This window comes from Paenibacillus sp. 7516, assembly GCF_002272715.1.
In the GTDB taxonomy this organism is placed as follows: Bacteria; Bacillota; Bacilli; order Paenibacillales; family Paenibacillaceae; genus Paenibacillus; species Paenibacillus illinoisensis_A.
Genome location: NZ_NPBI01000012.1, coordinates 288358 through 346028, shown reverse-complemented (window position 1 = coordinate 346028; position 57671 = coordinate 288358). Strand labels below are relative to the sequence as shown.

Annotated in this window: 57 protein-coding genes (2 of these 57 only partly in view); 20 read left to right on the top strand and 37 right to left on the bottom strand. The window is 46.9% G+C overall.

Features of this window, described 5'->3' with window-relative positions; translation table 11 throughout:
• From CHI14_RS12775 to CHI14_RS12750, 6 genes are all read right to left on the bottom strand, one after another.
• On the bottom strand, positions 1-300 hold the 5' portion of the coding sequence (locus tag CHI14_RS12775; RefSeq protein WP_095288816.1) for a sigma-70 family RNA polymerase sigma factor. 267 nt of this gene lie to the left of the window's left edge; 300 of the gene's 567 nt are visible here — the first part of the coding sequence; it begins with the start codon at positions 298-300; its stop codon lies off the left edge, out of view.
• 262 nt (positions 301-562) lie between these two features.
• Positions 563-766 (bottom strand): hypothetical protein, encoded by a 204-nt coding sequence (locus CHI14_RS12770; protein WP_095288815.1) that lies wholly within the window; start codon positions 764-766, stop codon positions 563-565.
• A gap of 71 nt (positions 767-837) precedes the next feature.
• A complete protein-coding gene (locus tag CHI14_RS12765) occupies positions 838-1374 on the bottom strand; it encodes a hypothetical protein (protein ID WP_141236671.1) in 537 nt (178 codons plus the stop codon).
• 94 nt (positions 1375-1468) lie between these two features.
• Positions 1469-2155 carry a zf-HC2 domain-containing protein gene (locus CHI14_RS12760; RefSeq protein ID WP_095288813.1) on the bottom strand — a complete coding sequence of 229 codons (687 nt, stop codon included), beginning with the start codon at positions 2153-2155 and terminating at the stop codon, positions 1469-1471.
• Positions 2152-2634, bottom strand: a complete 483-nt coding sequence (locus CHI14_RS12755; RefSeq protein ID WP_095288812.1) for an RNA polymerase sigma factor — start codon at positions 2632-2634, stop codon at positions 2152-2154. Before CHI14_RS12755 ends, CHI14_RS12760 begins: the two co-directional genes overlap by 4 nt.
• Positions 2635-2943: 309 nt before the next feature.
• Complete coding sequence (locus CHI14_RS12750; RefSeq protein WP_249281088.1) at positions 2944-3750, bottom strand: aminoglycoside phosphotransferase family protein; 807 nt, start codon at positions 3748-3750, stop codon at positions 2944-2946.
• A gap of 235 nt (positions 3751-3985) precedes the next feature.
• On the opposite strand from CHI14_RS12750, the gene CHI14_RS12745 reads away from it, so the two are divergent.
• Together CHI14_RS12745 and CHI14_RS12740 are read left to right on the top strand one after the other, a co-directional pair.
• Positions 3986-4417 carry a MarR family winged helix-turn-helix transcriptional regulator gene (locus tag CHI14_RS12745; protein ID WP_095288811.1) on the top strand — a complete coding sequence of 144 codons (432 nt, stop codon included), beginning with the start codon at positions 3986-3988 and terminating at the stop codon, positions 4415-4417.
• Positions 4418-4423: 6 nt separating this feature from the next.
• Positions 4424-4978, top strand: a complete 555-nt coding sequence (locus CHI14_RS12740; protein ID WP_095288810.1) for a GNAT family N-acetyltransferase — start codon at positions 4424-4426, stop codon at positions 4976-4978.
• Between the two features lie 101 nt (positions 4979-5079).
• On the opposite strand, the gene CHI14_RS12735 is transcribed toward CHI14_RS12740, so the two are convergent.
• On the bottom strand, positions 5080-5457 hold the full coding sequence (locus tag CHI14_RS12735; protein ID WP_095288809.1) for a winged helix-turn-helix transcriptional regulator: 378 nt from the start codon (positions 5455-5457) through the stop codon (positions 5080-5082).
• A 136-nt stretch (positions 5458-5593) separates the two neighbouring features.
• On the opposite strand from CHI14_RS12735, the gene CHI14_RS12730 reads away from it, so the two are divergent.
• Positions 5594-6628 carry a zinc-binding alcohol dehydrogenase family protein gene (locus tag CHI14_RS12730; protein ID WP_095288808.1) on the top strand — a complete coding sequence of 345 codons (1035 nt, stop codon included), beginning with the start codon at positions 5594-5596 and terminating at the stop codon, positions 6626-6628.
• 201 nt (positions 6629-6829) lie between these two features.
• Here CHI14_RS12730 and CHI14_RS12725 read toward each other — a convergent pair whose 3' ends face one another.
• From CHI14_RS12725 to CHI14_RS12715, 3 genes are all read right to left on the bottom strand, one after another.
• Positions 6830-8047, bottom strand: a complete 1218-nt coding sequence (locus CHI14_RS12725) for an outer membrane protein assembly factor BamB family protein (protein ID WP_095288807.1) — start codon at positions 8045-8047, stop codon at positions 6830-6832.
• A gap of 43 nt (positions 8048-8090) precedes the next feature.
• Positions 8091-8501 carry a carboxymuconolactone decarboxylase family protein gene (locus tag CHI14_RS12720; protein ID WP_095288806.1) on the bottom strand — a complete coding sequence of 137 codons (411 nt, stop codon included), beginning with the start codon at positions 8499-8501 and terminating at the stop codon, positions 8091-8093.
• Positions 8502-8601: 100 nt separating this feature from the next.
• Positions 8602-9402, bottom strand: a complete 801-nt coding sequence (locus CHI14_RS12715) for a tyrosine-protein phosphatase (protein ID WP_095288805.1) — start codon at positions 9400-9402, stop codon at positions 8602-8604.
• A 314-nt stretch (positions 9403-9716) separates the two neighbouring features.
• On the opposite strand from CHI14_RS12715, the gene CHI14_RS12710 reads away from it, so the two are divergent.
• Positions 9717-11183 (top strand): MDR family MFS transporter, encoded by a 1467-nt coding sequence (locus tag CHI14_RS12710; protein WP_249281087.1) that lies wholly within the window; start codon positions 9717-9719, stop codon positions 11181-11183.
• On the opposite strand, the gene CHI14_RS30000 is transcribed toward CHI14_RS12710, so the two are convergent.
• Positions 11173-11358: a hypothetical protein gene (locus tag CHI14_RS30000; RefSeq protein WP_170948116.1), complete on the bottom strand. Its 186-nt coding sequence runs from the start codon at positions 11356-11358 to the stop codon at positions 11173-11175. The two genes, CHI14_RS12710 and CHI14_RS30000, sit on opposite strands and share 11 nt — an antisense overlap.
• Positions 11359-11414: 56 nt before the next feature.
• Here CHI14_RS30000 and CHI14_RS12705 point away from each other — a divergent pair, with 56 nt between their 5' ends.
• On the top strand, positions 11415-12320 hold the full coding sequence (locus CHI14_RS12705) for a TetR/AcrR family transcriptional regulator (protein ID WP_095288803.1): 906 nt from the start codon (positions 11415-11417) through the stop codon (positions 12318-12320).
• A gap of 73 nt (positions 12321-12393) precedes the next feature.
• Here CHI14_RS12705 and CHI14_RS12700 read toward each other — a convergent pair whose 3' ends face one another.
• Both CHI14_RS12700 and CHI14_RS12695 read right to left on the bottom strand, forming a co-directional pair.
• A complete protein-coding gene (locus CHI14_RS12700; RefSeq protein WP_095288802.1) occupies positions 12394-13788 on the bottom strand; it encodes a sensor histidine kinase in 1395 nt (464 codons plus the stop codon).
• Positions 13785-14501, bottom strand: a complete 717-nt coding sequence (locus CHI14_RS12695; protein WP_095289104.1) for a response regulator transcription factor — start codon at positions 14499-14501, stop codon at positions 13785-13787. Before CHI14_RS12695 ends, CHI14_RS12700 begins: the two co-directional genes overlap by 4 nt.
• A gap of 192 nt (positions 14502-14693) precedes the next feature.
• Between CHI14_RS12695 and CHI14_RS12690 the strand changes: the two genes are divergently transcribed.
• Positions 14694-16175, top strand: coding sequence for an alpha/beta hydrolase family protein (locus tag CHI14_RS12690; RefSeq protein ID WP_095288801.1), 1482 nt, complete (start codon positions 14694-14696; stop codon positions 16173-16175).
• 266 nt (positions 16176-16441) lie between these two features.
• Here the strand turns inward: CHI14_RS12690 and CHI14_RS12685 are convergent, their stop codons facing one another.
• Entirely contained in the window at positions 16442-16948 is a 507-nt protein-coding gene (locus tag CHI14_RS12685) for a GNAT family N-acetyltransferase (protein ID WP_095288800.1), read from the bottom strand.
• A gap of 308 nt (positions 16949-17256) precedes the next feature.
• Here CHI14_RS12685 and CHI14_RS12680 point away from each other — a divergent pair, with 308 nt between their 5' ends.
• Positions 17257-18219 (top strand): LacI family DNA-binding transcriptional regulator, encoded by a 963-nt coding sequence (locus CHI14_RS12680; RefSeq protein WP_095288799.1) that lies wholly within the window; start codon positions 17257-17259, stop codon positions 18217-18219.
• 222 nt (positions 18220-18441) lie between these two features.
• Here the strand turns inward: CHI14_RS12680 and CHI14_RS12675 are convergent, their stop codons facing one another.
• The 7 genes from CHI14_RS12675 to CHI14_RS12645 all read right to left on the bottom strand — a co-directional run bounded on the left by CHI14_RS12675 (position 18442) and on the right by CHI14_RS12645 (position 24985).
• A complete protein-coding gene (locus tag CHI14_RS12675; protein ID WP_095288798.1) occupies positions 18442-18732 on the bottom strand; it encodes a YfzA family protein in 291 nt (96 codons plus the stop codon).
• A 154-nt stretch (positions 18733-18886) separates the two neighbouring features.
• Entirely contained in the window at positions 18887-19363 is a 477-nt protein-coding gene (gene nikR, locus CHI14_RS12670; protein ID WP_095288797.1) for a nickel-responsive transcriptional regulator NikR, read from the bottom strand.
• A gap of 52 nt (positions 19364-19415) precedes the next feature.
• A complete protein-coding gene (locus CHI14_RS12665) occupies positions 19416-20432 on the bottom strand; it encodes an alpha/beta hydrolase (RefSeq protein WP_095288796.1) in 1017 nt (338 codons plus the stop codon).
• Positions 20433-20505: 73 nt separating this feature from the next.
• Entirely contained in the window at positions 20506-21411 is a 906-nt protein-coding gene (locus CHI14_RS12660) for a hypothetical protein (RefSeq protein WP_095288795.1), read from the bottom strand.
• A gap of 290 nt (positions 21412-21701) precedes the next feature.
• A complete protein-coding gene (locus CHI14_RS12655; RefSeq protein ID WP_095288794.1) occupies positions 21702-23729 on the bottom strand; it encodes a hypothetical protein in 2028 nt (675 codons plus the stop codon).
• Positions 23704-24603 carry an ABC transporter ATP-binding protein gene (locus tag CHI14_RS12650; RefSeq protein WP_095288793.1) on the bottom strand — a complete coding sequence of 300 codons (900 nt, stop codon included), beginning with the start codon at positions 24601-24603 and terminating at the stop codon, positions 23704-23706. Before CHI14_RS12650 ends, CHI14_RS12655 begins: the two co-directional genes overlap by 26 nt.
• Complete coding sequence (locus tag CHI14_RS12645) at positions 24596-24985, bottom strand: GntR family transcriptional regulator (RefSeq protein ID WP_095288792.1); 390 nt, start codon at positions 24983-24985, stop codon at positions 24596-24598. The genes CHI14_RS12650 and CHI14_RS12645 overlap by 8 nt, the downstream gene beginning before the upstream one ends.
• Positions 24986-25329: 344 nt before the next feature.
• Between CHI14_RS12645 and CHI14_RS12640 the strand changes: the two genes are divergently transcribed.
• Both CHI14_RS12640 and CHI14_RS12635 read left to right on the top strand, forming a co-directional pair.
• Complete coding sequence (locus CHI14_RS12640; RefSeq protein WP_095288791.1) at positions 25330-26160, top strand: futalosine hydrolase; 831 nt, start codon at positions 25330-25332, stop codon at positions 26158-26160.
• Positions 26157-26990, top strand: a complete 834-nt coding sequence (locus tag CHI14_RS12635; RefSeq protein ID WP_095288790.1) for a 1,4-dihydroxy-6-naphtoate synthase — start codon at positions 26157-26159, stop codon at positions 26988-26990. The genes CHI14_RS12640 and CHI14_RS12635 overlap by 4 nt, the downstream gene beginning before the upstream one ends.
• A 588-nt stretch (positions 26991-27578) precedes the next feature.
• Here the strand turns inward: CHI14_RS12635 and CHI14_RS12630 are convergent.
• Together CHI14_RS12630 and CHI14_RS12625 are read right to left on the bottom strand one after the other, a co-directional pair.
• Positions 27579-28199: a pyroglutamyl-peptidase I gene (locus CHI14_RS12630; protein ID WP_095288789.1), complete on the bottom strand. Its 621-nt coding sequence runs from the start codon at positions 28197-28199 to the stop codon at positions 27579-27581.
• Between the two features lie 91 nt (positions 28200-28290).
• Positions 28291-29295, bottom strand: a complete 1005-nt coding sequence (locus CHI14_RS12625) for a Gfo/Idh/MocA family protein (protein ID WP_095288788.1) — start codon at positions 29293-29295, stop codon at positions 28291-28293.
• Positions 29296-29487: 192 nt separating this feature from the next.
• Between CHI14_RS12625 and CHI14_RS12620 the strand changes: the two genes are divergently transcribed.
• The 6 genes from CHI14_RS12620 (at position 29488) to CHI14_RS12595 (ending at position 35990) form a co-directional block, all read left to right on the top strand.
• Entirely contained in the window at positions 29488-30255 is a 768-nt protein-coding gene (locus CHI14_RS12620) for an ABC transporter ATP-binding protein (protein ID WP_095288787.1), read from the top strand.
• Positions 30237-30986, top strand: a complete 750-nt coding sequence (locus CHI14_RS12615; protein ID WP_095288786.1) for an ABC transporter permease — start codon at positions 30237-30239, stop codon at positions 30984-30986. The genes CHI14_RS12620 and CHI14_RS12615 overlap by 19 nt, the downstream gene beginning before the upstream one ends.
• A 49-nt stretch (positions 30987-31035) precedes the next feature.
• Positions 31036-32769 (top strand): helix-turn-helix domain-containing protein, encoded by a 1734-nt coding sequence (locus CHI14_RS12610; RefSeq protein ID WP_095288785.1) that lies wholly within the window; start codon positions 31036-31038, stop codon positions 32767-32769.
• Between the two features lie 204 nt (positions 32770-32973).
• Complete coding sequence (locus CHI14_RS12605; protein ID WP_095289102.1) at positions 32974-33945, top strand: FecCD family ABC transporter permease; 972 nt, start codon at positions 32974-32976, stop codon at positions 33943-33945.
• A 1-nt stretch (position 33946) separates the two neighbouring features.
• The gene (locus CHI14_RS12600) at positions 33947-34963 is read left to right on the top strand and encodes a FecCD family ABC transporter permease (RefSeq protein WP_095288784.1); all 1017 of its coding nucleotides are present in this window, start codon (positions 33947-33949) and stop codon (positions 34961-34963) included.
• Between the two features lie 73 nt (positions 34964-35036).
• Entirely contained in the window at positions 35037-35990 is a 954-nt protein-coding gene (locus CHI14_RS12595) for an iron-hydroxamate ABC transporter substrate-binding protein (RefSeq protein WP_095288783.1), read from the top strand.
• 142 nt (positions 35991-36132) lie between these two features.
• Here CHI14_RS12595 and CHI14_RS12590 read toward each other — a convergent pair whose 3' ends face one another.
• Genes CHI14_RS12590 through CHI14_RS12575 form a run of 4 tightly spaced genes read right to left on the bottom strand, consistent with a single transcriptional unit; the run spans position 36133 to position 38931 of the window.
• Complete coding sequence (locus tag CHI14_RS12590) at positions 36133-36555, bottom strand: macro domain-containing protein (protein ID WP_095288782.1); 423 nt, start codon at positions 36553-36555, stop codon at positions 36133-36135.
• A gap of 43 nt (positions 36556-36598) precedes the next feature.
• Positions 36599-37474: a TIGR02452 family protein gene (locus CHI14_RS12585; RefSeq protein WP_095289101.1), complete on the bottom strand. Its 876-nt coding sequence runs from the start codon at positions 37472-37474 to the stop codon at positions 36599-36601.
• Positions 37475-37493: 19 nt separating this feature from the next.
• Entirely contained in the window at positions 37494-37970 is a 477-nt protein-coding gene (locus CHI14_RS12580; protein WP_095288781.1) for an NADAR family protein, read from the bottom strand.
• Positions 37971-38001: 31 nt separating this feature from the next.
• On the bottom strand, positions 38002-38931 hold the full coding sequence (locus CHI14_RS12575; protein WP_095288780.1) for an NUDIX hydrolase: 930 nt from the start codon (positions 38929-38931) through the stop codon (positions 38002-38004).
• Positions 38932-39123: 192 nt separating this feature from the next.
• Between CHI14_RS12575 and CHI14_RS12570 the strand changes: the two genes are divergently transcribed.
• The 4 genes from CHI14_RS12570 (at position 39124) to CHI14_RS12555 (ending at position 44586) form a co-directional block, all read left to right on the top strand.
• Positions 39124-40275 (top strand): DUF418 domain-containing protein, encoded by a 1152-nt coding sequence (locus CHI14_RS12570; protein ID WP_170948115.1) that lies wholly within the window; start codon positions 39124-39126, stop codon positions 40273-40275.
• Positions 40276-40497: 222 nt separating this feature from the next.
• Positions 40498-40932, top strand: coding sequence for a MarR family winged helix-turn-helix transcriptional regulator (locus CHI14_RS12565; RefSeq protein ID WP_095288778.1), 435 nt, complete (start codon positions 40498-40500; stop codon positions 40930-40932).
• Positions 40933-40991: 59 nt separating this feature from the next.
• Positions 40992-42773 carry an ABC transporter ATP-binding protein gene (locus tag CHI14_RS12560; protein WP_095288777.1) on the top strand — a complete coding sequence of 594 codons (1782 nt, stop codon included), beginning with the start codon at positions 40992-40994 and terminating at the stop codon, positions 42771-42773.
• Complete coding sequence (locus tag CHI14_RS12555; RefSeq protein WP_249281086.1) at positions 42757-44586, top strand: ABC transporter ATP-binding protein; 1830 nt, start codon at positions 42757-42759, stop codon at positions 44584-44586. Before CHI14_RS12560 ends, CHI14_RS12555 begins: the two co-directional genes overlap by 17 nt.
• 74 nt (positions 44587-44660) lie before the next feature.
• On the opposite strand, the gene lpxA is transcribed toward CHI14_RS12555, so the two are convergent.
• The 4 genes from lpxA to CHI14_RS12535 form a co-directional block, all read right to left on the bottom strand.
• Positions 44661-45437: an acyl-ACP--UDP-N-acetylglucosamine O-acyltransferase gene (gene lpxA, locus CHI14_RS12550; protein ID WP_095288775.1), complete on the bottom strand. Its 777-nt coding sequence runs from the start codon at positions 45435-45437 to the stop codon at positions 44661-44663.
• Positions 45434-46459 (bottom strand): UDP-3-O-(3-hydroxymyristoyl)glucosamine N-acyltransferase, encoded by a 1026-nt coding sequence (lpxD, locus tag CHI14_RS12545; RefSeq protein WP_095288774.1) that lies wholly within the window; start codon positions 46457-46459, stop codon positions 45434-45436. Before lpxD ends, lpxA begins: the two co-directional genes overlap by 4 nt.
• 21 nt (positions 46460-46480) lie before the next feature.
• Complete coding sequence (gene lpxC / locus CHI14_RS12540) at positions 46481-47311, bottom strand: UDP-3-O-acyl-N-acetylglucosamine deacetylase (protein ID WP_095288773.1); 831 nt, start codon at positions 47309-47311, stop codon at positions 46481-46483.
• A 476-nt stretch (positions 47312-47787) separates the two neighbouring features.
• Entirely contained in the window at positions 47788-49113 is a 1326-nt protein-coding gene (locus tag CHI14_RS12535; protein ID WP_249281085.1) for an ATP-binding protein, read from the bottom strand.
• A gap of 499 nt (positions 49114-49612) precedes the next feature.
• Here CHI14_RS12535 and CHI14_RS12530 point away from each other — a divergent pair, with 499 nt between their 5' ends.
• Positions 49613-49945, top strand: a complete 333-nt coding sequence (locus CHI14_RS12530; protein ID WP_141236669.1) for a hypothetical protein — start codon at positions 49613-49615, stop codon at positions 49943-49945.
• Between the two features lie 64 nt (positions 49946-50009).
• Here the strand turns inward: CHI14_RS12530 and mglC are convergent, their stop codons facing one another.
• From mglC to CHI14_RS12500, 6 genes are all read right to left on the bottom strand, one after another.
• Positions 50010-51029 carry a galactose/methyl galactoside ABC transporter permease MglC gene (gene mglC, locus CHI14_RS12525; RefSeq protein ID WP_095288771.1) on the bottom strand — a complete coding sequence of 340 codons (1020 nt, stop codon included), beginning with the start codon at positions 51027-51029 and terminating at the stop codon, positions 50010-50012.
• Between the two features lie 14 nt (positions 51030-51043).
• Positions 51044-52549, bottom strand: coding sequence for a sugar ABC transporter ATP-binding protein (locus CHI14_RS12520; protein WP_095288770.1), 1506 nt, complete (start codon positions 52547-52549; stop codon positions 51044-51046).
• Positions 52550-52623: 74 nt separating this feature from the next.
• The gene (locus CHI14_RS12515; protein ID WP_095288769.1) at positions 52624-53685 is read right to left on the bottom strand and encodes a galactose ABC transporter substrate-binding protein; all 1062 of its coding nucleotides are present in this window, start codon (positions 53683-53685) and stop codon (positions 52624-52626) included.
• 134 nt (positions 53686-53819) lie between these two features.
• Positions 53820-54977, bottom strand: a complete 1158-nt coding sequence (locus CHI14_RS12510; RefSeq protein WP_170948114.1) for a substrate-binding domain-containing protein — start codon at positions 54975-54977, stop codon at positions 53820-53822.
• Entirely contained in the window at positions 54964-56781 is a 1818-nt protein-coding gene (locus tag CHI14_RS12505) for a cache domain-containing sensor histidine kinase (RefSeq protein WP_095288767.1), read from the bottom strand. The genes CHI14_RS12510 and CHI14_RS12505 overlap by 14 nt, the downstream gene beginning before the upstream one ends.
• Positions 56778-57671, bottom strand: the 3' portion of a protein-coding gene (locus CHI14_RS12500; RefSeq protein WP_095288766.1) for a response regulator. It continues 831 nt past the right edge of the window; 894 of the gene's 1725 nt are visible here — the last part of the coding sequence; its start codon lies beyond the right edge, outside the window; the stop codon is at positions 56778-56780. The genes CHI14_RS12505 and CHI14_RS12500 overlap by 4 nt, the downstream gene beginning before the upstream one ends.

The following is a 57671-nucleotide window of genomic DNA, read 5'->3' as shown; positions in this document are numbered from 1 at the left end:
GCGATTTCGTTCGAAAAGACGAATTCGCCTCCAGGTCTTTCTTTTCCAATCCTGTACAAGATGGACAGTGATCCCGTGCAACCAAAACCGGAACGGCCGATTAGGGTCGTATTTCTGATATGATCGCCACATGTGCATGTAAACTTCATTCACAATTTCCTCAATGTCCTGTTTGTTGTAGACGAGAAAAGCCACGGTCCGATAGACATCTTGATGAGTTGCCTGATAGACCAGCTGGAAAGCTGACTCATCACCAAGTATTGCTTTTTCAAGCCATTGAATTAACTCTTTATCATTCATGGGGGCCCCTCCTGAACGTGGTACAAATCTTAATTCGCTCCCGTGCGGGAAAAGGTTCAGTAGATGAAAAAACTTTTTCAATAGCTTCTTAGTATTAGCTTTTCTTAGTCAAAGCTGTTCCTCTGCAGTAATAAGGTGTATATGGAAGAAACATAGCTAGGCTGTGAAATGGATTCTCAACAAAAAAACAGTTGATCGTTAATGACCAACTGCCTCGCTATCTTTATTGATCTAAAGTCTCCCGATAACTTAATGTGTAATTTCACTTTTTTAATTGAGTCATTTTTTTAAGGAGTACCGCGGTGCAGACAGATATAACACTGGCTAAGTATAAAAGTGCATATGCTATGGCAGCATAATATGTAAGTTCAGCTTCAAGATCGGAGTCTGTAAGAAAAATAATAATGGAAAATCCAACTACAAAAACTACTATACCTAATAGAACATTTTTAATTCCTTCTATCACATACTCACCTCCCAGGGATTTTTGCAGTTCCCGCATGCCACTTTAGCGTTTAATAATTTTCCTCTCTTAACTTATTCTCGATCGTGATTTAGCCCTTTCCCAAAACAAGTCTTTTGAGGTAAATCCATATTGTTATATAATTCGAGTAATTCGGAACGAATATCCAATGTTTTAATAGTAAGTATATATCCATTTATCATGTTAGCAATCATTTCAATTTCAGATACATTGTATGAAGTGATATCCATTTTCGAAATGATCACTTGCTTACCAAGCACTTTTGATAAAGAAGAGGTAATTTGTTTCTTTACATCGTCATTTAAACTTTCAAACTGGAGTACAAGATTTTCAAGGTCATCCTTGCTACCTCTCATCAAACTGTGGGATTGGATAGCACAGTGCTTTGAAGATGAAGATTTGATAACATAAATCTCAATGATGTCATCCATTTTAAATTTAGAATTTTTACCTTCTTCTGTTTCAACAAACAGGTAGTCTTCATTTAATTCTTTAGAAACACCACGGAAAAATTCATCTTGATTATTAACTTTAAATACTACAGAATGTTGATCTTTAACTGTCATCTCAATAAATTGTCTCTTATTCATCATATTATGCAATGTGTTCCCCTCCATTTTAGAACTAATTTGCCCGTTTGTTGAACAAAGGTAGCTAATCACGTTGATTTGCTACCTTCTTTGGTTAGTCGAATTGAAACAGGGCTTCTACCGTATCACTTGCGACCGGCAACTCGGCGCCCTTTTTCCAAATGAGGATAGGTTCCTTAGGCGACCCATAATATACGGCTCGAATTTCAACACCTTGATTGACTCTTATTTGTTCAAGGTTAACAAAGTAATACCCATTGGCTAGTCCTATTTGATAATATTGTTTAGGTCTAATAAGAGGACGAACGGGTACCATATATACATCCCCATCACTATTCACCTTATAATTAATTTGGTTTACATTGTACCCGTCTGTCATTTTTACATGATATGCAATTTTCCCGTCACTCAACTGACTTATATCTGTTATCCGTATTACCTCGGTAGGTACCGTCACAATATTCCATTGGGTAAGGCCTAAATACCCCAAAATTAGTAGAGAAAAAATAGAAACAGCAACTAATACTCCCTTAGCAAATGCCCTTGCCTTTGATCGGTCCCAAAATGCTGCAATACTATTAAGTCCATTTCCCTCAATCTTATTCTTCTCCATAATCTCAATGGATAGATACTCTTGCTCTTTCAATTTTTCCAGCATCAGCTTGCAGCCTGAACATGTAGTAATATGTGCTTCAATATCTTCTTTTGTGACTGTGCTGCAAACATCATCATAATAAAGCGGCAATAAATCTCTTACAATATCACATGGTAGTTTACTCAATTCTCTTCCTCCTTCAACAAATCTTGCAACTTGTTCCTCGCTCGGTGAAAAGTGACCCTAGCCCAACTTTCCGTTTTACCAAAAACTTGGCTTATATGGTTGAAGGATAACTCTCCGAAAACTCTTAACATAAATACTTCCTTGTATGGATCATCCAAGTCATGCAACAATTTGTGGATGTGTAGGGATTCTGCTTTGTCAATTAGTTTTTTTTCAATATCAATATCATTAGTTGCAAGCGGTTCCTCTGTCTGCAACTTTTTTTGCTTTTGCAAATACGTAAAGTAGTTGTTTTTAGCAATTTGACACAACCAGACTTTAAGGCTGCATTCGCCTCTAAATTGATTTATATTTTTCAACGCTTTGAAAAAAGTTTCTTGCGTAATTTCCTCCGCGATCTGCTTATTCCGACTTATGGATAAAGTAAAACAATACACTTCTTGAAAGTACTGATCATAGATTCTTCTCAAGTCCGCCAATTGTTCACCACCTTCAATAATAAGACAGCAATACAAACGATTTGTTACAATTTTTTTTGTATATTTTTTCTGAGTAGTGACTGCCAATAGGTTGCGAAAAGGATACAATAAAAAAGGACCACAAGCGGGCCCTTTTGACTTAATTTCTATTCATTGTGATTATATTCTTATTTAAATTGTTTTCAGAGTAAGTCACTCTTTCTTATCTAGTATTTGTTAGAGAGTGCTTCATATGCTCTCCTTACAAACAGATTTATCACACGTTATTCTACCCCGTTTATTCAATTAACCTGCCCGTTTGCTGAAAACTTAATTATTAATCCAATCATTGAAATGATCTGCAACAAATCGAATTTCGCTCTCATAGTGAGCCAAGTGTCCTTCATCCACCATTTTTTGAAAGGCCAAATTCCCTTCGGCAGCACCATTCCTCAACGTATCACACATCGTTGTCAATCGTTGAATAATCCACTGACACAGTTCATTAGGGACGGGAATTCCATAGGATTCAAAAAACAAATGGATTCGTCGGCTCCGCTCTCTAGAGTGCAAATCCGCTTGGTATGCCACCGTTTTTTTCGAGGTATGGTTAGGCTGGAAGCTGGCAAGTGGAACCGATGTATAAAGGGTATACGCAATGTCCCACATGCGGGGACCGGGACCAGCCATATCAAAATCAATCAGCGCTACAGGATTCTCATTTTGAAAGACAACGTTATACAATGCAGCGTCATTATGGCATATCACTTCGTGCTCACGATTGTCGACATAACTAAGCTGCCATTGGCCATTGGCCAAGAGAGTTGATCCTTCAGTCGTATCATGAAAACGGCGTAAAAGACACGCTAAACCTACAAGCGTTTCATCTGACCACATATAAGGTTTAAGTTCAGGGTACTCGTTTCCTGGGACTTCTCCTGGAATGAATGATAATATTTCACGGTCAGAGTCGTCGATTCCGAGAAATTTGGGTGCTCCCTCAAATCCTTGCTTCTCTAAATGTTTAAGCAGCTCATGAACACTCGGACTCCAATAACCAGTGGGACGGAGAACCATATTCTCCTTTCGTATAATGTGATTCACATTTCCACCCTTCAATACTTCTTCCTGAGTCACTTTGTCTCCCCCTTTTTATTATTTTTTTCAAAGCCACCACACTTAGATGAGATTTGGTTGAATACCTTTTTATTCTTTATATCTTTTAAGGAACCTTCTATATAGGCAGAGTACTTCATAACATTCATTTTCACCTTATTCACTAACATCCTCTTTCATTGACATTAATCCGAATTCGGAATAAAATACTTATTAATTTCAATCCGAATTCGGATTATATCCAAGGAGACTTGTTATGAGTAACGATGGCCGTAATGAAATACGCCGCTTGATGATTGCAGTAAACCGAATTGATGAGCTTTACTACCGGGCACTGCGCTCACTCAAAGTTAAAGACAACACATTCGTATTGTTTTATGCGATTTCTGATGGAATGTCCCACTCCCAGAAACGAATCTGCGAAGAATGGCTTATCCCGCGTACGACATTAAACACAATAGTGAAAGAATGTATACATATGGGTTACATTCAACTTGTTTCTCAAGGGAACAAAGAAAAAGAAATTGTTTTAACGGACAGCGGAAAAGCTTTTGCTGCAAGTATCTTAACGCCAATTTTTGCCGCGGAGGAAAACGCGATGGGGCCGCTTTTGGGAAAGGGTCTCGTTGAACAGTTGGAATGTTTTACGGAACGACTACAATTGGAATTTCAGCAAATGAAGGAGTAGATCATTGTGAAAACAAACCTCGAACCAAACGTCACTTTGGAACTGGCCAAGAAATCGGATCTGCCAGAATTCAGAAAAAAATTGCAGGAAGCCTTTGCTATTGTCGTAACTGAAGCATTTGGAGATGCTGATCACGGGCCGATTCCATCGGATCACGATGTTCAGCAGTCTTTTGATGCTCCTGGAGCAGTCGTATATCATATTCTTCAAGAGGATCAAAAGGTCGGTGGGGCCGTACTGCGTATTAACAGCGAAACAAACTATAATTACCTAGATTTGTTCTACGTATCTCCGGAACATCACAGCCAAGGGATTGGTCTTTCTGCTTGGAAAGCCATTGAAGCAAAATACCCCGAAACTATACGTTGGGAAACCGGAACACCCTATTTCGAAAAACGAAATATCCATTTCTATGTGAATAAATGTGGATTCCAAATTGTAGAGTTCTACAATAAGTACCACCCTGAACCGCACATGCATCGCGATGAATGCGAAGATAATAATCCCCTATTGGAGGATGAGGACTTTTTTCGATTTGAAAAGGTTATGAACAAGGATTAAACAATATGTTCTTGTTAAATTAACTTGCCCGTTAGTTAAACAAAAGCAGCAGATCACATGGATCAGCTGCTTTCTTGGTATGATTAAGCTATCGTTACCCGTTAGTTCAATGAACTAGTCTGCCTAGAAGCAGCACTTGATAAATTTTTGTGTTTTTCTCCCCAGATTTTCATTTCCATAATGATCGGCACTAATGTGCGTCCGAATTCCGATAGCGAGTATTCCACTTTGGGAGGAACTTGTGGGTACACCTCACGATGCACGACCCCGTCTTCTTCAAGCTCTCGAAGCTGTAGCGTCAGCATTCTCTGCGTAATGGTCGGACATATTCTGCGAAACTCGTTAAATCGTACAGGGCCTTCAATCATATGATACAAAAGTACACCCTTCCACTTGCCGCCAATGACATCCAACGTATACTCGACGGGACAACCTTCTTCATTCGGGCATTGGCCATATCCCGATTTGCGGTCACGCATGTATTAGTCCTCCTCTTTTAACAGTATATAAATTGATACTACATCACACTATTGTGTGTACTATTCACGATAGTTAATATACGTTATATTACAACCAGAAAGCAATAAGTAATGTACATTCAAGGAGGAAACGACAATGTCAAACCAACAAATGAAAGCCATCGGCTTGCTGAAGTATTTACCCGTTGAGCATCCTGAGAGCTTGCTGGACGTTATGATGGATGTACCTGAACCTACAGGGAGAGACTTGCTGATCCGAGTCAAAGCCATTTCTGTTAATCCCGTCGACGTTAAAGTCCGCGCTCCCAAAAATCGGACCGAAAACACGCCAAAGGTTCTCGGTTGGGATGTTGCAGGTGTCGTTGAACAAGCCGGACCGGAATCTTCACTGTTCAAACCCGGCGATGAAGTGTACTATGCCGGCAGCATTGACCGTCCTGGTGGGAATAGCGAGCTTCACCTCGTTGATGAGAGAATCGTCGGTTTTAAACCAGCAACACTGGAATTTGCGCATGCAGCCGCTCTGCCGTTAACCGCTATCACCGCTTGGGAAGGATTATTTGATCGTTTGGGTGTGTCTGCTGCCACCGAACGCAACGAAGGTAAAACCATTTTAATCATAGGGGCTGCGGGTGGTGTTAGTTCTATTGCGACACAACTGGCCAAACACGCTGGTTTAACTGTCATCGGCACAGCTTCCCGTCCGGAATCTGCTGAGTGGGCCAAAAACATGGGAGCTGATCACATCATCAACCATTACGAAGCATTTCTCCCACAGCTCAAAGCACTAGGTTTAGAATATGTTGACTATATTTTCTGCTTGAACAGTACGGAGAAGCATTGGGTCAATATGGCTGAGGCCATTGCTCCCCAAGGGAAAATCTGCTCTATTGTGGAGACGGATGAGATGCTCGATCTGACCTTACTGAAAAACAAAAGCGTCACTTTTGCCTGGGAGCTGATGTTCACCAGACCATTATTCCAGACTACGGATATGATTGAACAGCACAACCTGTTAAACGAAGTTTCTCGTATGATCGATGAGGGACGCTTACGAACTACGGTTGCCCAGATCCTCTCTCCCATCAATGCAGCCAATTTGCGTAAAGCCCATGCCATACTGGAAGAGGGACGTATGACAGGTAAAATCGTGATTGAGAACTTCGAGTAACAATGATATTTGTTATTCATATTATTATGACATTCTCTCCGTTAGTTAAACAAAAGCAGCCGATCACTCTGATCAGCTGCTTTCGGTTGTATTGAGCTATCGTTTCCCATTAGATTCATTTCATTTTAAGTTGATTCTCCACTGTTAATTTCAATAAAAGTATCATTGTGGACCCATCACAGAAGAAGCTTGAATTATACATCAGGGTCTACTGGCCGACGATGTTACCTTTACACCACTAAAATTGGCACCGTGTTGGACGATTAACACGTCTTGTCCAACGATAGTTGATAATGGATTTCCTTTGTAATGTACAGAAGCTAAAGTTTTACCACTATCCGTATCTAAAGCGATCTGTTTTCCATTATTCAAACTGATATATGCAACACCATCACGGTTTGCGAATGACCAATCCACTACTGGAGCATCAAAGGTGTAAGTTTTATCAGGTTCGTCATCGGAACGGCCATCCACTGGAAAACGTGAAATCACGGCTTGCTTTTGTTGGTCATCATACTTTCCAATGACATAAAAGTAGTCTCCATCCGAAACAACATCGGATGCACTTTGCATTTCCACAAAATCTACCGGGATATACGACCGGGTGGCCTTTACGGTTCCATTGCTTAAACGAATTTCGTCAATATTTGCAGCATAGCCAGCGTCAATGCCGCTTGATTCATCGCGAGAATATAACGTTTGGCCGTCTGAAAAAAGAATATCCTGATGATTTCCATCGGTTAGTGTCCATTTTACTTTGCCACTCTTTGCCTCAATTCCTTGTAATCCACTCGTCGTCAACGCACCTGAGATGGTAGTAGACACCACAAGCATATCTCCGGTTTGAAGAAGGTTGAATCCTTGATTGTTACTTTTTGTTTTCCACTTCACCTTTCCGTTGGAAGCATGGTATGCCGTCAATCCGTATTCATCCCCGACATAGATCACTCCATCGGCAAGATGCAGGCTGAAGTTCGAATAACGTTCCCCCTTTTTGGGGCTTACTTGCGTTTGGACTTTCCATTGCAGCTTGCCTGATTTGGCATTCAGCTTCAGGAGTTGTCCCTTTGCATCCGTAAACCATACCGATTGACCATCCGTTACCGTCTGGGATACTGCCGAAGCTTGAACTGTCCAGCGTGTCTTGCCAGCAAGAGCGTCAAACGCGATATACGTATTGCCAACGGTATAATAGAGATCATTCTTAAACAATGTGGCTCTAGTATTTATTTTATTCGGATTTCCTACCGTTTTGGTCCAAAACGGTTTCAGATTTATAGATGTATGATTAACTGCTGATGCGGCTGATACATGGCCTAAGCCAATCTCATAAAATGCAGAAGCTGACGATAAGAATATCGCTGCTGCAATACTAGTTTTCACAAGTCTAGATAACGTTTTCTTTGTAGTTACTTTCATTACTCTTTTCCTCCAGGTTCATTTTAGATTGAATAAGAGACCATTATTCAGGCTGTAAATCCATGATCGCCCCAAACATTTGGGATGCTGTGGTGAAGCAAATGAACGAACAAAGCTCGGCAATCTCCGTCTCTGAAAACTCTTGTCTCAACACATCAAATGTCGCCTGATTAATTGACGAACGATGGTTCAGAAACAGCTCGGCAAAGCCCACCGCAAGGCTGATCTTTGAATCTTTTTGATTCAATAAGGCCTTTCCTTTAGCCTGACAGTACTTACATCCATTACCGAATGCGAGCGTGCGGCGAACTTGTTCTTTTAAATCGGCCTCTAATTCAACATCTTGATAGAAAGCTTGTTCAAGTTTGTTCCAGTTCTTTAGAATCTGTACATTGTGACCCAACAATTGCTGAAACGGGGTGTCACCTGTACTGGAGAAAGATATCCTTGGCAAGTTGTCTACCTCCTATTCCGTATAACTCCAATTTTTAAAAGAAGAATAGTGACATTGGATTATGTCTGACAAGTTTATACAAGAACATGTCTTTTCGATTTTAAGCATTCTCAAGCGCAAACGCCTTGAAACGTACGATGTGGCTTTCGGGAATATCGCATTCTTGCTTCAAATAATGTTCTATGTTCTCATGTCTGCCGAGAATATCCTGAAGCACATCATCTAGATAATTACGCCTCACCTCCAGCATAGGCTTGATTCTTTCAGAAGGCACACGATATAAACTCATCAGACGAATCATTTTTTCTGCTTTTTTCATACGTGGCCCGATCCGTACATTGGAATATAAGTAATCTTTCATTACGTTTTCGTACGGAACATTTAGAAGAAGCTGAATGATTGCAGCCAAAAATCCGGTACGGTCCTTTCCCCCAGTACAGTGAATAAGAACAGGAAGATTTCCTTCTTTAGCAAGCAAACTAAATAGCTCTTTAAGCGTTGACTGAGCGCTCGTCCCCATATGACGATACATGTCCTTCATCGTTTTCTCGAAATCAAGCCCATCTCCATGAATGATCAGATGATTCATAAACTCAAGGCCCGTAAATGCCTGACTCTGATCCTGCAGGGTCAAATTTACAATTGGTGTTCCCTTGTTCAGCATACGGCTTTTGTTTGACTTTTGCTCTGCTTCTGTCCTCAAATCACAGATCAATTGCAGACCAAGCTGGTCGAACCTTGCCATGTCTCCTTTCGAAAGTTTCGACAATTCATCCGAACGGAATAGTATGCCCTTTCTTACTCTTTTTCCATCGGTTGTAGCATAACCTCCAAAATCCCTGAAATTATACAATCCGTCGAAATGAGACAGGGAGACGGGATCTAGATTATTGTTCTTCATGTGCGTTCCTTCTTTCTGATCATCCATAACTTTCTAGTTGTATACGAGCATTTACGGTTGAAACTCAACAATTATATTAGTGTGACTAACTAGTTTTGTAAAGAACTTATTGTTCAAAAAAATGAAATTTAATATTGGATTCAAGGATTGACACATCATCTTACTGAACGCTATGATGATTTATGACCATGTAGTTTTTAATAAAACTAATTGGTTTATAGGGACTTCAGCTCCTTGGAGCAGGTTGAAGCCGGCTCAACTTGATCCTGATCATTTCAAAAGAAAGCAGGTTTAGGCATATGTCTCATCCGTCTTTGAATAATGAATCTAACAAGGAAGGTGCCATTTCGCTTCTTCCCTACCTTCCCCCGTTATTTGCGATTGTCATAGGAACATTTATGGTGATCTTAGATAGCACGGCTGTCAACGTAGCTCTCCCAACCTGGGTAATCGAATTCGGAGTATCACTTCAAACCATGCAATGGGCAGTTACCGCCTACACCTTGGCGCTCTCGGCAGTCATCCCCTTGGCTGGATGGCTATCGGACCAATTTGGCGCCAAGAGAGTGTTCCTCTGCTCCATAGCATTCTTTACGCTTGGCTCCATTCTTTGTGCATTCGCACAGACGCCTGGACAATTGATTTTGTTTCGGATCGTTCAAGGGCTTGGGGGAGGCATGGTTTCTCCCATTGGGATGGCTATGGTTTACCGCCTGGCCCCCCCGGACAAACGCGGATCTATTATTGGCATGTTGGGCATTCCGATGCTCCTCGCTCCCGCCCTCGGACCAGTATTATCCGGCTGGTTAGTAGAGTATGTGAGCTGGCATTGGATTTTCTGGATTAACCTACCGATCGGATTAATGGGAATATGGATCGGAATGAAGCACTTACCCACCTTCCAAGCACAAGGGAATCCATCATTGGATATCGTGGGAATGATTCTCGGACCGGCTGCTTTTGCCTGCTTGACGTATGGTTTCAGTGAAGCCGGTATGGGTCTCGCTTCTTCACGCGCCTTCTTAGGCTTGTCCGTCGGTGCTGTTTTGCTTGTGCTTTTCGTGATTTCGTGTTTGTTACAGCGACAGCCTCTCCTCGAATTGCGCGTATTTCGATCTGCTCCATTCACAATCGGAATCCTGACGTCTTGGATTATGCAAACAGCACTATTCGGAACCGTGTTGTTGTTCCCGTTACTCCTCCAGCAAGTCAAACAACTCGGCCCGCTGGATACAGGCCTGCATCTGCTGCCTCAAGCGGTGGGTTCCATGATCTTCATGCCGCTTGCGGGTAAATGGTTCGACCGGACTGGAGTTCGGCCGCCCCTGACATTAGGGATGCTTTTTATTGCCGGAGGACTGTGCACGATGGCACTGGTTGGCACGAAGCAGGAACCAGCCTTTATTATGATTATTCTGTTTGCTCTCGGTTCTGGTATGGGCCTGTCCATGATGTCACTCAATACTTATGTATTGAATGCAACGCCCCCTCGTATGGTCAGCCGGGTTACCCCGCTTACGAGTGCTTCCCAGCAGGTGGTTTCGTCATTTGCCATTGCTGGCTTCACGGGATACCTTTCGTCGCAGATCACAACCAATATGGAAGGTAAAATGCCTACGACTGAAGCTTCAATCGCCGCCTTCAGCGATACGTTCTGGATCGCTGCATGCATTGGGGGGCTGGGTCTTGTGCTCGGCTTATTTCTGAAAAAAAAGCAAATACCCATGAAAGAAAATATCACTATGAACGAGATGCAAAGAAAGGATACATCTACACGATAAAATTTCTCTTCGATCCGAAAACTCCCGTTATGGTAACTGCGCTTGCGCTGCTTGCAGCCATGATTGCAGACTGATTTTCTCCATCGGACATTCCATACATTGCATTCAAAGGAATATCATTTTCCTGAGCGGGATCTTCTTTTTTGCTCGCCGTATATTGGTTATACTTATACAAGGAGGTTGGAATGGAATAACGCCCGATATCCGTAATGAGTGATAAGGAGAATTAGAATGAGTTTATTGAAGGAAAAGATCATCCAATCCGCCGTCCGTCTTTTCATGGAGAAGGGCTACAGAGCTACGTCCATTCAGGATATCGCTGACGATTGCAGCATCGCCAAGGGCTCCTTGTACAAGTTCTTCGGATCCAAGGAAGATTTGTTTATTTGCATTTTAAAGCAACGTCAGCAATATATGATGGATGAGGTAGAGCGAATTCGAAAACTTGCATTACCCCGCCGAGAAACCTATCTGGCTGAGATCACAAGTTTATTTCAATTTTTTAGCCGTCACGGCTATTACATCTCCCGGGATTATACTGAATTTCCCCCGGCGAGCAGCGACAATGTCTATACCCTTATTCAACAGATCCAGATTCAGATGTTCAATTATTATGAGAACCTGTTGTCAAGACAGTATGGTTCAGCCATCTCGCATTGGAAGTGGGATGTGACCTCGCTGTTCAGCGGTCTAGTTCGTGAATATACCTTTCATCTGTTATTCGCCTTCAAACCGATCCACATCGAGAAACTGGCCTTATTTATCGCGGAACGCATGGATGATTTGGTTGAGGGATTGGTTAAGACCTCTCCGCAGGCTTTATTGACAACCGAGCTTATGAAGGAATATGAAGCGGTAGATTTGAAATCCCTTGTTCCAACAAACTCGGCAAGAATATCTTCATTGCTTCATACCATACAGTCGATCATCCCTGAGCTGTATGTCCCAAATTCCAGAAAAAGTGAATTAGAGCAAGTGGCGAAATTACTGGAGGAAGAGATAAACAAGGAAGTGCCGCGGGCCTTTCTGATCCAAGCATTGCTGCGAGACATGGCCGTTGAACCTGAGCTGTCCTCCCATGCGGATCAGCTGCAGCAGCGGTTAGGTGAAATTCGCCAAGAGAATAAACCAAGATAATCAAGCCAAATGATAAGCCCGTAAGCTATAGGACTGTTTTAGCTTTAGGGCTTATTTCAATGTGCCAGCATTCTCAGAAAGGAAAGTAAATGGAAATCAGTGTACCCTTAGCCTTACGATTCACCCAGACGACTCCGTTATGCCTCTCAACCGAGCCTTTCACGATGGAAAGTCCCAATCCGGACCCCCCGTCATTGCGGCGAGCCCGGTCTCCGCGTACAAACGGATCGAATACCGTTTCCAGTAAGTCTGCCGATATCCCTGGACCATCATCCCCCACGGTCAGAAGCAAACCTTCCGTTCTTTCTTCCAAGGTAAGCGAGGCATGAGCTCCATGAGTATTGTACTTTAACGCATTCGCGAGCAAATTATGAATAATTCTTCTTATTAAGCCTTCATGAAAATGAAATAAGACCGGCTTATCAGGAATCGTAATATCCAAATGAATGCCTTTCCGCTCAAAGGAGTCATACAGATCGGCCGCTTCCGTACGGCAGATCTCCGCGAGATCACCTCTCACACGTTCAAAAGAGAACGAGGCGTTTTCGAGCTTGGTCAGCTCCAACAGGTCATTAACGAGAGAACCAATAAAAAGGGCTTTTCGGTGAATATGCCCCGCATATTTTTTGCGCTGAAGCTCGTCCTGTTCCAGTCCTAAACGCAAGACCTCCGCATATCCCTGAATGGTGGTAACGGGTGTCTTCAAGTCGTGCGAAATGTCCATTAACATGCGTGTACGGTCATTTTCCAGCCGCCGCTTGTCCTCGTGTGCTTTCTTCAGCCTAGTTGTCATCCGGTTGAAATTCAGCTGAATTTCCATCAGTTCCTTATTGGCCTTGATTTGAAGGTGCTCCCCTTGCTCCTCTTCTGAAACTTCCGCCAGTCTATTTGAGACCGCTTGGAGTGGGAGGGTTATCTTTCTGGCGGTAATCCAGCTGTATAACCAGAGAATGAGAGAAAACGCTGCAGCAAACACAACCAATCCAATCACAATAAGTTTGACGAAATACGCGGTCTGTTCTCGATCAGTTCTGACCATTCTGCTTTCCTTTATGATCATTCCTCCGGGTATGGCCACTAGCAAATGATACTTTGCTCCCGTTTTCGTAAATTGAGGTGCAATGGAGTAATAATCCGATTCGGGAGACTCATAGAACAGACTTAGCAGTTCTTTTTCCGTATAACTTTTTGGATATTCTGCATCTGTACGTCCCCGATAAAAAACGACACGGTTATTTTCATCCAGAACCTGCACATAACCACCAAAAGACGCTACAGTTTCATAGGGAATATCCTCCCAATGCTCCCGAATCAAATTGTCCGCCTCCACCAAAGGCAAAGTTCGGTTCATGTATTCATCCCGGGCACCGTACATAGCGCCATACACCAGATAACAGATTAAAGCAAAAATGATGGTAAACCAGACATAATTGATCATTAGGCTTGAATGCATGCTGCGTGTTTTCATTCGCCGCTCTCCTGGCTGACCAATTTGTATCCCAATCCCTTAATGGTCCGAAGATAGCGGGGATGCTTGGGATCATCCTCAAGCTTGTCCCTAAGTCTGCTGATCTGTACCATAACGGTATTGCTATCCTCAAGGTAAGGCTCGTTCCATACCGCTTCATAGATTTGTTTCTTGGTATAGATTCGTCCCGGAGCATTCATGAACAGGTTTAACAGCTTATATTCCAGCGGCCCGAGCACGATGCTCTGATTCTCTCGGTACAGCATGCAGGACTCATGATCCAACTGTAATGAACCGCATATACTTCGCGCAGGCTTTATTTCAGCAACCGGTTGAGCGCCAAGGAGGTCATAATATCTCCGCAGCTGTGCTTGGATGCGCGCCACGACTTCAATCGGACTGAAAGGCTTCGCTATAAAATCATCCGCGCCAAGTCCAAGTCCTGTAACTTTGTCTACATCCCCGGTTTTGGCCGAAACGATGATGACTGGCAGCCTCAGCTTCTCGCGAATACGGCTAATTAACTGATATCCGTCCATTCTAGGCATCATAATATCGATTAGTGCAAGGTCTATATGTTCCCGCTGAAGGAGGACCCAGGCTTCCTCCCCATTGCCGGCTTCCCTCACAGCATAACTCTCCTTTTCAAGGAAAATCCTCAGCAGTTCCACAATCTCTTCTTCGTCGTCTACGATCAAGATCGTGCGTGTCATGTTTAGGTTTGGGTTATGATTCATTTCTGTCTTTCCTCCAAGCTAGCAATTTCTCCTACCATTACTATACATGCTTATTATCGGTTGAGGTTCTCTACAATTCATTTGTAAGGATCATGTAAGATTGGCTACAGGGTCTTTACAGTTACATGTAGTAATCTTTAAATTACAATACATGATTTAGGAGGCTTTATGCGAAATATTGAAATGCTACTTCTCATTGTGAATACGATTCTGCTCTTCGTTTGTGCATTCCTTCGTCTCCCCAAAAGGGCCCTGCTGCAAACGACTGGTGCCGTAATTTTGTTGTTATGTGCAGGAGTTCAGATCCTTCTTGAAGGCTACCGCTGGCAAAATATTCTCCTGTACGGATCAGCTCTCATTATCGGTTTAATGGCTTTACAGTCGTATAGAGCTGGAAGATCAGATCAATCGATCCTAAAAGCCTCTGTCTCTAAGACAAAAACGCGGTTGAAACAAGCTGTGGTCATTCTGCTCCTGGCAGTCTATACCGGCATTGCTGCCCTCTTGCCAATCATCTTGCCGGTCTTTGCCTTCTCAGAACCAACTGGCTCCTTTCCAGTAGGAACGACCACGCTCTTCATGGAAGACGTAACGAGAAGCGAACCAGCAACAGACAACCCCGGTGATCACCGGAAGCTCATGGTTCAGATATGGTACCCTGCTGAAAGTGCTTCGGAGGCACCAAATGCAGATTATATTGAGAATGTGCCTGTTGTATTATCTGGTCTTCGGGAAGCCGTGTCTATGCCGCCTTTTTTACTTTCTCAACTTCGCTATGTAAAAACACATGCTTATACAGATGCCAGAATATCATCTGCGCAGGAACGCTTTCCACTGCTGTTATTTTCTCCAGGTCTAACCGGTTTTCGTAACCAAAACACATTTCAGGTGGAGGAGCTGGCCAGCCAGGGGTACATCGTGGTCGGCATTGATCATCCTTACGATGCGGCAGCCGTTATATATCCTGATCAATCAACGGCTCTGCTCAAATTGGAAGGTTTATCGGGCTTTGAAGATTATAAAGCGAAGACCCGCTATTGGGTTGATGACACCAAATTTGTTCTCGATCATATCGAGGCCATGTCCTCGTCAGCACAGTCTGGAATTCTCTCGGGAAAAGTGGATATGAAGCGAATCGGGGTGTTCGGCCATTCATTCGGTGGTGCAACAGCAGCCCAGATGCTGATGAAGGATTCTCGAATCCAAGCGGCTCTGAATATGGACGGAGTCCTTTACGGCGAGCCCGTTCCCGAGCATGGCTTCGATAAACCGTATTTGCAGATGAATGCAGCTCAAAGCATCGACTACGAATGGTTTGCGCAATCTCTGGATCAAGCCGTTGAAGCTTCCGATCATGACCGGGACCATTATGAGCGATTTTGGGCCGAGTCCCAGCAAAGACGAAAAAAAGCAGCTATGGGAAAGGATTCTTACTTTGTCGTTTTTGACCATGCCAACCATATGAGTTTCACGGACTTTTATCTATTCTCCCCATTGCTGCCGCCGAGAGGTGCTGAGCCAAAACTTGTACAGACATATATTAACGAATTGTCGACGGCCTTCTTTGATAAATACCTGAAAGGAAAACAGGAGATCAACATGGAAACAATCGTACGGGATCGGAGCAATGTTACTTTGCAAAAGCCTTAATTTGGAGGCGAATTCTGGAATTACGGAACAACGATCTGTTAGCAATGCAACCACCGTGAATTCAAGTCTTAATCCATAGGAAGGCATTCAACTTTTTTAGAAGGCGTTTTCCATGCGTAAACATTCTAATTCAGCTTCGAGAGCTTCAACGGACCACCCCAATTGCTAGATGGCATCTAACAATTGGGGTACAATTCACGCTTGACGGGCCAAATTTTAACTAAAGCTAGGATAGAGCCTAAGCCATACGAATTCAACAAAAAAACTCAATCCCATTCCGACGCTATAACCCCCATAATATACGTATCGTGAAACTCTCCCTCAAAAAAAGCATGTTTCCTTAATTTCCCTTCCACACAAAATCCCACTTTCTTATACAAACTAATAGCTTGTTCATTAACACCTCTTGTTGTTAAGTAAATTTTATTTAAACGTAGTTGCTTAAAGCCAATGTCAAGCATTTGCTTCATAGCAGGTTCTCCATAACCTTGTCCACGAGCTTCTGGAGCTAACAAGATACCAATACTTGCTCTACCATGTTCAAGTTCTATATTTTGAAGAATAACCCATCCAATTAGACGCTTTTCTTCATTTTTTATAGCTAATATAAGATCTCCGTCTTGACGTTTTTTCTCCACATGATTCAGAGTTTGTTCATAGTTCAGTGGAGTTCTTCCAACCATGGAAATAGAAACGGAGTCATTCAACCAGTGATGCAGTTCTTTAATGTAATCTGTTTCAAAAGCATGTAGAGTTACTTGTTTATCGCTCATTTTTCTTCCTCTTTTCATAAAATTATTTATAGTAAATATAAATTGACACGATTCAAGTAATTATTTTTCATTGTAAACTTCAAATAAATAACTGAAAGGGTCATTTTTGTTATCTGTTTCCGACTTTCTTTCATGTAGTGATATAGCAAATGATGCTAAAATCAAGATACAAGCACACATATAGATTAAACTCAACATGCCCAACACTAGACCCATACAAGTTCCTCCTAAACTTTTTATACATTGATAAAAGCTTAGATTATGGAACCCGTTTCAGAGCAAGCATGAAAAATTTGAAAGGAGAAAAAATGGCAAACATAAGAGATATCGCAAAAATGGCCGGCGTCTCAATTACAACCGTATCCCGTGTAATTAATAATCAGCCGTATGTAAGCTTAGAAAAAATAGAAGCGGTTAGACGAGCTATTGAGACAAGCAAATATGAAAAAAACATAAATGCCGTCCATTTAAGTAAAGGAAAAACCTTTCTTATCGGTGTGGCAATTCCATTTTTTAATCATCCATTTTTTGCTTTGATCGTCGAGGGTATTGCAGACGAGGCATTGAATTCTAATTATAAGATGGTTCTATTTCAGACTAATTATGAAGAAAATAGGGAAATTGAAGCATTAGATATGTTAAAACAAAAGCAAATAGACGCTTTGATTATCTGTTCCAGAATTTGTGAATGGAATGTTATAGATACCTATTTAGATTATGGACCAATCATCTTTTGTGAAAATACGGGAGACAGAAAAGTTTCTTCAATATATATGAATCATTATAAAAGTTTTTCCAAGGGTTTAGAGTATTTGTATTCTAAAGGTCATAGAAAGATTGGCATTTGCGTAGGGAGAAAAGTGGGGACGAACGGTGTGCAAAGGATATCAGCCTATAGGGATTTTTTAAAAAAGCTCAACGAACCATTTGAATCTGAATATATTTTCTCAGACTATTATGATTTTGAGGATGGGCACGAGATTGTTGAAAAATTAATAAATATGAATAATCCTCCCTCAGCTTTATTAGTTTCAAACGACCAATTAGCTGCAGGAATAGTTACATGTAGTAAGGAAAAGGGAATTTCAATACCAGATGACCTGGCAGTTATAGGATTTGACAATCAACCAATAGCTAAAATTATGAATATTACTACAATTGAAATACCTCTAGTGGAGATGGGAAGAAAGTTATTACTTCGGGCAATTAGTAATGAAGTTCTTTCATGCGAAGAAATAGCCGTTAAATTAGTTGAGCGACTCACAGTTTAGTAAAAAACTTTGGCGGTTCCCAACCTGCTTTTGTGACTATTTCCAATCGCATCGACAAATACACCGACTCAAAATGCATCAAAACTAACATTTGTTACCGCAAAAAATAAGCAGCCTGCTAATCCGCAGACTACTCATGGCTTTTCAACTAAAGTTTCCCGTTAGCTAAAAAATTTCTTCAGTTATGTACATGCTTCAAAAGGCTTAGGATGATTCTTAAACTTAGCGAGAAAAGATCTTTTTAATCGCACTTATTATACCAGGAACAAGAAAAAAGATACCAAAAAAGACAGTGAGTAAATTATATTGGGGTGTTTCATAGAAATTAAACCATTCAGTGAAAATAGAGGTGTTAAGAATCCTTCCGAATATTGTTCCATCGGTATCTCTGTAATTAAGTATCCATCCTGTTGCTTCAGATGAAATGAAGAATATCTGTGACAACAAAAATACACCAATAGAAGATACCCAATATCTTTTCAGAAATGGTACAACATTTTGTTTCCTAACCAAAGTAATCCCATCCTTATCAAGTACTATTTTCTATATATTATAAATCTAATACGGATATTTAGGGATTTAGTTCCAAAATAACAAATAGAATAACAACCGACATTAAGCTATTTCCGGGGACATACTGTTGGGAAAAGATCATCATTGATTCATCTCATTCATGACGGTGGTCGCTGTAATGATTATGGCTGTGGCGGTTTGCGAGTTCGTTCAGCTCATCCACATATGTAACAGAGAGCTCGGCATAGAGCACCCCTTTTTGCACCTGAATCTGTTGATGCAGATGGCTTAAGCGTCCGAGGTTCCCCCTTACGGCGATAACCTCCAGGCATTGGTCATGGTTCAGATGTACGTGCATGTTGGAGATTATGTCATGATGTGCCTGATGCTGCAGTTCCATTAACCGGACCGGCAGATCGCTGATATGGTGGTCATAGACCATGACAATCGTTCCTGCCACATCCTGCTCGGACTGCAGACGGGAAGGCTCCAGCAATGCTTTGCGAACCAGATCACGAAATGCCTCGGACCGATTTTTGTACCCCCGCTCTTCAATATATTCATCAAACTGTTCAATCAGCGGAGTAGGGAATGCCACGCCGAATCGGGTCAAATCTTCTTTATCAGCCATTCATAGCCTCCTGCACATCGTTTACACCTGAGTGTACCATAGTCCAGCTGCTTCATCGACGATGCTTCTGCAAAAATCGTACAACCTCCTCGAGCGCCCTTTTCCCGCCATCGGTCTGAAGTTGAAATTGATAGTCATGTCCCAGCTTTTCTGTAGAAGCGGTAAAAAACAGCGTTTCCGTTTCAACATCCAGTCGCTTCAGCGTCTGTGCCAGTTCAACCGATTGCCCGGTTAACGGGTCACGATTGCCTGAAGTAATAAATGAAGGCGGATAGTTTGGCGTAACCTGCAGTACGGTCGACATCTCATCCAGACGGGGATATTCTTCAAAAGCTTTGACCCCCGTATAAGACCAGAGGAATGTCCGGATGAGAGGAAACCCGCTTTCGCCAACGGTACTCATGTTATAAGGCCCACAGTATAGAAGGACACCTCGCAGCTCTTCTAGTTCAATCGAGGGTTGTATATTCATGAGCTGAGCAAGGGCCTGATTCGTTACCACTGCTGCGGTCTGACTGGCAATCTGAGCACCCGCGGAATTGCCTGCGAGAAAAATATTATGGGGATCTCCCTTAAATTCTGTGGCATGATCCTGAATATAAGTCAGGGCCTGATTGGTTTGGAACACAGGCGTCGGATATGTGGCATCTGGTGCAAGGGCATAGTTCATACTGACGACCACGAACCCCCGCTCAGCCACTTTCATCGCATAGTCGGCTATGTCTTCTTTGCCACCCAAGACCCAACCGCCTCCATGCACCCATAAGACAACAGGCAGCAATTCAGTTGCTGCTGACGGATAGTAGATATCCATCGTACTGTTGCTGCGTCCCCCATCGATATAGGCGACATCCTTCAGATGGCTTACCCCTTCAGCCATAACGACATCGGAGTCAGATGGAGCAAACTTGATTAGCGTTTTTAAAAAGAAAATAGGAATTTTGGGTGTAATCTGTGCGCCGATAAAAAGAGTAAATAGAGTTACCATTACGATCACGCCCGGAATCCAATACAACTTACGTCTGTACCACGGCCTTGCCGTACCTTTGGTGTCTAACTTTAACTGCAACAGGGTCACCTCTGTTCATTCGTCTGTCTGCATCTAAAGTGGTGTACGCCTGGGGTACTGGCCGGGTTTCCATTTATTGTGTCTTCTTGGCGAGTTCTTTTTTCACTTTCAGGTAGGTATCCGCAACTTTTTGCTCCAATGTATGGATATTTTGTTTGGAGCCAGCCCACTTCTCCGCAGCTGAAGAGAGCTGATTCAATGAACTCAATACACGTGAAGGCTGGCCGTCTTTGATATTCTGTTTGAACAATTTCAATGCATTCGTATATCGCTCTTTGGACAGGCTTGCCTGTTTTTTGGCAGTTTGGATCTGTTTCTTGAACGGATCAGCAGCCGCAAGCATGGTACGCAGACGCTTATCCTCTGTACTTTTGCGTTTGCGGGCATCGGCAAGCTGCTGTTTCTTGATGCGAATGTCTGCCTTCGCCAGCTGTACAGCCGGTTTCAGCGTGTCTGCCTGCGCACGGAGTGCGGCAGTCCAATCCTTGTTCTTGGTGGCTCTGGCTGCAGCAAGCTGCTTGTTGACCGCCGTGTACAATGCAAACATCGGCTCATACCGGGTTTGGGTACGCTTCAGCGTATCGGCCAGTGCAGCCAGTTTCGCCTCATCCGTTTTTCGTATTTCCTGACGAAGCCTGGTTAACTCAGCCGTATTCGCTGCATGTAGGGTTTTGGTTTTCTGCTCCCAGCTCTGCTCCTGCGCTGTCCATGTGCCCACTTTTTGATACGTTTGCTGAAGAGAAGCTTTCGTCTGGGCATCCGCCTTCTTAAGCAGAGCTTCCCATGACTTCTGAGCGGTTACGCCAAGATCCGGGCCAGCCGCCTCGGCAGCTGACGTAAAAAGATGCATGGAACCCATGCTGGCTACCAGAAGCAGCGCGATGCAAAACCGAGCGATTAAGCCTCTCCCCATCCTGCCACTTACGCTGCCGGAACTCGCAGCACCATCCATGGTCTGGTGATCTTCCACCGTATTCATTGAACCTTCCTCCTCGTTTACTCAAAATGTAGTGCAGCTTCCTCGTTCTCCAGTTGATCCAAGGTGAATCGGTCGAAACAAACACAAAAAAAGCACCCGCAAAATCAGACTACTGCCTGATTCTACGGGTGCTTCCCTTATTAACCGTTCCCTATATGATTCGCGATTATATCTTATTCTGGAGCGAATCTCAACCTTTTCAAATATATTCCAATATAATCATTTCGTCAAGCAAGCCTCATGGGCTAAACATTCGGCAGCGGGAGAACCCTTCCCGCTTACCATTGGATCTACTTTTCGGACAAAATGGCTTTCATCTCTTCGGTCAAGTCTTCTTCCTTCAGCATCATATAGATGTTTTCCCCACGTATGGCATTCAGCTTGATCTGATAAACGGTGGCTTTCTCCGTCCGCTCTCCTGATCGCTGACGTTCTAGCAGATCGCTAATCATTTTTTTGTTTTTAGTTGCGACCTGCTTGCTGCTGCCCAGACTTCCATCAATATATTCCGGCTGAGCATATACCCACTGAGGATTACCCGGACTATCGATCTCCTGCTTCACGAACTGCGCCGAGGCAATTTCGTCTGCCGTGACAAGCAGTTGATCATATAATTTGTTCTCTTTCAGCCACGCGATAACCCGGTCATAGCTCGGTTTGATTTCATAATTCCACATTTCCCTCGGTTGATACGGATCTTTGGAGTGGGATTCCTGATTTAATTCCGCATATGCAAACGACTGCCAAGGGGAACGTTGTTCCTCATAGGTTTGATCCAGAATATCCTGCTTCAACAGTTCCTTGAACTCCCGAACCTGGTCAGGACTGCCAATATAAATTTTACGATACGAACTGATGGTGGAACGGATACCAATACTGAGGATATCCTCGTCCAGTTTGTACGTATCATAGGCTACCTTTTTATAATCCTCCAACTGTTTCAAGGCCATTAATTCCTGCCGAAATTCTGTTTCGGGAATTTGGTATTTCCGCTTCATAACCTTACCGTTACTAAGCTTATAGCTGATATACACGTACTCGTCATAATCATCATTCGGATTTACCGGGTCTTGCAAAGGCAGATTGAAATTGATAATTTTCTGATGAAGGGCAAGTACTGCCCCCACAAATTCAGGATTATCCGAGTAAAATGGATGATCATCCATTTTCTGATTCACTCCGTTAACGTAAGTGTAACGATCTCCTCCAAGCTTAATGCTTTGGACATCATTCACTTCCGGCACTCTGCTAGCATAACCATTCCATTCTGCGACAGGCACGTACAGAATTAACCCGGACAAAAGGCCATATAGTGCCAGCTTAGGTACTAATCTGACGTTCCAGATCAGCCACGTTTTGCGAATAATCATCTCAGCCACAATGTAACCGACAATGCCGCCTAGAACATATCCGAAGATGGTCCACCCGGTGGATCCTGGCGGTGCAATAACCGTGAAATAGGCTCCACCAATCAAAACCAGCGTAAACATCAAGCCAAAGCGAAATATTGGTTTTACAAGGGTAAACGTAATCGCCTGGGTAGCGGATTCCACTTTACGCTTGGCATATAAAACATAAGCTAGTGGGATGAACAAGATGGCCAAAGCTGCGTAGATTATGAGTTCCCCATCGACCACTGGAAACCTGCTAATTGAAGCCATCCGTAGGACAAGGGATATTTTCTCTGCATAGCTGCTCATATCACCATATGGATATCCAAACAGATAATGCTGCAGGTGCAGCGTAAAGATAAACCAGAACACAACAGGCAATAACAGGATTGCATACACCGTTAGTCCCTGCAGTACAGATTGGCCGATACACATGCCCACAGCTACAGTCAGCATAAACATAAACAGTGAAAAAATGCTCATGCTGAGGCCCCACATCCAGATCTCACTGCCGTCAAAGATAAAAGCCATACGATCCTGCACAGCCCACACCCAACCTGTGATCGCCGTGGTAAGCCAGATCGGGATCAGGATCATTCCGAAGCCGGAGAGCAGATTGACCGTTAACAGATGTTTGCGCTTCAGTGGCAAACCGTGGAACAAGTCAGACGGCGCTCCGGATTGCATATAACGGAATAAGAAAATGCCCATCGCCACCGGGAACGTGATCGCAAACAAGATATGGGTTTCCCCATTTGCCTCAAACAAGCTGGTAATTTGCTGCGTTACACCACCTCTATGCTCTGTTGCAATGTAGAGCGGAAGCGAAAATAGCAAAGTGAGCAGAAATAGTATTCCGAGCCAACCGTGCTGCCTGAAATTTTGGAACAGGATGCCCCGGTTACAGAATAATCGGTTGAATATCATACCCTGCATCCTCCATTTCATAAATAAATATTTCTTCCAGCGTCAGCGGCAGCACGTCCAGCAGATAAGGATTCAAGGCCCGGAACCGTTCCGTCACTTCCTCGCGACTGCCTTTGACAATGTACAGCGAGACACTTCCCCGCATCTCTTCATGTAAAATATTCAGTTCATCCATCGCCTTGGCATCATCAGGATGACGGAAAGCCACCTGAATCTTATGAGTATCGGCCTTCAGATCATCGAGATCCTTCTCTACAATAATGCGGCCCTTGTGCATAATGGCGACGTGATCACACAGATCTTCGATTTCGCGCAAGTTATGGGACGAAATAATAATGGTCACCTGGCGCTCAGCGGCTTCCTGGAACAGCAAATTTTTGATCTGCTGCCGCATCACCGGATCAAGGCCGTCAATCGGCTCATCCATGAGCAGCACTTCCGGCATGCAGCTCAGCCCAAGCCATACAGCTGCCTGCCTGCGCATGCCTTTGGACATGCGATGCAGCTTGCGTTTTACATCGAGCTTGAACACTGTGGCCAGCTGTGCGAATCGCTCCTCATTCCAGCGCGGATACACGGAGCGATAGAAGGCCGCCATCTGGGCAATGGAGGACTGCGGGAAAAAGTACGGCGCATCCGCCATGAAAATCGTGCGGCCTTTGAGATCCATATTTTCATAAATCTCGGCCCCGTCAATGTGAACGGTCCCACTGTCCTGGCGATAAATGCCGGCTATGATTTTGAGCAGCGATGTCTTACCTGCCCCGTTGGAGCCAAGCAAACCGTAGATGGATCCTTTATGTATGTGCATCGTAACGCCATCCACCGCTTTTTCATGTTCAAACGCTTTAATCACCTGATTCAGCTCAATCATTCGGCTCCCCCTTTTCGATACGGGCCATCGCTTCCTGGAACAAAAGCGTCATATCCGCCTTCGTTAAACCGGAGTACGTCGCTTCTGCAATCAGCTTCACCAGTGCTGCTCTAATCTCATCTCTCATGGCTGCATTCGGATGTTCCACAGACGATGATACGAAGCTCCCTTTTCCCTGCAAAGAGTAGATGTACCCCTCGCGTTCAAGCTCCCGATATGCCTTCTGAATCGTATTCGGATTGACGGTCAGCTGCGCTGACAGTGTGCGCACCGAAGGAAGCTGCTCATCAGGTTGGAGAACACCGTATACGATCATTTCCTTGATTTTGTCCACTAGCTGTTCGTAGATCGCCTTACGGCTGCGTACATCTAATTCGAACATCCCGCACCTCCTCTCCTCAAAAATAATGTAATACCCATAAGCGAGATGACTGACTGTATATGAAGTGTATGCTTTTAACACCAAGGTGTATTAACTGTACTATTATTATTAATACAGTAGAATTGGATTGTCAACGGTATCTTTGACTTCACTCTTAATACGCGATACCTTTATATATATGGAGTGACATATATAAGATCCAAGCACCGTTAACGAGGCAGCACATGTAAGCGGATCATGTTCAGACAAATACATGGAAAAGTTGTTCCTCTCTTTCCCATTCCGTTATGATGGAGATGACCAAATATAGCGTTGAATCTAACACCTTATAAGGGAGAACTCCGATGAACAAGCAAAATCAGGCTTTACATCATACAGAGTCAGACGGCTCGGCATCGAACCAAGCAGCTCCGCGCGTATTAATCGTAACCGCTGTGGATGCGGAGAAAGAGGCCGTACTTCGCGGTCTGGGTGACCAAGCCGCGGAAATGTTTGACGTGATCGCTGGCGGGGTGGGCCCGGCAGCAGTTGCAGCAAGTACGGCAGCCAAGCTGGCATTCGCTGCAGCAGCTGGCGGGAAGGCGCTGGCGCAGGGCTCCGCCGCGCCAGACGGACCGGATGCGGCGCAGGCATCTGCCGCATTCCCGGGGCCCCTTGCCGGAGCAGGCCTGACCCCAGCGTACACGCTGGTGATCAGTGCCGGCATCGGCGGCGGGTTCCCCGGCCGTGCGGACGTCGGCTCACTCGTGGTGGCCGACGCCATGGTGGCTGCCGATCTGGGCTCGCAGACGCCAGACGGCTTCCTGAGCGTGGACGAGCTCGGATTCGGCTCGTCCCGTGTGGCGGCGGACGCAGAGCTTGCCGCTCGCCTGCGCCACGAGCTGCAGCGGGCCGGGCACGCTGTCAGCGGAGGCACAGCGGTCACCGTGTCCACGGCGACCGGAACGGCCGAGACGGCCGCGGAGCTGCTGCGCCGCGTGCCGGATGCCACCGCCGAAGGCATGGAAGGCTTCGGCGTGGCAACAGCGGCCAAGCAGTTCGGCGTACCTGCGCTCGAACTGCGGGCCATATCCAACGCGGTCGGTCCACGCGACCGCGATGCCTGGCGCATCAAGGATGCCCTGGATGCGCTCCAGGCAGCAAGTTCCATTTTACGGGAGGTACTTACATCATGAAAATTGCATTTTCCCCTTGTCCTAACGATACATTTATCTTTCACGCCTGGGTGCATGGACGGATTCCGGGTGCTCCGGAACTGGACGTCCGCTATGCGGATATTGATATTACGAATGGTCTGGCTGCTAACCCCGGCGGACCGGATGTGTTGAAAATTTCTTATGCAGCTTTGCCTTACGTGCTGAACGAGTATGCCCTGCTGCCTTCCGGCGGAGCGCTGGGAAGAGGATGCGGACCACTCGTTCTTACAGCTAACGGCACCACCGATCCTGCATACCTGTCCGGACGCCGTGTTGCCGTGCCGAGTGAACGCTCCACCGCTTATCTGCTGTTCCGTCTATGGGCAGCCCAGAATGTCCCAGGAGGCGTGGGCGAGATTGTTGTGATGCCGTTCGATCAGATCATGCCGGCGGTGCGGGATGGCAAAATCGATGCAGGTCTGGTCATCCATGAAGCACGTTTCACGTACCAAAACTACGATCTGAAGCTGATGACCGACCTCGGCAGCTGGTGGGAAAGCGATACCGGCCTGCCGATCCCACTCGGAGCAATCATTGCACGCCGCAATCTGGACGCTCATGCACTCGCTGGATGGGCACGTGCATCCGTGGAATACGCTTGGGCACACCCGGATGAATCCAAAGAATACGTCATGGCGCATGCACAGGAAATGGACCCGGATGTCGCGGCTCAGCATATTGATCTGTACGTGAACGAGTTCAGTGCCCATCTGGGCGATGACGGCTATGGAGCTATTACAGCCCTGCTTGGACGAGCGATGAAAGAGGGCCTCGTTCCCGAATTCGACCTGAATCTGCTGCGAATCTGATCTGAGCCAGCAAACAGCAAGCTGTTCGTTAGGATGGAAACGGAGCCTGCTTACCTTGGGTTTTAGTTATTTCAGTCGCTAACGAACCTGTCGCAACCTATTCGGAGAATTCAGTCTTAATGGACAGGCTGATGAACATTAGACACGTTATTCGGACAGAAAATGGGACAGAACAAGTGAAACGATGAAATAAGCCATCTACGATGCGTTACACTCAACGGACCTCTGGTACCTCTTCCAATAAGAGATACTGAGTTCGTTAGCTTTACTCATCAGATATACTCATTAGCTCAAATCATCAGATCTACTCATCTAAGCAGCGACACTGATTGCCTGTACGGCGCCACTAATTATGTATCAAAAAAGGGGCTGTCCCCATAGTCATCAATATGACTTCATGGGACAGCCCCTTCTATCTAATTTTCGTTACTACCAATCGAACCCAGCCATTACAAGTTAGAACAAGACACATTTCAGAAAACGTTTTAGTTACTCCATCCAATCCCTATTGCAACGAACGTTACACACTGGGTAAAGTCAAAGTCACCCTTAACTTAGCTACTACCTTACATACAAGAAGACCATGATTTACGCTTCCGCCACCACGGTGCGTATCATTACTCGCAAGGCATCATGCATTGCACTTATCGGCAGCGAAGGCACCGACGGCTGCAGCAATGACATCTCCGTAGAAGCCGGGAAATGGACAAATCCCGCCCGGATCGGCAGCTGCTGCAATCGAATGTAATCCAGCACACGATACATCGTATTGTTGCAAATATACGTTCCGGCGGTATTGGATACCGCTGCCGGAATGCCTGCCGCAGTCATATTATTCACCATCGCGCGGATGGGCAATGTCGAGAACAGGCCGTCCGGACTGCCTTCGGTTATCGGCTCGTCCACAGGACGCTGTCCCTGGTTATCCGCATAGGAGCCAGGCGGAATGTCTTTTACATTCACAGCGATGCGCTCAGGCGTTACGGCTGTCCGGCCTTTGGCTAACCCGCAGGCAATCACGACATCCGGACCGTATGCTTCCATCTCGGCAATCAGCAGATCCGCACATTCGTCGAAATGTACCGGCAGCAGCACGGTTTTCAGTTCGGCGCCTTCCACCACTTCCTGTGCGAGAGCTTCCATCAGTTCTCCCGTGGGATTCACGGCATCCCCGCCAAAAGGCTCAAACCCTGAAATCAGAATTTTCATCCTAGTCCCACTCCCATCCATTCATTTCGTATCCCGTACGATTTCTCTGCATACTTACCTACATAGAACCGTCCGGTTATGATTGTTACCATTACTCAAATTTATATCGCAAGCCCCACTGTCCACGAATGGTATCCATCAGTTTCATAATCTCAAGGGACTCGTCCAGCGGGATAATTGAACTTTCCGTTTTGCCTTCCAAGATGCAGCGTCCAGCCTCTTCTGCTTCAAATGCATAGCCGATGCTTGTCCGATCATCCGTAAACTTCTCGGGCTCGTCCTGACCATTCACATGCAGATATGCTTCTTTACCAGCGAGGAAAAGTGGCAAACGAATATATCCCTCTGTACCATACACGACAGCTTCGTTGCTCAGGTTCAGACGGACTGCCCCGTTCAATGATGCCGAGCGTCCTTCCGAATAAGAGAGCAGTACGGAGAACTGTTCATCCACACCGGTCTCCCCGATGTTCGCCGTGCTCCAGACATGCTGCGGCTGCTCGCCAAAGATCATGGACGCGAATGAAACAGGATACACGCCAGCATCCAGCAGAGCGCCCCCGCCCAGATCCGGGTTCAGCAGCCTTCCTTCAGGCTCCCAGCCAATACGGAAACCAAAATCTCCTTTGACAAGCCGCACTTCACCGATTCGTCCTTCGGCAATCCACTTCCGCGCCTGAACAATCGGAGGCAAGAAACGCGTCCACATGCCTTCCATCAGGAAGAGCTTGCGGCTGCGAGCCGTCTCCACCAGCTGCTCCAGCTGACGTCCGTTCATCGTAAACGGCTTCTCACACAGCACTGCTTTTCCCGCTTCCAGACAAGCCATTACATTTTCTTTATGAAAAGGATGCGGCGTAGCAACATAGATAATATCCACCTCTGGATCCTGCAGCAGTTCTTCATACGATCCGTATCCGCTTGCAAAACCATATTCAGCTGCAAATTTCTCCGCACTTTCCCGTGTACGCGAACCAACTGCTGCCTTCACGGCATTGCCGGCATGCTCCAGATCTCTGGCAAACTGGGATGCGATCCATCCTGTGCCCATAATGCCCCAATTTACCTTGTCCTGTCGTCCCGTAACTCCTGTCATATGAAAGCCTCCCTTGTACCCTATTGGTAGAACCAATTCTGACTCTCCTCTATATTACCAAAAAGAACCTCTGACGTCAGACGTTGGTTTCACCTCCTGCCCCGCATGCTTGCACAGTGCTGCTTTCATTTCAATTCTCGAGCATTTTTGCTAAGATTATCAGCAGATCACGGATGAAAGGAAGATCCCGCTGTGTCTACTCTCGTAACCATTCAACAACTCACCAAACATATTGGAACAACCGAACAGCGACTCCTATTCGAGAAGGTGAATGCCTCTGTCGATGAAGGAGAGCGAATTGCCGTACTGGGTGCATCCGGCCAGGGCAAAAGCACGCTGCTCCGCATCCTGTCCTTATTGGATGTGCCCGATGGCGGAGATATTCTGTGGCAAGGCACCTCTTACCTCCATTCCGATCCCAGAATCTGGCGCATGCGCATGTCCTATGTTGCACAGCAACCCGTTATGCTTGCAGGCAGCGTTGAAGATAATTTGAAAACCGTTCACTACCTCCACCGGACACCCTATGATTCCAATCTGGCTAGCCGTCTGCTGGCCGGAATGGGTCTGGAAGGACTGGATATTCATAAGCGGGCCAGTGATCTTTCAGGCGGAGAAAAACAGCGCATAGCATTGATCCGTTCCATCATGCTTCGTCCCAAAGTGCTGCTGCTGGATGAAGTCACCGCTTCTCTGGACCGGACCAATGCCAAGCTTGTCGAACAGCTATTGACCGAATGGAGCAAGCAAGAGGGCATTTCACTCGTATGGGTCACCCATGATCAGGATCAGGCACGCTCGTTCAGCACAACGACATGGTTTATGGGCGAACAGACCCTGCTGGAACGTCAGCCCACCTCCCTTTTCTTTGACCATCCGCATTCGGAACTGGCCCGTCAATACATTCTGCGCCCTGCCCCCAAGGCAGATAAGGAGAACACATGTCCATCCTCGCACTGAGTTTCACCATCATATTTATTATGCTGACCATGCTGATTTCTGTTTGGCAGAAGCTTGGTCTGGAGAGAGATATTGCTGTAGGTACCGTTCGTTCGGCGGTTCAGCTGCTGCTGGTCGGATATGTACTTCAATTTATCTTCAACTCGGACCACCCTGCACTCATCATTGCGATTGTAGGTTTTATGATAACCGTGGCATCCTTCAACGCGGGCAAACGAGGCAAGGGACTACGCCGAATTACCCTATATATCGCAGCAGCCATTACGGTGACCGAGCTATTGATGATGGGACTCCTGCTGGGTCTTCACATTGTCGAGCCGACCCCGCAATACATTATTCCACTCAGCGGAATGACGATTGGCAATGCGATGGTTGTCTCGGGGCTGTTCCTGAATCAGATGAAACGTGAGGTTGAAGCCTCCAAAGGGGAGATTGAGACACTGCTCTCTCTGGGTGCTGCGCCCAGACGTGCATTTCAGGATGTATTGAAACGGTCTGTCAAATCCAGCATGATTCCGACCATTGACGGGATGAAAACGGTAGGCCTCGTGCAGCTTCCAGGCATGATGACCGGCATGATTATCGCAGGCGCCGACCCCGTTGAAGCTGTCCGTTACCAGATTCTGATTGTGTTTGCCTTTACCAGCTCGGCTGCCATAACCAGCATCATACTGAGTCTGCTGACGTACAGACAATGGTTTACCTCAGATATGCGTCTGCGCTCGTTATAGAAAGAATCGATTCATTCATTGAATATATAGAAGGAAAGGAGGCCCCTCCATGATAAACAAATCAGATATGGTTCATCATCCGAACGCCCATCCCTCTGCGTCCAACAACATGAACCGTACCATTACGGCCACGGGCAAGGAAGCTGTATCACCGAGTGATGTGGGGCTGTTCCTGGAAGATACCCTGCTCGAACTTCACCAAACAGACCTGATCAGGTTCACGAGCAAGGAATGGACTTGGAGTAAACCCGATATTAACCACCATACCTTTATATACATGCATAAATTTACGGGTAAACTGATCATGAATGGTACCGAACACCTCGTTAGCCGCAAATCAGCCTTCCTCTGCAATCCAGGCACTGCCTTGGAATTATTCAGTGACACAGGCCATGAGACCGAGCTGTATATCATCAATTATGATCTGTTCCGGGCAGCGGAGAAAAGCGAGAAACGAATTGTTTATGAGCGTGAATCAAGCTTTCCGGTACAGGGCTGGATTCAGGGCCCTTATTACGGCATACAGCGCATTGCAGCACAGCTGACTGCGGATGACGGACCAACCTCTCATAAAAAGAAGATGCTCATGACCGAGCTGCTGCACATGCTCTGGCCTCAGGAAGTGCTGATAAATAACGATAGCGCAGAGGACGACCCGGACCAATGGCTCCAGGTAACAATGCAATATATGCGCGACAACTATATGCATGAGATCAAACTGGAGAAACTGGCCGAGCTGGCAGGCATGCATCCATCGTATTATTCGCAGCTATTCAAGAGCCGGATGTACAAAAATCCAATTGAATACGTAACCCATCTGCGCATGAACCGTGCCAAGGAACTGCTGATGACCTCGGACATGCGCATTCGCGATGTGGCCCGAAGTGTAGGTTACCGGGACGAATTTTATTTCAGCCGGCGTTTTCGAAACCATGCCGGCTACGCGCCAACGTCCTATGCGAAGCAGGTGCACCGCAATATTGTTTCGCTTTCATACCCCTACACCGATCATCTGATGACTCTCGGCATAACGCCTTGTGCGGCTCAGATCCAGGGACATCTACCCCATATCCCGAAATCGCTCAGTCTGCCATTTCATGCCTATGAGCCTTGGGAGCAAGGACGTCAGGCATTCCTGGATGTGAACCCCGACCTGATTCTGACCAAGGACAATGCAGCAGCAAAAGCGATGGAACATATCGGGGATATCGCTCCGATCATCACCATCCCCTGGAATCAGACCGACATGTTCGGTCATCTTCATACGATTGCATCCATCGTGGATCGCACCCAGGCAGCGAATAACTGGCTGGAACGGCACGAACGCAAGGTTGAGCGTGCACGCAAAAAGATCAGGGAGACGATTGGGCAGGCAACGGTTGCGGTATGCACATTAACTGCAAAGGGGCCGCGGATGTACAGCACCCGTAACTTCGGTCATGTGTTCTACCGCAGCCTGCAGCTGACTCCACCTGAACGCATTCAATCCGAGCTCGCTGGCAAACCTCCAGGTGTAGGTTTCAACTGGATGTCCATCACTCCAGGAGAATGGGATGGATTGGAGGCTGATGTTCTGCTGCTGGCCGTGACCTCGGTGAAAGAACGCGCCTCCCTGCTGCATCAAATCCACGCTGATCCGCGTTGGAATCGGTATCCGGCCGTCCAGAACGGGCGTGTTCATGTCATTGATTGGAATTCGTGGGTTGTATATGCACCCTATTCCATCAACATCCAGCTGGATGAGGCCGTTATGCTGTTGACGAACAAAGGACCCTTTTTGTAATCTAAAAAATGTCCATCATCCTAATCTTAATTTATGCCATGTACGGGCCTGAATTAAGATTTTATAATGAACTCTAATTGATAATGATAATCAATAACAGCAGAGCTGATCTTGCTGGCAACAAAAGGAGTGACCCCCATTCAACATCCGGGACTGCCACGTCGTCCGTCCAATTCAAAAAAATCCCCGGTGACGATTAGCCTAATGTTTTTGTCAGCCATCGCCATTCTGCTGATTAGCCTGTTTGGCGCCCTATCGCTTGGTGCCAAATCGTTAACGCTCGAAACGGTATGGGCTGCCATATTTCAGTACAATCCAGCTCTGACACCCCATCAGATTATACATGAGCTCCGTCTCCCCCGCGTAGTTGCCGCGGCTATCGTTGGCGCAGCCTTTGCGGTTGCTGGGGCGCTGATGCAGGGAATTACACGCAATCCGCTGGCGGATACGGGAGTACTGGGCATCAACGCAGGTGCCACCTTCATGGTGGCGTTGAGCTTTGCCATCTGGCCAGGACTGCCTTATGCCTGGCTCATGGGCCTTTCTTTCGTTGGTGCCGTACTGAGCACCCTATTTATTTTCCTGCTGGGGTCAGCTGCGCCGGGGGGACTGACATCCATGCGGCTGACGGTTGCAGGTGCTGTCGTTGCAGCCATGCTTAGCTCGCTAAGTACAGGTGTCGCGATTTATTTTGACCTAAGCCAGGATCTCGCCTTCTGGTATGCCGGTGGCTTTGGCGGTATTGAATGGCGGCATCTGATACTCATTGTTCCTGTACTTCTGATCACGTTGCTGCTGACCATGCCTCTCGCCCGGAGAGTATCCCTCATGTCGCTCGGAGAGGAAGTTGCGCTGGGCCTGGGGATTAATATTCGCATGACCCGATTCCTTGCCCTCACGGCTGTGGTTATACTGGCAGGCGTGTCCGTATCCGCCGTCGGCTCGATCGGATTCGTCGGGTTAGTGATTCCGCATATTTCCCGTAAACTCGTCGGTGTCAATTATCGTCTGATCATCCCCATGTCCTCCCTGCTTGGAGCCATCCTTCTGGTATTGGCCGATCTGGGGTCACGCATCGTAAATCCACCGGAGGAGCTGGCGGTAGGCATCATGGTTGCTTTTGTCGGTGTACCGTTCTTCCTCTATCTGGCCCGCAAGGAAAGGAGGGCATTGTAACATGAGATCCACTGTGCCTTCACGGGGGAAACGATCCATCGCAGTCAGTGTTACGCTGCTCTGCATTGCATGCGCGGTTATCGTGATCAGCCTGAATACAGGTACGATCCGTCTCTCTCCGCTCGCTGTACTGCAAACGCTGCTTGGCCATGGCAGTTCGGACGATCAGATTGTGTTATTCGATTACCGCCTGCCTCGCATTCTCATTACAGTCCTGGCTGGAGCAGGACTTGGCATCTCGGGAGCGGCCCTGCAAGGTATCACGCGTAATCCGCTTGCCGATCCCGGCATTCTCGGCCTTCATGCAGGAGCAGCATTGGGACTAATGGTTTTCGTAAGTCTGTCCTATTCCATGGATGGCTCGATTGCCCTGCTGATCCCCTTGTTTACTTTTGCAGGCGGAGTCATCTCGGCACTGATCATTATGCTGCTCGCCTATGACCGGCATAACGGGGTATCTCCCATCAAGCTGATCCTTGTCGGAATCGCGGTCTCCGCAGGGTTTCATGCGCTAACGTTATATCTGTCTCTTCGTCTGGATGAAGATACATATTCCTTCGCTGCCCGCTGGCTCGCCGGAAGTGTGTGGGGACGGGACTGGATTCATGTGCAGGCTCTGCTTCCATGGATTGCAGTCTGTGTTCCCTACATCTGGAGCCGTTCCAAAACGCTGGACGCTTTCGGTCTTGGAGATGCAGCCGCCACGGGCATCGGTACATCCGTCCGATCGCAGCGCATATGGCTTCTCTTATGTACCGTGGCACTGTCAGCCATAAGTGTATCCATGGCCGGAGGGATCGGATTCATCGGGCTGGCCGCACCACATCTCGCCCGCAGACTTGTCGGTCCGATGCATCGCCACCTGATTCCGGCGGCAGGTCTCATTGGTATGGTCATCCTGGTTACTGCCGATACGATTGGACGAACGATTTTCCAACCGAATGCCATCCCCGCAGGCATTGTGGTGGCTGCCATTGGTGCACCTTACTTTTTATATCTGCTGGTGAGAACCAAATGATCGAAGCTGTTGATCTACTTTATTCATCTAATTATCAACATCCATGTGATGTCCAAGGAGAATGTGAATATTCATGTTAAAGAAAAACCTATTGCTTGCTCTGAGCATTTGCCTGATATTTGTGCTTGCCGCTTGCGGAACTGCCAGCAATTCTGGCTCTTCATCCGCTGCTGGCAGCACTTCCACTGGCAGCACCTCCGAGCAGCAGGATAATAGTCCGGCTTCCGGAGAACAACGCATCGCCTCGATGTCCATCCACCTGACCAATGACTTGCTGGCGCTTGGCATCACACCTGTGGGTTCCGTTATTGGCGGCGAAGCCAAAGCGTTCCTGTCCCATGTTGCGGATCGCCTGCAAAACACGACGCCGCTTGGTCCGGTGAAAGATCCCGACATGGAAGCCCTGCTTGCCCTGAAGCCGGATGTGATCTATCTGGATGAAGAATATTCCGGGGATGACATCGCCAAATTTGAGAAAATCGCTCCTGTGCATGTATTCAATCTGGATGACGGCACATGGCGTGATCACCTGAAGGACATTGGCAAGCTGGTTGATCGCGAGAAGGAAGCAGAGCAATATATTCAGGATTATGCAGCAGAGACCGAAGAGGTAAAATCATTAATTCATGATGAGATCGGCGATGGTACCGTGATGGCCATCCGTGTAACTGCCAAAGAATTGCGTGTATTCAGCACGCGCCGCCCAATGGGGCCAATCTTGTATGATGATCTTGGACTGACCCCGGCCAAAGGCATAACGGATATTGATTCCACCAAGCCTTACCAGGTGATCTCCCGTGAAGTGCTGCCTGATTTCGATGCAGATGCCATCTTCGTGGTGGTGAACTCGGATGAGGAAGCGGAGAACATGTTCAAAGAACTGCAAAATAATCCGATCTGGCAAGGGCTAAAAGCCGTTAAAGCCGGTCACGTCTACACCATCGGCGCGCAGCCTTGGCTGGACTATTCCGCGATTGGCAATAAAATGGCACTGGATGAGGCCAAAGAGATGTTTACCCAAAAATAAACCAATACCTCACTGGAGAAATCACAAAAAAAACCTCGCTTACGAACTGGAGAGGGAACGGCAAACTTGCTGTCCTGTTCTCCTCCGTCCGAAGCAGAGGTTTTTTCTATATATATTAATGAAAGCCGGTCATTCCTCCTCCTCATAAGGTACAAACGACAATCTCAACATCCGTGTCAGCAAACGTATCCTGAATAATGCCGCTTACTTTATCCCACTTCAGTCTGTCGAGCCCGCAACCAATCTGCGGCATAGCCAGCTTACTGATTTCTTGTTCTACACAGACGTCTCGCATCGATTGCACCGCGCGGGTAAACGATGAATAGGTCGGTTTATTCGAGAACTTCGCTTTGGTTACCAGATTCAACGTACGACCTACCGGGTAACACCGCCCAATCTCAAGCGCTTCCTGCTTCGCCTGCTCCTGTAGAACCTGAAGCCCGAATCTTTTCCGAAACTGTACTGCAATTCCCGCCCCCATGCGGGCATCAGCGGAAATGCAATGAGCGAGCGTATAAGCTTCATCCATTGCAAACAAATCCTGTTGGATCTCACGAAATTGCATCTGAATCCTCCTTCTTCACATATTAAAATGACTTACTTGCTGTTCAAAGCAATTGTTCTTGAAACGCCTTGAGTATTCTCTGTCCAGCTGATCTGTCCAACACAGCAAATACAATTTGCTCAAAGGACTGCCTGAAATTCTCCTGTACCAGGACATCATGGAAATACCTCGCCACATCCACCGGATCATTCCGAAACACCCCGCAACCATAAGCCCCCAGTACAAGGTTACGATGTCCATTCATCGCTGCCACGTCCAAAATATACCGAATTCGCTCCTTCATAACCAATTCGATCTGCTGGTCATCTGCCTGCCCCCGTTCCTTCACAACACCAGCATTTACGGCGGGTGCCGTAATAAAAGAAGTCGTGTAATATTGAGCTAGCAGCCGATCCTCATCATCACGTATGACCGGTACACCTGGCGAATAGATCATATAGTCTGAATACAGACAGGTGCGCAGCTTACGATTATGATCATACATTTCATTCATTTGTGAAATACAAGGATATAACCCGGTAGCCCGGGCGAGACTCTCTTCCTGTGCTTGACTTCCACCCAGGAAACCTCCACCCGGATTTTTCGCTGAGGCAAAGTTAAGGCAAACGACATCCGTTCTCCCTTCGTCTACCACGAGACGTGAAGCTGCGGCAAGCGTCGTCTCACCGGTGACTTCAATCTTGGCGGCTGCAGACTTAGGCGCTGCCTGTAATTGGCGCACCTGCTCCCGAAGTGCGGGAAGCTCATTCGGACGGTATAAAACGGAGCCCTGAATCGCTCGTTTCAAATCTTCATCAATCGATACCCTGCGGTCATATCCGTTGATGTACTGCCCCTCTTCCAGGATGGCCAGTGTCTCCTGGGCAATACGAGCCCGGCCCGAGCGCTGATTTGTGCTTTTTAGCTGGTTATTTTTCATATGCTGGTTAGCATTCATTCTAATCACTTCCTATCTCATCTCTTAGCCGGGTCAGAATCTCACCGAGCCAGTTGGTTCCTCGCCATGTTCTGCGATTGCGGATACGTGGATCTTCCTCTGCCAGCCCAACGCCCCAGATCCGGTCATCCGGGCTTGCTTCCACAAGGGTCGTGCCACGGGTGGCGAGCAATGCGGCGAGCAGGTCTTCATTTTGTGTGAACTTGGCCTGGTTACCTTCATAAACAATGCGTTTGCAGTTTGCTTCCCATATCTCTTGGTTGAACCCAGCTACCTGTCTGCCCAGCTTTTTTTGTACTGAAGCCGAGCTCGCCTTCAAAATCTTGTCCGCAATGGCCTGATCGCCAAACAGCAGTGCTTTTTGATGCATCATGTACTGTTCAGCGCTCGTATAACTGATTCCGTTCACCTTAAAATCAGCCGGATGCCACTGGGAAAAGGGTGATGCAGTACGCCAAAAAAAAGTAAACTTCTCCATGGTTCAAGGAGTCCTCCTTTCAATACAAACATTATGTCGTCATACGCTCCGGGTTCAATCTGTATAGACGGGAAGGACGATGTCCTGCATTGCCCGTAAACTCTCCGGTTTCGATCACCCAATCAGCGATTTTGCGCCGGAAGGCTGCAGCCAGCAGCTTTTTTCCACTAATAATCTCATAGACCTTCTGCAGGGCCGTCAGCGTAAATGTCTCCGGCATCAGATTAAAAGCAATATCCGTATATTCCACTTTGGATCGTAATCGTTCCAGCGCATAATACATGATCTTGGCGTGGTCAAACGCTATGCCCTCCACTTCCAAGATGGTCATGCTGCTGCTTCGCACGCTTCCTTCCACAGCTTCCTTCACCTCAATGACAGCCGATAGCTCCTCTGTTCCATTCGACAACGTCAGCTGCACTCTTCGCTCCGTCGTACGACCTCGTTCATGAATATGACGCTTCTCTTCAAGGAGCCACTGTTCTACCCTGAACCAGTCCGCATCACTCGCATCATCACCTGCTTCCAGCTCAAGCTCGCTGCTATCAACGAGCGCCATGTACGAGCAGCTGATTACCCTTGTACGAGGATCGCGGTGCACATCACCCCACGTGTACAACTGTTCCAGATAAATATCATCCAGCCCGGTCTCCGTAACCAGCTCGCGGCGTGCTGCATCTTCCAGGGATTCCTGCATGGACACGAATCCACCTGGTAATGCCCACTTCCCCATATAGGGATGACCACCGCGGCGAATCATCAGCAGCTGAAGTGCAGGCTCAGCAAGTTTGCGATAATTGGACTGAGCTTCACTCCTTATCGTGAATACAAGCATATCTACCGTCACAGAAGGACGCTCATAATCACCTGCATTATATGTCTCCAGAAACTGCTGCTCGCTTATATTGCCATGATTCAGATGGTCCAATGGTCGGTCCTCCGAATAACCTTCATTTGTCATATTTAAAACTCCATTCTGTTATTAACAAAATGTTATTAACAATTAGATAATAAGAAGTTAACATATCTATTAGCCTTCGTCAATATTTCCCATATCTAAAAAATAGGAACGGTGTTTGCTATTTATTTTAGCACAATTGTGTTATATTGATTTTAATTCACTCGTACTAGAAAAGGAGGATGTATCGCTGGAATGAAAAGGATCGTATTATTGGATGTTCTTAGAGGATTCGCGATTATCGGTACACTGGGGACGAATATTTGGATTTTTGCTTACCTGGGCGACCTAAACAAAATGTTTGGAGATCCGCTTCAGCCCTGGTGGGCCTCAGCTGATCGTGCAGTGCAAACACTAATGCTTATGCTGGTGAACGGAAAATTCCTCGGACTGCTTACACTTCTCTTCGGGGCAGGCATGGAATTAAAGCGGCAAAAAGCACTTCGTGAAGGATATGTCTGGCCAGGGGTTTACATCTGGACATGTGTGCTGCTGCTCATCGATGGATTGCTGCACTACACGTTGGTCATGGAATACGATGTGCTGATGAGTTATGCGATTACAGGTGTCATTGTGTCCTTCATCATTAACCGTTCCCGCCGCTTTATTCTGATTGTGATGGGGCTCATGGGCGGTATACATCTCATCGGAGTGGGTGGAATTACCGCACTGTTGGCTCTTTCAGAGAGTGGTTCCACCTTCAATGGCATGGACACGATTACCAAGCTATACGCCTCGGGCACATGGTGGGAGCAGGTTCTGTTCCGGCTGGACAACTTTGCTTTCTTTCGAACAGAGTCCATCGCCATCATTCCGCTGAATATCTTTCTGTTCCTGCTGGGTTCCATGCTCATGCGTGCAAACCTATTCTCAGACGAGGCATCCGGGCGTCTTAGACGCCGCAAATTAATGAATTTCGGGCTTGCCGCCGGCATTCCTCTGAATCTGCTCCTGCTGGTGCCGGGAGGTAGCATGGACTTGTTCGTTCGGTACATCAGTGCACCGATCCTTACCCTCGGCTATCTTGGGCTGATCGCTTACATGCTGGAGAAGAATAGGTTCGCCGGTCTCTTCAGGCGGTTCGGAGAGATTGGCAAGATGGCATTGAGCTGTTACATTATGCAAAACATTCTGGCTTCCGCCATCTTTTACGGATGGGGTCTGGGACTCGGCGGCACTCCGTCCTCGCTTGTGATCCTGTTACTGTGGGCCGGCATCTGTATTCTAATGATGTTATTCTCACATGCATGGCTGCTCAAATTTAAATGGGGACCGGTCGAATGGTTATGGCGCAAGCTCTCCATCTCTCCTGCTGTCAAGTCACAGTCACGGACTGAACCGATGTAATATTAAATAGGGTTACCTGTAAGAGCACCACAGTATTTCTCCCTCTTCAGTTCGAGCTGCGGATCCGTTCCGGAGCTCTTTTTCTTATGTTACAAAACCTGATCGCTCCGCGCTGGGGATACGATTCCCTTGCATTTTTAATTTGACCTTACAAATGCCTTGACGATATGTAAGATCAAACTTATGATTTAGTTAGTCGACTAATTAATAGGAGAGTAGCTTATGAATTCAGCCCGCAGCGAACGGCTGCTCGGACAATTATCCGAACTTGTGAAGTTACATCGCTATAAAGTTCATGAGAAGCTGGTTAACCACCCCGAGCTGTACCCCGGACAACCTCCACTGCTGTTCCAGCTTGACCGTGAAGATGGTCAAACCCAGAAAAGTCTGGCCGAGAAGCTTCGCCGTGCTCCTGCAACCGTTACAGTCATGCTGAAACGCATGGAAACCTCGGGATATGTAAGGCGTGAAGCCGATCCGAATGACCAGCGCAGTCTGCGTGTCTATCTGACCGACCAGGGCCGCAGCGCGCTCAAGGATTTGAGTGAGGTATTTCAGGAACTGGAGCTCCAAGCTCAGGAAGGATTTACGCCAGAAGAAACGCAACTCATGTCAGCGCTTGCACAACGCATGATTCACAACCTTCGTGAATCCTGAATGACGCATGGAATTTTGCAGCATGATTTTAGACTTGATTGAATGAGGTGATTTCCCTATTGTGGACGTTAAAACGATTTTTGACGCCTTATAAGTCAGCCGCCATACTCGCTCCACTCCTCATGGTGCTGGAGGTAGCCATGGACCTGCTTCAGCCGAAGCTGATGTCCAGCATTGTGGATGATGGCGTGCTTGCCGGTGACCTGCCCCATATTGTACGCACGGGGCTGTTCATGCTATTGTTTGCCCTCATTGGCTGGGTTGGCGGAGCAGGCTGTACACTCTTTTCCAGCAAAGCGTCTGTTGGATATGGCACTGATCTGCGCCAGGAACTGTTCGACCATATTCAAACCTTTTCCTTTCGTAATTTGGACACATTCCAGGAAGGATCGCTCATCACGCGTTTAACGAGCGATATTACGCAGATGCAGACCTTTGTACAAATGCTCCTGCGAATGTTCATCCGGTCGCCGATGCTGATCATCGGCAGTATTATTATGGCATTTACGATCAGTATCAAGCTGGCGCTGATCCTCATGATGACCGTACCCGTTCTCTTTGTCATTCTGTATATTCTCATATCCGCTTCCTATCCGCTGTTTGCCAGCGTGCAGAACAAACTGGATCAAGTCAACGCCGTTCTGCAGGAAAATCTCGCTGGGATTCGTGTCGTCAAGGCTTTTGCACGGGCCGGCACGGAGAATAAGCGTTTCAATCAATCCAATGAGGATTATACGGGAACAGCGGTGAGAGCCTGGCGCATTGTTACGCTGAATGCACCTGTACTCAGCCTGATGCTGAACGCGACCATCGTAGCCGTATTATGGTTTGGCGGGTTTCAGGTTGTAGGAGGCGATATTGCAGCCGGGGATCTGATTGCTTTTATCAACTATGTAACGGTGGTGCTCTCCTCCCTCACCTCCATCGGCATGATGATGATGAGTTACTCCCGGGCCAAGGTGTCTGCCGCGCGGATCAACGAGGTTCTACATACAGAGCCGGACATTCAGTCAGGCCATGAAGCTCAGAGTGAGAATGCAGTGCCGAATCAGGCCATTCAGGTTGGCTCCAATCCGCCATCCAGGGCTACTGGCCGACCAGGTGAGGTGGAATTCCGGGACGTTTCGTTCCGTTATGACGGCGAAGATGCCCTCACGGGAGTTAATCTTACTGCGCGAGCAGGGGAAAAAGTAGCTTTACTCGGTTCCACCGGTTCAGGCAAGACATCACTCGTGCAGCTGATTCCCCGCCTATATGATGCCTCACTCGGTGAAGTACTCGTTGGCGGTGTTAATGTACGGAACTGGGATCTTCAGCTGCTTCGCAGCAGAGTGTCCATTGTATTGCAGGAATCCATTCTGTTCAGCGGCAGCATCCGGGATAATATCGGCTTCGGCAGACCGGGTGCCACGGATGCCGAGATCCGTGCAGCGGCGCGGGCAGCGGCTGCGGATGAATTTATCATGAACCTGAAAGATGGTTACGACACGGAGCTTGGACAGCGGGGAGTCAATCTCTCCGGCGGGCAGAAACAGCGTATTTCCATTGCGCGTGCCCTACTCATGCGGCCGGATGTTCTTATTTTGGATGACAGTACGAGTGCAGTCGATCTGCGGACCGAAGCAAGCATTCAGAGAGCACTGCATTCCCTAATGAAAGACAGTACAACCTTTTTGATTGCACAGCGCATATCTTCGGTGAAGGATGCTGACTGCATTTACGTGCTGGATGAGGGGAGAATCGTGGCAAGTGGTACACATGACGAACTCATGGCCAATTCCACACACTATCAATCCATTTATGATTCCCAACAACGGAAGGAGGATGTTCAATTTGGCTAAACCTGCATCTTCCTCCACACAGCCACCTGTCGTTCCTCCCATCGGAAGACCTGGACCGGGCAGGGAACCAGTTCCGAAAGTAAGAGCCAAAAATGCCAAGCACGCCATCCTGCGAGTATGGTCTTACATGGGACGCCATCGCAAAGGGGTTATCATGGCTCTGGTCCTTACCGCTCTGGGAACACTGCTTAATCTCGCGGGACCCTACCTTCTCGGCCGTGCTGTCAATGAGCATATCGTTCCGAAAGTGACGGACGGCCTTTTGAAGGACTGCCTCCTGTTACTAACGGTATATGTCCTGAGTTCACTCATGATGTGGGGACAGTCTTATGTCATGATCGGCGTATCCCAATTGACGGTGAAGGATCTGCGCCAGGCTTTGTTCTCCAGGCTTCAGCAGCTGCCCATAAGCTTTTTTGACAAAAATCAAAGTGGAGACCTGATGAGCCGGGCTACCAATGATATCGATAACGTGTCCACTACCCTGAATCAGAGTGTGACTCAGCTGATGTCCAGTGCGATTCTCCTTGTTGGTTCGCTGTCGATCATGCTTGCTCTGGATATCCGGCTGACGCTTCTCAGTCTGGTGACCGTGCCGTTAATCACGATTGCCACCAAGCTGATCGCTTCCAGAACACGCAAACATTTTTCTGCCCAGCAGAAGCTGCTCGGTGAGCTGAATGGTTATGCGCAGGAAACGATCGCCGGACAAAAGGTGGTTGCCGCCTATAACCGTCAAGAACAGGCACACCAGCATTTCGAGAACCTGAATGAAAAGCTGCGTACAGCCAGTACGCAGGCCCAAACCGTATCCGGGCTGGTTGGACCTACGATGAACGTCATGAACAACATTGGATTTGCCATTCTCGCAGCAGTAGGTGGATGGATGGCTTACCACGATTTAACGTCCATCGGACTGATTGTAAGCTTTCTCGCCTATTCCCGGCAGATTGAGCGGCCACTTAACGATCTTGCGAACCAGTACAACCTGATTCAGGCAGCCATCGCCGGTGCCGAGCGTGTGTTTCAGATTATGGATACACCAAGTGAATACGAGGAGAAACAGAAGAAGCAGCTGGATCACATTCAGGGTAAAGTTGTTTTTGAGAATGTATCCTTTGGATACAATTCCGATAGAGAGATTCTGAAAAATGTCAGCTTCACGGCGCAACCTGGCGAGATGATTGCTCTCGTCGGGCCAACAGGTGCCGGCAAAACAACCATTATTAACCTGCTCCCACGCTTCTATGAAATTACGGGCGGAAGCATTACCATTGATGGCACGGACATCTCGGAGCTGGAGAAGGATCACCTCAGGCGCAGACTCGGCATTGTGCTGCAGGATGCCTATCTGTTCTCGGGAACCATCCGTGATAATATTGCCTACGGTAAGCCAGATGCGACCGATGAGCAGATCAGGCAGGCAGCTGAGCTGGCCAATGCCCACTCATTCATTCGCAAGCTGTCCCAAGGTTACGACACCCCCCTTATTGCGGGTGGAAGCAATCTGAGCCAAGGACAGCGGCAATTGCTGACGATCGCCCGGGCCATCCTCGCCGATCCGGCCATTCTCATTTTGGATGAGGCAACGAGCAGTATTGATACCCGTACGGAAATGCAGATTCAGGAGGCGATGCGCACGTTGATGAAAGACCGGACCAGTTTCGTCATCGCCCATAGACTGAGCACGATCCGGGAGGCAGATCAGATACTGGTGATCGATTCAGGCCAGATTGCCGAGCGGGGTAACCACGAGGATCTTATGCAGCAAAAGGGATTCTATTACCAGCTTCATCAAGGTCAGCTAAACTGATCCAATAACTGAGCGACAACATAAAAACGCCGCATGAAGTTCCGTTATATTCGGACCTGTGCGGCGTTTTCATTTTATCGCTTCATTCGTACAATTCCGCGTGTAGATTTATTTAAAAAATTCAATGTGTGTTCCTTAAATTCAGAAGGAGGTAAGTTGTTTATTGCTTCAATAGATTGATCGAGAGTTCGCTTTTGGCGAAATAAAATGGTATTAATCTTTTTTATCGTGCTTATTTCTTCATTTGTAAATCCATTTCTTCTTAGACCAATGGCATTAATACCATGTATGTACGAACGTGGACCATCTGCTAAAGAATATGGAACAATATCTTGTGAAACTTTACTTCCTGCCCCAATCATTGCAAATCTTCCGATGTTACATGATTGATGTACACCAGAACCACAACCAAAAGTAATATAGTCTTCAATATTAACATGTCCGCCAATTTGCACATTATTGACGATGACGTTATGATCTCCCATCAATACATCATGTGCGATATGAGCATAATTCATAATAAAGTTGTTACTTCCTATTCTCGTGAAACAATCTCCTTTTGATGTGCCTTTACATAAGGTGACATACTCTCTTACGGTATTATTATCTCCAATAATGAGATAAGATTCTTCGCCTTGGTAACTTTTATCTTGTGGTTCTGAACCGATAATGGCACCATGTGAAATATAGTTATTCTCTCCCAATATCGTGTTAGACCCTATGATAACGTGGCTTCCAATCCTACACCCGCTACCTATCTTTGCATTTTCTTCAATAATACTGAAGGGTCCGACTTCGACATTGTCCCCAATTACTGCCGTGCGATGAATCATGGCTGATTGATGTATCATTTAGCACCTTCCTTTATTTGGGAAAGTTCAGCAAGTTTTTCATTTAGTTTTTTTATCGTTTGTGGGAGTCTGGAGAGTGCAGCGGATTCTCGTAGTTGTCTCTTATGTGAACGAGCTGTATATCCCGACACCATTGAGTTCTTGGGCATATTTTTAGTAACCATGGTTTTAGCTAAAACAACACAGCTGTCTCCAATGGTGATATTATTAATAACTGCACTTCCACCAGCCATTATGACGTGATTACCAATTGTTGATGAACCACCAATTGCACTTGTACCCGCGATGATGCAGTGCTCTCCAATTTGAACATTATGGCCAATTTGGATAAGGTTATCCATTTTGGTCCCTTTACCAATCGTTGTTGAATCAATTGTTCCGCGATCTATTGTCGTGTTTGCACCAATTTCAACATCATCAAAAATAATGACATTCCCAATATGGGGGATTTTCACTTGTCTTTGCCCATCCCATTCAAAACCAAATCCGTCAGCACCAATCACTGCGCCAGAGTGGATGATGACATTATCTCCGATGAAAGTATCATGTAAAATAGTGACATTAGGGTGTATCAAGCAATTCGTTCCAATGGTCACATTTTTACCAATAAATGAATGCGCGGAAATGATCGTATGATCGCCAATAGAAACATCTTCTTGGATTACCGCGAAATCGTCGATCTGCACATTGTAGCCTAACGTTACCGAAGGCTCAATTGTTTCTGATGATACTACACCACTACTTCTGGTTTTCTTACTAAACATTTCAATTAAACGAATAAAATCGAGTCTGGGATTCTTCACCTTAATAACAGGTACTTTAAATTCTAATATTGTCGTTTCTGGCACAATGAGTGCCGAAGCATTACATTTATCTAATTTATTTAAATTTTTATCCGTAACAAAAGCAATTTCTCCCTCTTTAGCAGCACTAATTGAACCTACACCTGTTATAACGACATTGCCATTACCTATTAAAATCCCATTTAACTGTTCAGCAATTTCATTTAAATTACATGGCATGGTATCGTCTCCTCTTATTTTTTAGATTAAATTATTTAATAATTCTCGAGCAAAAAGAGCGTTTAAATAGTGAGAGGTTCCCGATCCTATGATGTTTGCATGAAAAGGAGGATTCAAAGCTAAATCACCAATAAGATCCAACAGCTTGTGACGAGACAATTCATCATGAAAACGTAGGTTAGGATAAATTTCCTTATTACCAACAACTATTCCATGCTCTAAAGAAGCTCCTTGAATTAAACCTTTGCTTCTTAAGTACATTATTTCTTCTTCAAAGCAAAATGTCCTAGCTGGCGCAATATCAGTTAAGTAATCGTTTTCAATGAAATTAAAATTGGATATTTGATCCGAGAGGTAGGCAATTTTATGTTCATTTTTAAAACAAATGCAATAGGAAATCATTGAAGAGGGATAAGCTTCAAGAAAAGAATTACCGTGTTCAACTCTAACTTTTTGTTGTAATTGAAGGTACGTTTTTTTGACTTCTTGCTGCAGATGGCCAACTTCTGAAATCTTGGCTGCAATGTGGGTAGAGCTGCCATCAAAAATAGGTAATTCTTCACCATTAACATCAATAATCACGTTATCGATGCCCATCCCGCGTACAGCAGACATTGTATGTTCAACCATAGATACAGCGTATCCATGCTTGTTTTTAAGCTGTGTGCAACGTTCTGTATTGGATACATTACCGATTTTAGCTTCAATAATTTCATATGGATCTACATCCACTCTTCTAAAAACAACACCCGTGTTTGGTTGTGCAGAATGCAGAGTTATCTCTGACACATTTCCACTATGTATAGCAATGCCGTCTAATGTAAAACTATTACGAATCGTTTTTTGGTACATAGCATCCCCTCCATTTTATTGAACATTAGTCTACTGAAATAATGGAACAGCCCATCCTGTTTATCGTGTAACTTAGCAAACAGCCTCGCTCCCTTCGACATAATTGTCGCACTCGGATCCTATTTTACATGTATTATATCGATTATGATTAGCTGATGTTGTCGATATTTGGAGGCTCTCGTCAAATTCACATGAATGTATAATTTGGTAATTAAACTAAAACAAAATGTTATTATCTTACGAGGTATGACACGGTATGAAAATGTTCACAGTGCCGTTTCACCGTTATATGTGATACTACATTAACTAACGTTAAACGGAGTATTTCGGCGGTCTGTTTCCGAATGATTGCTCAAGAACAGGAAAACAAAAAAACCTTAGCACTCATTGAGCTAAGGTTCTGAACAAACTATTTCTTTTGTTTTTTTTATCTGTCTATTTAACTGTGAGCAGTTCAGCGTTTTTGTTTGCTGGTATTATGCTCCCATAGGTAAATGAAGGGTGAATGTAGAACCCATCCCTATTTCACTATGAACGGTAATTTTGCCATGATGGTCCAAAGCAATTTTCTGACAGAGTGCCAGTCCAAGTCCTGTACCTTCTTCCTTGGTCGTATAAAATGGATCAAAGATCGTCGCCAGTGCGTTCTCAGGAATGCCGCTGCCCGTATCTGTAATTGAGATAAGTGCTTCTTCTCCATCATGTAACAAACCAATACGTACTTCGCCAGGGTCTTCCATTGCTTCAAAAGCATTACGAATCAGATTAATCAGGACCTGTACGATCTTGTCCCGATCCATATTGACCACAACTGATTCGCCTGTCATCTCTAATGTAATCCGGTGTCCACGGGATGCTGCATCTGACTCGGTTAATGACAAAACACGTTCAAGGCATTGGCCCAGCCTCTCCGGTTTCATTAGATGAGCCTGCGGCTTGGAAAATTGCAGAAACTCTGCAGTCAGGTCCGTGACCCGGATCACTTCGCCCATAATCACTTCATACCATGGGGCAATATTGAACGCTTGTCCGCGTGACAGCTGCAAGAATCCACGAATCGCCGTGAGCGGATTACGGATTTCATGCGCCATGCCGGCTGCAAGTTCTCCAACGGCCCTGAGCCTTTCCGAACGGTAGATCTCTTCTTCATTCTTAATCCACTTGCTGCGCTGTGCCTGAAATAGCCGCTCCTCTGCAATCGTTATTAACTGCTGAAGGGTCTCTGCTGTCTCCGGATAGATCGAAATGCTATACGTAACCTGTAATCCTTTCAGATCGGTGGTTTGCATCGTACTTATTCGTTCCTCGATACCCGCAACCTCGGGCAAAATGATTGAAAATCGATCTCCCGCATAACGGGATATCCCATAAGCATCCGCAAAATGCTTGGAGATGCTCTCCCCTGTCCCCGCTATGATGGTACTCCAATTGTTTTCCACTTCCTTGTTAAATCCGTTGAAGTTCTGGATGTTCAGAAGAATGAGCAAAAAGGACCCCTGCTTCTCTGCCGTCTCTTGCAGAGCATTCATATATCCTTCATAGTTGAGCAGCCCTGTAAGCGGGTCGTGCAGGGTGAGGAATTGATTTTTTTCGCGCAATCTGCGCTTTTCGGCTTCGCTGTTAACCAGCGTATGATACATAAAGATGATAACAATTGCTGTGAGTAGATCGAATAGGGAAACCGACAATGTGTAGGCATCTATCGTTACATAGGATAGCCGAATCCCTGTATATTGCAGCACGAGCAGGAGAGAAATGGGCAGGGTCTGCTCCACACGCTGTTTGTTCTGAATCATTGTCATGATGAGCAGGTAATATAACATGTTACACCAGTTCAATTCACTGAAATAATGGAATACGCCAAGGAAAATCCATTGGATTTTTTGTAATACAGGATATCGTCTTTCTCCATAAATGCTAGCAACAAATAAGACACCGGCAAGGATCATCCATGTGAGGCTGGAAGTACGGTCCAAAAAATAGGAGGACAGGATTACAAGCAGGCAACCCAATGGGAAAATAACCCTTTTCATCGTGTACGTTAGCAAACAGCCTCGCCCCCTTTGACAATCTACTCACATCTAACATTTTAATTACATGTATTATATCGATTATGACTAGCTAATGTTGTCGATTAATGGAAGCTCTCCAAATTGGAATGGATAGGGCTCATGGGTTATATACCATTTATTTAGCGTCTTGAATAGCTGCTCTGCACATAATCCATCTTTTTTCTGGTATGTTATAATACAATAATGGATTTATTTTCAATAAAAGTGGAAGCTGAAGGTGATTCTCATGGTGGAACGTAGAAGACCATACGGAATTGGCACATTTTCTCTGCTCATTGTGGCTTTGGGATTTGCATTTAATTATGCATGGGGGCCTGAGGATTTTAGGTTCGGGTATTATCTGTTTCATCAGATGAATTGGCCCATCTATAGCAAAGGGGACGAAGGATTGGTTATTCCAACAGTCACAACTGCAATTTTCTGGATCCCTGCTGTGATGATTGCCCGAAAATATGATCATCATTACGGTACCCGCGTCGCATTTAATGTTGCTCGATTCATGCTGATCATCTGTTTCATAGGCCCTTTGGTTATTGTGTTGGACTGGATCGTCAATTCATAAAAAAAGAATAAGCCAGCGCTCTGACGTTTCAGAGCACTGGCTTTGTTCTTCTCTTTCAACTGAACTATTTCTTCGCCATATATTTACGGATATCAAATGCAACAGCGGCAACAATAATCAGTCCTTTAATAATCAGCTGCCAGTACGGACTCACACCGATGAAGGTAAGGCCGTAGTTGATAACCCCGAAGATGAGTACACCGGCCATAACACCTGGCACTGTACCGATGCCTCCGGCTGTTGAAACGCCGCCAACGACACACGCCGCTATGGCATCCAGCTCATACATATTGCCGTAGTTATTCGTCGCTCCACCTGTGCGCGCTGCCTCCAGCACACCACCCAGTCCATACAACGCTCCCGCAATGGCATACAGGGCAATCAAATTGCGTGCGACGTGAATCCCCGACACATGCGCAGCCTGGATGTTGCCGCCTATGGCGTACATATTTTTGCCGAGACGGGTTTTGTTGAAAACGACCCAGCAGATTAAGGCTACTGCAATCGCAATCAGTACAATATAAGGGATCGAGTAGCCACCGCCCAGATCAATATAGCCTGATCCGATCACCGTGAAGTCCGGTCTAAGTCCTCCAATCGGCTGTGACTGGTTGGGCTCTGTATCAAAATAAATCGAGTTCAAACCATAGACAGCCACCATCGTTCCCAGTGTCGCGATAAATGGAGGTACATGCAGCTTGGCAACTATAATTCCATTTACCAATCCGACAATCAGACCAGCCACAATTCCGATTATAATGGGCAGCCCCACCCATAAATGAGGCAGATCCGGGAAGAAGCGATTGGCATATTCGTCAATTTGCAGCATGGATGCGGATACCACAGCCGTCAGACCTACCACCCGTCCAGCAGACAGATCGACTCCGCCAGTGACAAGAATGAAGGCCGCCCCAAGTGCGATAATGGCCCGTGTGGAGGATTGCTGTAAAATATCCCGTAGGGTAGAGAAAGCAAGGAAGTTCGGGTCCGCAATGGCAATGCCGATGACAAGCAGAATAAGTACGATAAAGATGGCGCGCTGCGTTACATACTGTTTCACCTGATTGATTACTTGCGTGTTCATCTGTTTCCTCCTGTCTAAGCCATCCGCTGCTGAGCGGCCAGCCTCATAATTTCCTGCTCTGTGGCGTCGGCTCCGTCTACAATGCCGGTCAGCCTTCCTTCACTCATCACCATGATCCGATCGGACATCCCAAGCAGTTCAGGCATCTCCGAGCTGATCATGACAATGCTTTTGCCCTGACGAGCCAGTTCCGTAATAATGGAGTAGATTTCAAATTTGGCGCCCACGTCAATACCCCGCGTCGGTTCATCAAGCAGCAGAATTTCCGGGCTGGTCAATAACCACCGTGCCAGAAGCACTTTCTGCTGATTCCCCCCAGACAGGTTGCGAATAAGCGTGTTAACGGAAGGCGTTTTGGTTCTGAACTTCTGGGTTTGCTCCCTTGCCTCTTCTCGTCCCTTCTTCTCATCCAGCAGCCCAACCCGGTTTCGGTACCTTCCCAGACTCGCGATGATCGTATTTTCATACACGGATAACACCGGAAATATGCCCGTAACCCTACGCTCCTCGGTGAGCAGCGCCATATGATGACGTTTCGCCGCGGCGGGTGAGTTGATCTTCACCTTGCGTCCATGAATCGAGATTGTGCCCGAAGCAAGCCCTCGCAGTCCGAATAAGGATTCGATCAGTTCTGTCCGCTGCGCCCCCACGAGCCCTCCAATACCGAGTACTTCACCTTTCCGGAGCTCAAACGTAATATCCCTGAACGAGTGGGTCTGGCTCGATGTTAACCCTTCCGCCTTCAAAATCACTTCGCCAGGCACGTTGGTCCGTTCCGGAAAACGTTCGTCCAGATCCCGTCCAACCATGCGGGTGATGATCAGGTCGGTAGTCAGATCAGCAGCATCCCAGGTACCGACAACAAACCCGTCACGCATAATGGTGACTTCGTCCGAAATCGTGAGGATTTCCTCCATTTTGTGCGAGATGTATATAATTGACACACCCCGGCTGCGAAGCTCGTTAATGATGGCAAACAGCTGCTCCACTTCCTTGCCTGTCAGGGAAGAGGTCGGCTCATCCATAACAATGACTTTCGATTGAAAAGAGACCGCTTTGGCGATTTCCATGGATTGTATTTTGGATACCGATAATGTTCCTGCCTGTGCCTTCGGGTCGATATCCAGATTCAGATCTTTAAACAAGGCCAAGGTATCGGCATACATTTTTTTCTCGTCGACCAGCAACCCTCTCATCGGGAAACGTCCCAGCCATATATTCTCCATCACGGGACGATGAGGCACCGGATTCAGCTCCTGATGGATCATGGATATGCCATGCTGCAGTGCTGCTTTGGAATTCGGAATGTCGACCTCTTTTCCATCGATTCGAATCGTCCCTTCATCCGGTCGGTACATGCCGAACAGACATTTCATCAGTGTCGATTTACCTGCTCCATTCTCTCCCATCAGGGCGTGGACCGATCCGGGCTTCACCTTCAGGGTGACTTGACTAAGTGCCTGCACACCCGGGAACCCCTTCGAAATCCCGTCCATCTCCAGCAGATAAGGTGATGCCATATTGGTTCCTCCCTTCCATATGCCCAGAAAAAAAAGGACGCCACCGGTAAGACGGACGTCCCTCTCTGCTGCTGTTATTGGGCGTCGGCAATGTTGTCTTTCGTAATTTTCTTGTAGGCGATCCAGACGTATTTGCCATCCGTAATGTCATATCCCGTATTTTCCTTCGTCGGCGTCTCACCCTTGGCAAGTACCGCAGCCAAAGCCACTGTTGCTGCACCCTGGTTCTTCGCATCATTCAATACGGTGCCCAGCATCGTGCCGTCCTGAAGCGCCTGAATGGCAGGAGCAGTTGCATCCACACCTACGACAGGCATCGCCTTGCCGTCCTTGAAGTATCCCGCTGCCTTCAATGCTTCGATGGCACCGAGTGCCATGTCGTCATTGTTGGCAAGTACAGCTTCAATCTTGTCGCCATGGGAAGCGAGGAATGCCTGCATTTTCTCCTGTCCTTTAACCCGATCCCACATCGCCGTGTCTTCCGCCAGTGCCTCTACTTCAATACCGGCATCCTGGATCGCCTGTACGGAGTATTTGGTCCGCAGCTCTGCATCCTGGTGACCCGGCTCGCCTTTCAGCATGACGTATTGCAGTTTGCCGTCCCCGTTTTTGTCCGCTTCGGGATGGGCTTTCCAGTAATCCACAATCAGCTGGCCGGAGATCGTACCCGACTCTTCCGCCTTGGCACCAACGTAGTACACCTTATCCCATTTATTCATGTCTTCCGCAACCGGCTCACGGTTCAGGAACACGACAGGAATGCTTGCCGCCTTGGCCTTGTCAATGATGACGCCTGCCGCCGTCCGGTCAACCGGATTCACAGCCATCGCACTGTATTTCTTGGATACAAACAGGTCCACCTTCTCATTCTGGGTCGGCTGTGCGTTCTGGCTATCCACGATATCGAGTGTGGCTTTGCCTTCTGCTGCTGCCGTCATCGCATTCCGTACGCCCGTCATGAACGTATCATCGAATTTGTAGATCGCAACACCAATTTTCGGCGTCTCCGTTCCGCCTGCTGCCTGCTCCTCCGTACCGGTTCCCGTACTTCCACCCGCACTGTCTCCCCCGCTGCTGCAGCCAACAGCCGCAACCATGAATGCAGTAAGCAGCAGTGTCATCCACGTTTTCTTCATATCCTAATGACCTCCCCCAAGTTCATTCGGCTTCACCGATGTCTTTATTATGAAAGGGTTTACACGATTTTCGAATACAATATCTTCATCTGTTTTATCGAAATCTTCCTCTGTTCGATTGATGTCTTCGATCTTCATTGAACAAACGGAAACAGCAGCTTCTGATTATCCATCCAGAACATATTGTCCGTACTGACCAGCTTCGTTTCCAGCGTCACTCTGGCTTGCACCTGCTGATTATTCAGCCGTGCCACGGCCTGATTCAAACCAAGATACCCTGCGCTGAAGCCATTTTGCACAATAAGATGCTGGAATACCCCTTCCTGCAGCTGCTCCAGCTGCTGCTGCTCACTCCCGAATCCTACAATGTTGACCTGGTGCTCCAACTTACGGCGATGCAGTTCATCCGCCGCTCCCAGAGACGCGGGCTCCTGCAGGGCAATGAAGCCGTCTACCTGCTGCTCGTCCAGCAGCTGCTTCGCTGCCTGCCAGCAAACCTCTCGTGTGCTGCATACGGACTTGGGTTCAACCTGAATACCCGGATACTGCACCAGCGCTTCCATGACGCCCTGCTCCCGGTGGATTAGCCCCGGATTCACAGGATCTGGCCCCAGCAAGGCTACGCTGCCTCTGCCTCCCAGAAGTTCGGCCATCGCTTCACCTGCCTGCCGCCCAGCCTCCACATTATCCATGGAAATGACACTCGTAATCCCTTCTACAGGGAACTCATCGTTGAGAACAATCACCGGAACACTCATGCCACTCTTATTCATCGTTTGGGCCTTCTGAATAATGTCGCCAAGTACCTTCTCACTCAGTGGATCAACGAGCAGAGCCGAAGCGCCCTGTTGCAAAGCCTGCGTCACTGCTCGGATCTGAGCCTGTTCGCGCTGACTGTACGCCGAAACGCCCTGCCCGGACAACTCCTGCGGATCTCTGGCTCGGTGGATCGCAGGATCGGGATTGGACGGCGCATACGTTGCCGCCTCGGATGGAAATGCCTCCACCGTCAGCAGTTCAGCTCCATGTTCCTTGGCTGCTGCTTCTGCCCCGAGCCTTATCGCTTCAGCAAGTTCACCTGTCCCAGCAGGGGTGATTAGAGCGACACGAGGTGGCGGCAGTACCGAATCGGCATTGGAGATGCCACATGCCGTACTCAGGAATAAACAACAGCCTGCCGCAACATTCCCCATACTTCTGCGTACACGAAGGATGGACTGACTGAACTTCTTGATGGAATCTGCACGAAAGATCCTGCGGATGATTGCTTTATCTTCATTACCTTTTATCATAAAAATCGCCATCCTCCCGTTCGCATTGAACCGGTATCCGAATCCAGACCGTCGTTCCTTCCTCCAGCTCACTCTCAAATTCAAGACCGCACCCTTCCCCGTAATAGAGCTGAATCCGGTCATGCACATTGCGCACGGCTACCCCTGATCCAGCACCACTCTTCACGATGGGACTGCCCTGAAGTAGTCCTGCCACTTGCTCCTCCGTCATGCCGACACCATTATCCGAGATGCGGAATACCAGCTGGCCGCTCTTCCGATAGACGCGGATCTCAATGCAGCCTTCATCCGTGTGATACTCAATCCCATGCACGATGGCATTTTCAATTAACGGCTGAAGGACCAGCTTCAGAGTCAGACAGTCCAATGTATCCTCATCCGCATCCAGGCTGAACCGGAATTTGCGCTTGAACCGCATCTGCTGAATGGTCAGGTAATGGTGCGCATGCTCCAGCTCTTCGCGAACGGTAATAATGGTTTTCCCTTGGCTGAGACTTATGCGAAATAAGCGTGAAAGCGAGGTGATCATAGTGATTACTTCTTCATTACGACTCATGCCCACCATTCGTACGACAGAATTCAATGTATTGTAGAGAAAATGAGGATTAATCTGGGCCTGCAATGCTTCCAGTTCGAGACGCCGCTTCTGTTCCTGTTCATGGATGATCTCATTCATCAGGGTACGAATTTTGTACACCATCAGGTTAAACCGACGGGATAGCCGTTCCACTTCAAGTGGCCCCTGAACGGGCAGCTCCACGTTGAAGTCCCCTCTCTCCACGGCTTTCATCTTCCGCTCCATTCGCCTGATCGGACGTGTCAGACTGGAAGAGAGCAGCATGGACACGAGAATGACAAGTATAAGTACAACCAGCAGTACCCGGACAAGATAGCCATTAACCTCCTGCCGGGTTGTCATGATTTCATCCAGGTAGGCCACACCGACAATTTTCCATCCGATATTGGCGACAGACTTCACGGTGTTCAGCCTTTTCTGTCCATCCGCTTCATCTTCATAACTGCCTGTGGCCACCAGGGCCTGTTCGATATTTTCGCTTTTGAGTCCCATGTACATCAGCTGCTGCTGCGGATGATAAACAATGTTGCCTGCGCTCTCGTCGATGATGTATACATATCCCCGCTGCCCCAGACTGACCCTGCGGCTCAGTTCATCCATCTGTTTGAAATTAATATCTACCAGCAGAATGACCTGTCGATCCTGACCATTTTGCCGTACAGTAATGCCCTTGCTCATTGACACGACCCACTTATAGGGGCCTGAGTACATGTTCTGAATATGAGGCAGTGAAAAGCTAAGGTGGTCCGGCACTCTGAGCGCAGATTGAAACCACCCTTGCTGTGTCACATGGGCGCTTGATTTTAGCTCGGCCGAAGGTCTGTTCTTGAGCAGTTCGCCCTTGGAGTCGAGCAGCGTAATGGAGATAATGTCCTCCCTGCTGCTCAGCAGTGTATCGAGCTGTTTGTCCACCTGTTCCCCTTCCCAGGTTCCGTCCCGCAGCATATGCTCCTCGATAGCTCGGTACAGATGCGACATGCTCCGGACATAGTCCTCCAGGTTGTAGCTGACCTGATCGACAATCTGCCTCGTTGTCAGTTCGGCGCTTCGTTCGGCAGCCTGTGTGAACTTGTCATGCAGAAGCAGGGCCATGCTGGTGAGCACAAGTACGATGAAGATGGAAAAGGACCACGTGATAATAGACCGAATACTGCTGACCTTCGAGGATCGAAGACGGAAACGCAGCCGGAGCCATAACTGTCCCATCCATCCGGCTAATGTTCTCATCGTTCTGCACCTTCACGCGTTGTCAGCGCGAACTGCTTGCGATATTCTTTGGGCGAGACGCCGATATGTTTCTTGAAGCAAAAACTGAAATAATTCGGTTCAGCGAAGCCTACCCGTTCTGCAATCTCAAACGACTTCAGCTCCGTGGAGCGAAGCAGTTCCTTGGCCGCCTCCATACGGATCTGCATCAGATATTGCAGGAAGGTAAGCTGCACTTCTTTTTTGAAAATGCCGCAAAAATAACCTGAACTGATATGCAGATATCCGCATACCTTCTGTATGGACAGATCGGGATCGGCGTAATGTTCCTTCGTAAACCGCAGTGCCTGCTCCACAATATCCTTGTATACATGCTGGCGCCCGCTGGCAATCCGGTGCTGTACGAGCACGCAGACTTCCCTCACTTTGTGTTGTGCCCCAGACAGTCCCGGCAATCGGAACATATCCGCATACAATTGGAAACCGGAACCGAAGATATCCTCCATGTCCTCACCAGATGCCTGCGCTGCCTTCCATACCGTCGTCAACACTTCAATCAGGTACAGCTGGATGTCCCCCCGACCATGCTCCACCGTAATTTCCCGGAAAATGATATCCAGTGCGTCTTCCAGCTCCGTTCCGGTTCCTGCCTTGAGCGTACGGGTCAGCGTCTGCTGCTTCAGCTCGTCAAAACGCAGCTTGCCTGCAGTCTGCCGCTCCACGTCTGCAATATAGATAAGTGAATCCGTCCCCGGCACCAGTCTGTAGTCGAGCGCCAATAATGCATCCTCATAAGCATGTTTCACATCCGAGAGGGTATCGACCATGGATCCAGATCCCACGGTGGCCGGGATGCGCAAATAGTGATTAATGCTGCGGATGACATTTTCAAGGGCCTGCTGCTGATGTTT

What these genes read in the sequence shown, in the direction of transcription:
- CHI14_RS12730 (WP_095288808.1), top strand. Translation starts at nt 5,594, where the DNA reads ATGTCAAACCAACAAATGAAAGCCATCGGCTTGCTGAAGTATTTACCC.
- CHI14_RS12585 (WP_095289101.1), bottom strand. Translation starts at nt 37,474, where the DNA reads ATGAAAAATAACCAGCTAAAAAGCACAAATCAGCGCTCGGGCCGGGCT.
- CHI14_RS12685 (WP_095288800.1), bottom strand. Translation starts at nt 16,948, where the DNA reads ATGAGCGATAAACAAGTAACTCTACATGCTTTTGAAACAGATTACATT.
- CHI14_RS12680 (WP_095288799.1), top strand. Translation starts at nt 17,257, where the DNA reads ATGGCAAACATAAGAGATATCGCAAAAATGGCCGGCGTCTCAATTACA.
- nikR (WP_095288797.1), bottom strand. Translation starts at nt 19,363, where the DNA reads ATGGCTGATAAAGAAGATTTGACCCGATTCGGCGTGGCATTCCCTACT.
- CHI14_RS12515 (WP_095288769.1), bottom strand. Translation starts at nt 53,685, where the DNA reads ATGAAGAAAACGTGGATGACACTGCTGCTTACTGCATTCATGGTTGCG.
- mglC (WP_095288771.1), bottom strand. Translation starts at nt 51,029, where the DNA reads ATGAACACGCAAGTAATCAATCAGGTGAAACAGTATGTAACGCAGCGC.
- CHI14_RS12715 (WP_095288805.1), bottom strand. Translation starts at nt 9,402, where the DNA reads ATGAAGAACAATAATCTAGATCCCGTCTCCCTGTCTCATTTCGACGGA.
- CHI14_RS12625 (WP_095288788.1), bottom strand. Translation starts at nt 29,295, where the DNA reads ATGACAGGAGTTACGGGACGACAGGACAAGGTAAATTGGGGCATTATG.
- CHI14_RS12640 (WP_095288791.1), top strand. Translation starts at nt 25,330, where the DNA reads ATGAACAAGCAAAATCAGGCTTTACATCATACAGAGTCAGACGGCTCG.
- CHI14_RS12600 (WP_095288784.1), top strand. Translation starts at nt 33,947, where the DNA reads ATGAGATCCACTGTGCCTTCACGGGGGAAACGATCCATCGCAGTCAGT.
- CHI14_RS12745 (WP_095288811.1), top strand. Translation starts at nt 3,986, where the DNA reads ATGAGTAACGATGGCCGTAATGAAATACGCCGCTTGATGATTGCAGTA.
- CHI14_RS12510 (WP_170948114.1), bottom strand. Translation starts at nt 54,977, where the DNA reads ATGATAAAAGGTAATGAAGATAAAGCAATCATCCGCAGGATCTTTCGT.
- CHI14_RS12575 (WP_095288780.1), bottom strand. Translation starts at nt 38,931, where the DNA reads ATGACAAATGAAGGTTATTCGGAGGACCGACCATTGGACCATCTGAAT.
- CHI14_RS12690 (WP_095288801.1), top strand. Translation starts at nt 14,694, where the DNA reads ATGCGAAATATTGAAATGCTACTTCTCATTGTGAATACGATTCTGCTC.
- CHI14_RS12635 (WP_095288790.1), top strand. Translation starts at nt 26,157, where the DNA reads ATGAAAATTGCATTTTCCCCTTGTCCTAACGATACATTTATCTTTCAC.
- CHI14_RS12650 (WP_095288793.1), bottom strand. Translation starts at nt 24,603, where the DNA reads ATGATTGAGCTGAATCAGGTGATTAAAGCGTTTGAACATGAAAAAGCG.
- CHI14_RS12590 (WP_095288782.1), bottom strand. Translation starts at nt 36,555, where the DNA reads ATGCAATTTCGTGAGATCCAACAGGATTTGTTTGCAATGGATGAAGCT.
- CHI14_RS12565 (WP_095288778.1), top strand. Translation starts at nt 40,498, where the DNA reads ATGAATTCAGCCCGCAGCGAACGGCTGCTCGGACAATTATCCGAACTT.
- CHI14_RS12520 (WP_095288770.1), bottom strand. Translation starts at nt 52,549, where the DNA reads ATGGCATCACCTTATCTGCTGGAGATGGACGGGATTTCGAAGGGGTTC.
- CHI14_RS12765 (WP_141236671.1), bottom strand. Translation starts at nt 1,374, where the DNA reads ATGAATAAGAGACAATTTATTGAGATGACAGTTAAAGATCAACATTCT.
- lpxA (WP_095288775.1), bottom strand. Translation starts at nt 45,437, where the DNA reads ATGATACATCAATCAGCCATGATTCATCGCACGGCAGTAATTGGGGAC.
- CHI14_RS12735 (WP_095288809.1), bottom strand. Translation starts at nt 5,457, where the DNA reads ATGCGTGACCGCAAATCGGGATATGGCCAATGCCCGAATGAAGAAGGT.
- CHI14_RS12700 (WP_095288802.1), bottom strand. Translation starts at nt 13,788, where the DNA reads ATGAAAACACGCAGCATGCATTCAAGCCTAATGATCAATTATGTCTGG.
- CHI14_RS12610 (WP_095288785.1), top strand. Translation starts at nt 31,036, where the DNA reads ATGATAAACAAATCAGATATGGTTCATCATCCGAACGCCCATCCCTCT.
- CHI14_RS12605 (WP_095289102.1), top strand. Translation starts at nt 32,974, where the DNA reads ATGTTTTTGTCAGCCATCGCCATTCTGCTGATTAGCCTGTTTGGCGCC.
- CHI14_RS12725 (WP_095288807.1), bottom strand. Translation starts at nt 8,047, where the DNA reads ATGAAAGTAACTACAAAGAAAACGTTATCTAGACTTGTGAAAACTAGT.
- CHI14_RS12655 (WP_095288794.1), bottom strand. Translation starts at nt 23,729, where the DNA reads ATGATATTCAACCGATTATTCTGTAACCGGGGCATCCTGTTCCAAAAT.
- lpxC (WP_095288773.1), bottom strand. Translation starts at nt 47,311, where the DNA reads ATGTACCAAAAAACGATTCGTAATAGTTTTACATTAGACGGCATTGCT.
- CHI14_RS12570 (WP_170948115.1), top strand. Translation starts at nt 39,124, where the DNA reads ATGAAAAGGATCGTATTATTGGATGTTCTTAGAGGATTCGCGATTATC.
- CHI14_RS12695 (WP_095289104.1), bottom strand. Translation starts at nt 14,501, where the DNA reads ATGACACGCACGATCTTGATCGTAGACGACGAAGAAGAGATTGTGGAA.
- CHI14_RS12580 (WP_095288781.1), bottom strand. Translation starts at nt 37,970, where the DNA reads ATGGAGAAGTTTACTTTTTTTTGGCGTACTGCATCACCCTTTTCCCAG.
- CHI14_RS12535 (WP_249281085.1), bottom strand. Translation starts at nt 49,113, where the DNA reads ATGACAATGATTCAGAACAAACAGCGTGTGGAGCAGACCCTGCCCATT.
- CHI14_RS12660 (WP_095288795.1), bottom strand. Translation starts at nt 21,411, where the DNA reads ATGAATACGGTGGAAGATCACCAGACCATGGATGGTGCTGCGAGTTCC.
- CHI14_RS12705 (WP_095288803.1), top strand. Translation starts at nt 11,415, where the DNA reads ATGAGTTTATTGAAGGAAAAGATCATCCAATCCGCCGTCCGTCTTTTC.
- lpxD (WP_095288774.1), bottom strand. Translation starts at nt 46,459, where the DNA reads ATGCCATGTAATTTAAATGAAATTGCTGAACAGTTAAATGGGATTTTA.
- CHI14_RS12645 (WP_095288792.1), bottom strand. Translation starts at nt 24,985, where the DNA reads ATGTTCGAATTAGATGTACGCAGCCGTAAGGCGATCTACGAACAGCTA.
- CHI14_RS12555 (WP_249281086.1), top strand. Translation starts at nt 42,757, where the DNA reads ATGTTCAATTTGGCTAAACCTGCATCTTCCTCCACACAGCCACCTGTC.
- CHI14_RS12595 (WP_095288783.1), top strand. Translation starts at nt 35,037, where the DNA reads ATGTTAAAGAAAAACCTATTGCTTGCTCTGAGCATTTGCCTGATATTT.
- CHI14_RS12615 (WP_095288786.1), top strand. Translation starts at nt 30,237, where the DNA reads ATGTCCATCCTCGCACTGAGTTTCACCATCATATTTATTATGCTGACC.
- CHI14_RS12505 (WP_095288767.1), bottom strand. Translation starts at nt 56,781, where the DNA reads ATGAGAACATTAGCCGGATGGATGGGACAGTTATGGCTCCGGCTGCGT.
- CHI14_RS12630 (WP_095288789.1), bottom strand. Translation starts at nt 28,199, where the DNA reads ATGAAAATTCTGATTTCAGGGTTTGAGCCTTTTGGCGGGGATGCCGTG.